Below are 55663 nucleotides of genomic sequence, written 5' to 3'. Positions count from 1 at the left end.
GTTGTCACCCAGGACATGGTCTACCCCAGGGTGCATCCGGCCCCGATGGAAACCTGCGGCGCCGTCGCCGATTTCGACCGGGTCGATGGCAAACTCACGCTCTGGTCGACGAGCCAGGCGCCGCACGCCCACCGCACCCTGTACGCGATCGTGGCCGGCATCCCGGAACACAAGATCCGCGTCATCTCACCGGACATCGGTGGCGGATTCGGAAACAAGGTGCCGATCTACCCCGGATATGTGTGTGCGATCGTCGGATCCATCGTCACCGGAAAGCCCGTCAAATGGATGGAGGACCGCACCGAGAACCTGACCAGCACCGGTTTCGCCCGCGACTACATCATGCGCGCGGAGATCGCCGCCACCAACGACGGCCGGATCCTCGCCATCCGCACCAATGTGCTCGCCGACCACGGCGCGTTCAACGGCGTTGCGGCACCAGTGAAGTACCCGGCCGGTTTCTTCGGCGTCTTCACCGGCAGCTACCAGCTCGAGGCCGCCTACTGTTCGATGACCGCGGTCTACACCAACAAGGCTCCCGGCGGGGTGGCCTACGCGTGCTCGTTCCGGATCACCGAGGCCGTCTATCTCGTCGAACGGCTGGTGAACTGCCTCGCCTACGAACTGAAGATGGATCAGATCGCATTGCGGCGCAAGAACTTCATCCGCCCCGACCAGTTCCCGTACACCACCAAGACCGGGTGGGTGTACGACTCCGGCAACTACGACGAGGCGATGCGCGAGGCGATGCGGATCGCCGACTACGACGCGCTGCTGGCCGAACAAGCCGAAAAGCGTGCGCGCGGTGAGCTGATGGGGATCGGCGTGGCCTTCTTCACCGAAGCGGTCGGTGCCGGACCGCGCAAGGACATGGACATCCTGGGCCTCGGCATGGCCGACGGCTGCGATGTGCGGGTCCACCCGACCGGGAAGGCCGTCGTCCGGTTGTCGGTGCAGTCGCAGGGCCAGGGTCACGAGACCACCTATGCGCAGATCGTCGCCGAGGAACTCGGCATTCCGCCCGACGACATCGATGTGGTCCACGGCGACACCGACAACACCCCGTTCGGTCTCGGTACCTACGGCAGCCGCTCCACACCGGTGTCAGGGGCGGCCGCCGCGGTCGCGGCCCGCCGGATCCGGGACAAGGCGAAACTCATCGCGTCGGGGATGCTCGAGGTCTCCGTCGCAGATCTGGAGTGGGAGAAGGGGTCTTATCACGTCAAGGGTGACCCAGGGAAGTCGGTGACCATCTCGGAGATCGCGATGAAGGCGCACGGTGCGGGTGATCTGCCGCCCGGTGTGGAAGGCGGGTTGGATGCGTCGGTGGTGTACAACCCCGCGAACCTCACCTATCCGTTCGGCGCCTACATCTGCGTCGTCGACATCGATCCACAGACCGCGGTGGTGAAGGTGCGACGATTCGTCGCCGTCGACGACTGCGGAACCCGCATCAACCCTATGATCATCGAGGGCCAGGTGCACGGCGGCCTCACCGATGGCGTGGGTATGGCGCTGATGGAGATCATCGAGTTCGACGAGTCCGGCAACTGTCTGTCCGGGTCGTTCATGGACTACTTGATCCCCACCGCGCTCGAGGTCCCGCACTGGGAGACCGGGTCGACCGTCACGCCGTCGCCGCATCATCCGATCGGCGCCAAGGGTGTCGGCGAGTCCGCCACGGTGGGTTCGCCGCCGGCGGTGGTCAATGCCGTGGTGAATGCGTTGGAACCCTACGGTATTCGGCACGCCGACATGCCGCTGACACCATCGCGGATCTGGGAGGCGATGCAGGGTCGGCCACGGCCGCCGATCTGATCGCAGCCGGATCACGAGGAAAGGACAGGAGCAGCCCATGTCGCCGGACGGTCGGAGGTCACTCACCGAACTCGCCGCCGAACTCGGCCGCGCCCGCGTCGCCTATGCGTGGGCGACGGTGGTGCGTGCGCAAAAGCCCACGTCGGCACATGCCGGCGATCAGGCGTTGGTGACCGCCGACGGCCTGATGCACGGCTTCGTCGGCGGACAATGCGCCGCCGAATCGGTGCGGCGCGCCGGCCTCGACGCGATCGACGACGGCAAGGATCTGCTGCTGCGCATCCTGCCGGATGGCGAGGACACGTTCCCGGAGACCCCGGGTGCGCGGGTGGTGGTGAATCCGTGCCTGTCCGGAGGCGCCCTGGAGGTGTTCATCGAACCGGTGTGCTGTGCGCCGATCATCCAGGTCGTGGGGGACACACCCATCGCGCAGGCCGTCATCGACCAGGCCCGGCTCCTGGGATTCGAAGTGACACAGGAGGACTCGGTACGTCTCGCCGATTCGGATGTCGGGGCGGACCCACCGGTCGTGACGATCGTGTCGATGCACGGCGGTGACGAGGCCGCGGTGATCCGCGCGGCGATCGACCGAGACGTGCCGTTCGTCGGCCTCGTGGCGAGTCGCCGGCGTGGGGCCGCGGTGCTCGATGCGATGGAACTATCTGCGCTGCAACGGGACCGGGTCCACACCCCGGCCGGTCTCGACATCGGTGCCGTCACCCCCGCCGAGATCGCGCTGTCGATCCTCGCGCAGGTGGTGGCCGCCATTCGACGCGACGGCATGCGGGCACCGCGTTCTGCCGCAACCGATCTCGATGGCGATCACGAAAATGCCAGCGCCGCAGCCTCGCCCGCCGAAACACGCGAGGTCGACCCGATCTGCGGCATGACGGTGGTCGTCACCGACAGCACGCCACGTCACGACGACGATTCTGGTTCACACTGGTTCTGCTGCGCGGGATGTCGAGACGCCTTCATCGCCCGCACGAGCGGTGGTCTGCAGGCGGCCCGATGACCGCTCCGGTGTGCGCGGTCGTACTCGCGGCCGGCAGGTCCCGTCGCCTCGGCCGGCCCAAACAGCTTCTGCCGTACAGGGGCACCACGTTGCTGGGGGCCACCCTCGACAACGTCCGCCGGATGGGATTCGACCAGATCATCGTCACCCTCGGCGCCGCGGCCGACGACATTACCGCCCGAGTGGATCTGCACGGCCTCACCGTTGTCGTCAACGACGAGCACGCATCCGGCTGTGCGTCGTCGATCGGTGCGGCAATCGCACAACTCGACCCACGCGCCGCCGGAGCGGTGCTGCTGCTCGGCGACCAGCCCGGTATCCGGGAAGCGGCGGCCCGATCCCTGGCGGCAGCCGCTTCCGGAGCGCCGCTCGGCGCATGCCGCTACCGCGACGGCCTCGGTCATCCATTCTGGTTGGGACGCAGCATCTTTCCTCAGCTCCAAACACTCCACGGCGACAAGGCCGTCTGGAAGCTGATCGACGCGTCAGGACCCGACCTGGTCACGGTCGACGTCGACGACGCTGTTCCCCTCGACGTCGACACCGACGACGACTACCGGGCGCTGCTTGCCCAGGACGACGACATACCCGCGACGGGCCGGGCACGATGACCGCGCCGAATCCGCTGTTTGCCTCGCCACGCGACGTCGCCGAACGGCTCGACGCCGTCGACTACCTGGCCGACGACGGCCTGGCCACCGCGCTCTTCCTCGCGACGTCACTCGAGATGCCCCTGCTGCTGGAAGGCGAACCGGGCGTGGGCAAGACGTCGGCGGCCCTCTCGCTGGCCGCCGCGTTGGACACCGACCTGATCCGCCTCCAGTGCTATGAAGGGCTGGCCGCGCACGACGCCCTCTACGAATGGAACTATCAGCGTCAACTGCTGGCGATTCGACTGTCCGAGGCGCGCGCCGAGTCGATCTCCGACGCCGACCTGTACGCACCGGAATACCTGTCCGAGCGGCCGCTGCTGGCGGCGATCCGATACCACGGTGCCCGGCCTCCCGTCCTGCTCATCGACGAGATCGACCGTGCCGACGACGAATTCGAGGCCTTGCTGTTCGAGTTCCTCGGCGAGGGTGCGGTGTCGATCCCGGAACTCGGCACCATCCGGGCTCAGCGCCGCCCGGTGGTCGTCCTCACCTCCAACCGCAGCCGCGAACTCCACGACGCGCTGCGGCGGCGATGTCTGTACCACTGGATCGCCTATCCGGGCGCCGAGCAGGTCGCGGCGGTGTTGCGCCGCACCGTGCCGGGCGCGCCGGAGAGTCTCATCGCCGATGCCGCGGTGTTCGTCGGCCGGGTCCGCGAACTCGACCTCGACAAGCCGCCGGGCATGGCCGAGGCCATCGACTGGGTGTCGGCCCTGATCACGCTCGGGGTCGCCGAGTTGATGCCGGACACACTGCGCCCGACGCTGGGTACCCTCGTCAAGACACCCGACGACCACGACGCCCTGGTCGACGCGCTGGATCGGGGAGCGGTGCTGTGACCGGACAGCGGTGCGACCGCCGATGACCGCCGGACCGATCCTCGCCGGCGTCGATCGGGCGGCCTTCGCCGCAGGTTTCACCGATCGGCTGCGCTCCGCGGGCGTCCCGGTCGGTCAAGCCGACGCCGCCGTCTTCGGCCGAGCGCTCGGCACGCTGCCCCGCACTGCGCTGGCCGATCGCCGGGAACTCTATTGGTTAGCGCGGATCACGTTGGTGCGCAGGCGCTCTGATCTGGCGGTGTTCGACGCCGTGTTCGGTGCGGTGTTCGACCACGCGGTGTTCTCGCTCGACCCGGTTGCCTTGCGACGCACTTCGTCGGCGGGCCCACTCGCCGACCAGGAGTTGGCCGTGCCCGCACCCCATGCCGACGACACGGCCGATGCCGACGGCCTGCCCTGGGCGACGCTGCCGCGGATGTCGGTGGACGAGGATTCCGGTGACGACACCGACGCTGCGCCGGTGTGGATACCGAGACCGAGCGCGATCGAGTCGGTCGCGCGGATTCCCTTCGACCAGTTGGACTCCCGCGAGTTACAGCGCGTCGAGGACTGGCTCGACGAGGCGATCGAGGTGTGGCCGCGGCGTCGCAGCCGACGCGAGCGGGTGGTCTCCGGCGGTCGGTGGATCGACTTGCGCCACACCTTGGTTCGTGCCCGCCACACCGGATGGGAGATCGCCGACGTCGCCTACCGCGGCCCGATGTGGCGGCAGCGCCGCATCGTGATGATCTGCGATGTCTCGCAATCCATGCAGGCCTACACGAGCGTCTACCTGCACGTCATGCGTGCGCTGTCGCGGCGTGGCCGCGGCGAGACGTTCGCCTTCGCCACCCGGCTCACGCGGATGACGCCCATCCTGGCCCGCAAGTCCATCGACGATGCGGTCGAGGCGGCCGGCGAGAAAGTGGTGGATCGGTTCGGCGGCACCAGGATAGCGGCAAGCCTGGACGAGTTGCTGCGGTCGCGACATGCGTCGGCGCTGCGGGGATCGATCTGCGTGATCGCTTCCGACGGTTGGGATTCCGATGATCCGTCGGAGATGGACCGGGTGATGGCGAAGATCGCGCGACGCGCATTCACCGTGATCTGGCTCAATCCGCGGGCCGGGGTTCCCGGCTATCTGCCGCTTGTGGGCGGGATGGCCGCCGCGCTCCCGTACTGCGATCGGCTACTCCCCGCCGCGACCGTCGACGACCTGTCGGGCATGATCACGGCCATCACCCAGGCCCGCCGCCGATGACGCACCCGCGGCGTCAATTCCACAGCGTCACATAGACCGCCGGACGGAAGTTCTTGACGGGCACACCTGTGCCCCGCAGCATCGCCTGGATCGCTTTCGGTGTCCCGACAAATCGCATGAGTTCACCAGCCGTGCGAGTGGGTTCATGCGCGAGAGTCATTGCGCACCAGATATTCCGGCTCTGCACGTGCGCGCCCGACACCCGGGCGAGGCGTCCACTCTGCAATTCCGCGCGCACCGCGAACGTGGGGGCCAGAGTCAATGCGGAGCCGCGTTGGGTCTCCTCCCAGGCGGCGGCATCGCTCTGGAAGATCCGTTGTCGGTCGTCGGGCACGCCGAGTCGCCTGACCATCGCGGGGATGGCATCGTGGACGACGGCTGCCGACGGTCCGAGATTCCATGTCGCGCAGGCGAGTTCCTCCGGGCTGGCCCGTCGTTGTGTGAACGGATGAGTGGGTGCGGCCAGCGCCTCCACGTCATAGGTGAGGAAGTCCTTGATCGTCAGAGTGCGGCCGCTATCGGTCACCTCAGCGTCGAGCGGTGCCGGCCCGATCGCGACGTCCACCGCGCGGGACGTGAGGAGCGAGGCGAACCGGTCCGGTGACTGCACGCTCAGCTCGACCTCGAGATCGTTCGCGCGCTTGGTGAACAGGTCGATCAGCCCGCTCGCCGCGTGCTCGGCGAACAGGCTCGACGACGCGAGCCGGATCGTGCGTCGTCCTTCGGCGGCGGCCCCGACCTCGCTGATGGTCTGATCTTGGAGGCCCAAGATCTCCACGGCGCGCGCCGCGAGCCGCAGTCCGCCCGGCGTGAAGGCGAGCCCCGATCGTGTCCGGCCGAACAGTTGGTCGCCGAGACTCTTGCGGAGTGCCGCCACATGCATCGACACCGCCTGTTCGGTGAGTTCGAGTTCGGCAGCGGCCTGCTTGACCGAACCCGTCCGCACGATCGCGACGAACGCGCGGAGCTGGGCAGGGGTCATGACCTCATGCTAGGTGTGCTGTTCACGAGTTGGTCGGGGTTGCCGGGCTGTGGGGTCATCGATGTGGACGCCGCAGAGGGTTCCTCGCCGCACTGGAACCGACCGACCGCGCACGAGGCCCCGCCGCGAAGGTGCATTCTGGTCCTGCTTGCCCCTTGCCTCTGACCAGCGCATCCGATAGACTATCGAACATCAGTTCGAATAGATCGAGAGGGGGCTCGATGACCGGCGACACCACCACCGGCGGCAACGTCGCGGAGATCGTCGGGCTCTACCGCGAACTCGACGACCTGCTCGATCGGATCGCCGCCGTCGACTCCACCCCGGCCTCCTCCGACGAGATCGTGGCAGTCGCCGACACCCATGAACGCTCCGCGCGGCGGATGAGCTTCTACGGGTTGCAGCGGCTGCTGGAGTGTTCGGACCGCAACATCGTCGCCGAGGAAGGCTACCGCTCCCTCAGTGATTTCATGGTGGACCGGTTGCGGATCACCGACCCCGGCCGACGTCGCAAGCAGATGGCGGCCCTGCTGTCGTTGCACGCACTGTCGGGGGAGTTGCTCGATCCGCAGTGCCCGACCCTGGCGGAGGCGTACGCCGAGGGTGCGATCGGTGTCGATCACGCGGTCACGGTGATCACCACCCTCGACAAGCTGCCCACGACGCTCGACGCCGAGCAACGAGCCGCGGCGGAAAAGTTGATGGCCGACTACGCGCGGGTGCACACCCCGAAAGAGTTGACCACCCTCGGCGCGCGGCTGCTGGCCCATCTCGATCCCGATGGCGCCCTGAACGACGAGAAGGATCGGGCGCGGCGACGCAGCCTGCACCTGTCCAAGCAGGACGCCCAACTCATGAGTGCCCTCGAAGGTCAGTTGGATCCGGTCACCCGCGCCCTGTTGGACGTGGTGCTCGACGCGTGGGCGGCGCCCGGCATGAACCACCCCGACGACGATGCATCACCCACGGGAAGCAAGGACGATGCCGATCCCGAGGCCCTGAAGCAGGCAGCCGAGCGGGACCTCCGCACGCCGGGGCAACGCAACCACGACGCGCTGCACGCGCTGTTGCAGGCGGTCGCCGACGGTGGGCTACTCGGCAAGAGTCACCGCGGGCTGCCGCCACACCTGATCATCACCATCAGCGAAACCGAACTGCGCGAGCGCGCCGGGGTGGCGACCACCGCCGGTGGGGCTCTCCTGCCGATCGCGGATGTGATCGAACTGGCCGCCGAGGCGCAGGAGCATCTGGCGGTGTTTGCCGACCACACCGCCCAACCGTTGTATCTGGGGCGGGCCAACCGGTTCGCCAGCCAGGCCCAGCGGATGATGCTGCTGGCCCGTGACGGCGCCACCTGCACCTGCCCGGGTTGTAGTCAGCCGTTCACCCGCACCGAAGCGCATCACGCCGAACAAGACTGGGTCGACGGCGGGCTCACCGACATCCAGGATCTGGCTGCCGCGTGCCCGACCCACAATCGGATGGTCGGCGACAAGCCGGGCCAGTGGTCGACCCACATCGTCACCGACGGACCTGATGCCGGCCGCCCGGCCTGGACGCGTAACGGCCGCCGTGGGAAGGGTCGACCGCGGGTGCAAGTGGATCGCACCCGGGAGGTGGCCGAGGCCTTCGCCCGCCACCGCCGCCACCCAGACCGGCGCAGGTCACCCCAGAATCGTTCCGGCACAAGCGAACCCAAAACCCCGACCGGACCGCCCGGCCACCCCGAGGAACGCCGACGAGTCGGCCGGCTGATCGCCGCCGGGTGGTCCGTGAACGTCGTCGAGTTGGGGTGACCCTTCGAGACGCTCGCTCGGCCAGCGCCTCGCGGGCTCCTCAGGGAGCGGAAGGAGACGCTCGCGGGTCCTGCGTAAGCGAGCTTGCGAGCGCACCGAAGGGCGTTCCTCGCGGGCTCCTCAGGGAGCGGGAGGAGACGCTCGCGGGTCCTGCGTAAGCGAGCTTGCGAGCGCACCGAAGGGCGTTCCTCGCTCGCTCCTCAGGGATCGGTTTCGCCGTCTGCGATCACCGTCGAGCGTAGGGTTGTCGCCACACCCAACTAGGGAGGCATCATGGCGAACCTGGTCGTGCACTTCGAGATTCACGCAACCGAGCCGCAGAAACTGATCGACTTCTACTCCGGGCTGTTGGGCTGGTCGTTTCAGCAGTTCGGCGACATGCCCTACTGGGCGATCATGACCGGCGACGGCGCGATGTCGCAAGGCGCTGCGGGACATGGGATCAACGGCGGACTGACCCAGCGCCGGGGTCCGCGCCCCGAGGTCGGCGCGCCGGTCAGCGGCTGCAACATCGTCGTCGCGGTCGACGACGTGGACGCCACCTTCGCGCGCGGACTCGACCTCGGCGGCACCGAGGCCCTCGCACCCGACGACATGCCCGGGGTGGGCCGTCTCGCCTATCTGGTGGACCCCGACGGGAACGTCTTCGGGTTCCTGTCGCCGATACTGTCCGACGGCACCCGGGCGATGGGCTGACCCCGCGCCGCCCGCCTCACACCACCGTCAACTCGACGATCGCGAGCGGGCGGGTCGTCTTCTTCTGGTACTGGGCGTAGCGCCCCTTGTTGACCTTGTCCACGATCGTGAACCGGCGTGCATAGTCGGCATCCTCGGGGTACGTCGGGCGGGCGGTGGCATGCATCGTGCGCCGGCCGACCTGGATCTCGACGTCGGGGTCGGCCTTCACATTCGCCAGCCAGCCGGGCGGCCTCGGTGAGCCACCGTTCGAGGCGACGACCAGATACCGTTCGCCGTCGCGCCCGTAGGTCAGCGCGCTGCATCGCGGTTGCCCGGTCCGGCGGCCGGTCGTGCGGAGCAACAGCGTCGGATTGCCGAACAGCAGACGATGGCCGACGAGACCGCCGGAATTCTCGTAGATCCACTGGTGCAACTGCAGGGCGCGGACGAACAGCGAGGTCATGGGCATCTTTCGTGTCGAGGAGTGGGGCTGGGCGGTCTGGTCTGTTTCCGTGCCGCCTCCCGCTGCTCCCGAGGAGCGATGAGTTTCGCGATGGCCTCACGTCTGTACCCGCAGAACCCGATCAACGGTACCCAAGGAGAGCATCATGACCGCGACCTACACCTTCGACGTCTTCTCCAGCCTCGACGGATTCGGCAGCGTCAGCGGCGGAGACTGGGGCGGTTACTGGGGTAAGCAAGGACCCGAACTTCTGGAGCACCGTCTCGCCCTGTTCACCCCGGAACAGCGGATGATCCTCGGGCCCAACACCTATCGGCTGTTCGTCGAGCTGTTCACCTCGGGAGCCGACGAGTCGGTGTTCGACCCGTGGGTCACGCGGATGCGCAACCTGCCCGCGACGGTGGTGTCGACCACCCTCGACGGCCCCCTCGACTGGCCGGACGCCACCGTCGTGAGCGGTGACGCCGTCGACGTCGTCGCGCGGCTCAAAGAGGAATCGGACGTGCCGTTGCGCTCGCATGGCAGCCTCGCGATGAACCGGGCGCTGATGGCCGCCGGCCTCGTCGACCGTGTCCAGGTGACGCTGTTCCCGGTGATCACCGGCCAGACCGGCGACAGCCCGATCTTCCGGGGTGCCGCCGACTTCGACCTCGAGCTGCTCGAGAGCCGGACGCTCGACGGCAACATCCAGGAGCTCACCTACCGGCCCACGCTGCACGTCTGAGTTCTGCACCATCTCGCCTCGAGACGAGCGGCCCGCCAACTGAGTGTCGAAAGACTCTCCCGCGTGTGACGCCAGTGGCCAATACTGGACATTGTGAGCAACGATGCCCTCCGGATGACCCAAACGGACATGTTCTCCTGGCGCATGGAGCAGAACCCGATTCTCCGCTCGACGGTGGTGGTGGTCATGCTGCTCGATGTCTCACCGGACTGGGATCGCTTCGTCGCGACTGCCGAGCGCGGGGCCCGGGTCCTGCCGGCGATGCGCCGGAAGCTGGTGCCCGATGTCGGTCTCGCGCCGCCACGATGGGTCGACGACCCGGACTTCGACCTGAGCTGGCATGTCCGCCGACTCGACGCCCCGTATCCCAAGAACCTTCAAGGCGTGCTCGAAGTCGCCCGCACCAAGGCCATGTCCGCATTCGATCCGGCGCGACCGATGTGGGAGTACACGCTCCTCGACGGTCTCGAGGAGGACGGAGCGGCCGCCGTGGTGATGAAGTTCCACCACTCGATGACCGACGGGGTGGGCGCGATCCGCATCGCTGCGGAGATCATGGATTTCGAACGGTCGGGGACCGCGCGGGAACCAGTACCTGACACCGGAGTGGTCGCCGGCGCTCCGTCGGTGCTCGACACCGCCGGCTGGTACGCATCGTCGGCCACCTCGCTGGTGCGTGAGTCTGTGTCGGTCGCGGTGCGGCTCGGTGCTCGGCTGGTCATCCGCCCGATCCAGGCGGTGCGTGGTGTCGTGAAGACGGTCGTCTCGGTCGCTCGCATCGTCGAACCCGTGATGACGACGCAGTCGCCGGTCATGACCGACCGCAGCACGCGGCGCCACCTGGCGACGCTGGACGTTCCGGTCGACAAATTGACGGCCGCGTCGCATATCGGCGGCGGAACCCTCAACGACGCGTTCCTCGCCGGAATCGTGCTGGGCATGCGTGAGTACCACCGCCGCCACGACGCGCAGGCCGATCGGTTGCGGATCACCATGCCGATGAACCTCCGGCCCGACGATGACGAGGGAGTCGGCGGTAACCAGATCACGTTGGTGCGCTTCGTGATTCCCTGTGACATCGCCGACCCGAAGGAACTGATCGCCCGAATCCACGAGATCGTCGTGAACTGGCGCCTCGAGCCTGCGGTGCCGCTGGCCCAACCGATCGCCGGGGCGCTCAACGTGCTGCCCTCCGCGGCGGTCGGCGCGATGCTCGAGCATGTCGACTTCCTGGCCTCGGATGTGCCGGGATCTCCCGTCCCGCTGTATATGGCCGGAGCGAAGATCACCAAGCAGTACGCCTTCGGCCCGACCATCGGGGCCGCGTTCAACGTCACGTTGCTGTCCTATATCGGCGACTGCTGCCTGGGCATCGACGTCGACGACGCCGCCGTACCGGATCTCGATGTCCTGGTCGAGAGCCTCGGCGTCGGATTCGCCGAAGTGTGCGATCTGGCGACGATCTAGCGAAGCCAGGGCCGGGACGAGGCCGCGTCACCCTCGTCGGTCAACCCTGCGATCGCGAACACCAGATCGACGGCCGCATCGACCAATCGCTCCGGGTCCACGCGGAGGCGCCCGTCGGAGTAGTCGAGGTAGAGCGCGACCAGGGCACCCGACAACGCAGTCGCCGAGATCGCCAGCGACGCGTCGTCGTCGGCGACGGAGTCACGTCCCAGCACCGGGGTCAGTGTCCGGACGAACGCCGGAATGCGGGCCGCGCTGTGCTCGCGAAGAACCTCGTTGGCCAGAGGTTCCCGAAGGAGGATGCGGGCGCGCCGCGGATCGTCGTCGAAGAAGTCACGGAAGGCCTCGAAGATCGCCCGAACCGATTTCCGCAGAGTGTCTTTGGTGCCGACGGAGGTGATCCGCTCGATCATCTGTGCCTCGACGCGGTCGTACACCGCCGTCAGGAGTTCGTCGGTGGATGCGAAGCTCTCGTAGAAGTACCGCGGGCTGAGATTGGCGGCGCGCACCACCGCGCGCATCGTCACCGCGGACGCTCCGGAGTCGCCGAGCAGTGCCTCGGCGACGGCCAGGATCTCTTCACGCCGCTCCGACGAGCGGACATCAAGCGGCTGTCCGCGCCACAGCTTCGGAGAACTCACCCTGCCATCTTGACACCGCCTCTGCGCGACGCAGGCCGGCACGGGAGATATTGACATCAACCGATTCAACATGAATCATGCGATACAACTTCGGATGCAAGCGGCGGATCGGCGGGGAAGGCGAAGCATGTACAGCGAGGAAGCGTTTCAGGAGGCCTTGTCGCAACCGAGGCTGTCGCGGCCGGTGCCCGAGTTCCTGGACTCCAATCGAGCGGTGCCGATTCGGGCCATCCCCGAGGCGGAACTGCAGGCCACCACCCTGGAGTGGTTCGAGATGTTCGACAAGAAACTCGACTACCTCAGTCGGGTGCACGACCGGGATCTGACGTGGTTGATGACGTGGGCCAAGAAGTACTGGTGGAGTTTCCTCGTCCGCGACATGAGCATCAACGACGAGCTGTACGCCGCCGACGTCCGCTACACCGACGTCACCACCTTCGGCCGCACGATCGTCGGCATCGACGACTTCGTCACCTACAACTTCGCGTTCTTCGACGCCATCCCGGACTGGCGCTACGATCCGCTGCCCGACCAGGTGTACGTCGACGTCACCCCGGAAGGGCTGGTACGCATCGTCATCCGTTACATGGGTAGCGGCCACTGGAGTGGGCCCTTGCGCCTGTATCCGTACGACGACACGGCCCCAACGATCTACGGCAACGGCCGGTTCATCCAGGCTCCGGCCGTCGATCGCTACCACTTCAACGCCGACCGCCTGATGGCCGAGGGGGAGACCCTCTATGACTTCCTCGACGCGGTGCAACGCGCCGGCGTCCTGCCGCGCGACGACAGTTGGCAATTCCGCACCTTGATGGGCGCCTCGAAGATCCCCGCGATCACCCGGCGGATCCGGCAGCGACTCGGTCGCGGCTGACGGGCGCCGCACGGTTCAGACGCTCGCCAGGGTGTCGTCGAGCCAGTCGAACATGCGCTGATCGGTCAGTGCCCGCGCCATCGGCTGGCAGTGCCAGCTCGCGCCCTCCGCGGCGGTGAAATCGACGACGGTGGTGTCGCCGCCGGACATCGCGGCCAAACGCGCGGACTGCCCCGGCCAGAACTGTTCGTGTTCCGGTGCGGTGATCAGCATCGGGGTCCGGATCGATGCCGCGACCTCGGGCGTGAGTGTGTACTGCGCAACGGTTTTCATCGTCGCCGAGAAGGAGTCCTGGCCGTAGGGACGGGCGCGCCAATCCCACAGGCGCTTGGTGGCCTTGCTGGTCTTCATGCCGATCGACATCATCTGATCGAACTCGTGGTCCTTGCCCTCCGCCAGCACCTTTCTCAGCGATTGCGGTAGACCGGCCAGCCACGACTGCTCGACGTCCACCACACCGGGGTCGGCAATCGCTGCCGCGTAACGATTTTCGAAGGCGATGGACCGGGACACCCAGTAACCGGCCTGGCTGATGCCATAGACCGCGAGACGGTCGGTGTCGACTCCGGCCAATCCGACGACGACGTCGGTCACCGGTGTGAGCACGGCTTCCCAATCCGGTCGGAACAGCATGCCGTGTTCGAACAGCATGGACTGCTGTCCCGGGCCGTCGAACATCACCACGCGGTATCCGCGCTGCAAAGCGCCGTGGGCGCCGGACGACCACTGACCCGAGACCGCCCCGTCGCTGCCGTTGACCATCACCAGTGTGGGCCGTGCGGCGTCGCCGGCGTCGGTGGGTGAGAGATACCAGCCGGGCAGGGTGGTCCCCGCGTAAGGGATCGAAAGGCGTTGGGCGACAAACGGACCGTTGTCGATGAACATCTCCTACGCGGCCCGATGCGCGGCGAACACCGGCAACCGCTCGGCATCGTCGGCGATGCCGTCGAGGGCGTCGAAGGCCTCGGACAGGTAGGTGGCGGCACGCAGGTAGGTGAAGGCGGCACTGACGCGATGTCCGCGCTCGGCGATACGGTCGGCGTCGGTGGCCAGTCGGGTGCCCAGAGCGTGCCACGCCTCGTACCAGTCCCGGTCGTGTCCGTCGCCGACCCCGTCGATCGTGGCGAGTACCTCTCCGGCGTCGGCGGCACCGGAGGTGCAGTAGCCGAGCAGCAGTCGTACGGCGTAGTCACGGCCGTCGTCGGAGTAGAAGCCGTTGCGGAAGGCGGTGTGGGGAGCGTGGGGGAGGTGCATCGGGTGTCCTTGTCGGGTCGATTGTGCTGATGTCATCGACTCTGCTCTTGCCGGCTGTGGACAACATCTGTCGGATGACGGAGATTTCGCTGCCACTCACGCAGGCGACCGCAGGAGGTCCGAGAAAGTGACCTCGACCCCCTTGACACCGCAGTCGGCTACGGGATCACCGAGGGCGACCTCGGAGGTGGCGAGCTGTTGTCGCAAAAAAGTCGTCCCACTGCGGTTTTCGCGGCCAACGACAACATTGCGGTAGGGCTCTACGCGGCTGCGCACCGACATGGGCTGACGATTGGCGACGATCTCGCTGTCGTGGGCTACAACGACACGCCGCTCGCGGCACACCTGCCCGTACCTTTGACATCGATGCGCACCCCCTTCGATCTGATCGCATCGACCGCCTCGAATTGATGCAGGCCGAGCAACCGGTGCGGGACCCGATCCGCAAGGCGCTGCCCACCTTGATGCCGCGGCAGTCGTCGGGGCGACACCGCAGGTGACGGAGCTGGGATCGATCCCGGACTGCGCCCCATCACCCCAGACCGCCCACCCCGACCTCGTTGCCGTCCGGATCGCGGAACACGGCCTTGTGCACGCCATTGGCGTAGGCCTGATGTGATTCTGGCTCGACGCCCCGGCCGGCCGCCGACGTGAGGAATCCGTTCAGGTCCTCGACGAAGAGCGTGACCCGCCCGTGCCCGGCGTCCTCGGGCGCGACCACGACATAGACATGACCGTGCTCGATCACCGTCCAGATCCGCTCGATGTCGTTCGGGTGATACGACTCCACGTCACCGAGAAGCCGGTCGAACCAGTCGACGGCGCGTGGCAGGTCGCTGACCGGGATGCCGGCGAAGAGATCCATGGTCGGTGTCAGGCGTCATCGGACGGCCCGGGATTGGTTCCGCCGTCGGTGATGTCGAAGGTCTTCCACTCGTCGTTCTCCCACACCTGCATGGCCATGCCGAGTTCGTCGTCGGGCGCCTGCTCGGTCTTGAACCAGTTGTAGGCGGTAGGCGAGTCGTCAAACTCCTTCTCGGCCCGGATATCTCCGTGCGCGTCGATGACTCGATAGTTCGCCATGGGGTGCTCCTTGGACAGATGGACGTTCGCCGCCAACGCTACGAGGGGCTGCGCGATGCACAGCGTGATCGTCGCGGGATGTTGCCGGATAGTCGTCGGGGTCACGTGCAGGTAACGGTCATCGGGCGCGGATCACGCTCCGCCTGCCGTCACCGCGGCGGCCGCCGGGTCCAATCGATGGGGTAGTCGACTACTCACGACATCCGCCCTCGGTCACGGGATTCTGAGAGTCGTGGCGCCGCGGCGTGCGTCGGCACACAGACGAGGAGCCAACCAATGATTGTCAAATATCAAGTCGTCCGCGGCGATACGCTCTCCGGCATTGCTCAGCGCTTGTACGGTGACGGCCGGCTGTTCGGGGTCATCAGCGCGTTCAACCGCATCCCCGATCCCGACAAGATCTCCGTCGGGCAGATTCTGGAGATTCCAGGCGTCACATTCAGATATCGGGTGGCCAATGGCGACACCAAACAGTCCATCGCGAATCGCTTCTACGGAGACGCGACGCTCAGTGAGGTCTTCGAGATCCCGAACGGAGCTGCCCAGCGCAACCTTGTCGTCGGTGAATGGCTGGTGATCCCCGACCTCAACGACCCCGACCATCACACGGTGGTGCACGGCGAGACATGGAAGGTGCTCGCCGAGCGATGGTATGGCGACCCGCTCCTCTGGACCATGGTGGCCGTCGCGAATCGGCGCTTTGACGAGCCGATGCCGGGCCAAGTGGTGATCCAGCCCGGGTTGAACCGCCGGCACACCGTGGTCGCCGGGGACACCCTGTGGGCGCTTGTCGAGCACAACTACGGCGACGGCGGTGACGAACGAACGCGCACCCTGGTCGCGATGGTGGCCGCTGCCAACGCGATTGCCGATCCGAACCTCATCCAGGTCGGCGCGCGCATCTGGTTCCCGTCGCTCGATGGGTAGCCGTGATCGTCGGGGGTCATGTCACCTGGTCCGTGGTCGGCTGGGTACGTCACCGGGGCGAACTCCGCATGCAACCCGCCGAATCAAAGAGTGAGTACGTTGGTTGAGAGCGACGACCGAGCCACTGCGCGGGTGACCCGACGTCAGTCACCCGCGCTGGACGACCTCATCCGGCGCAACGACGATGCCGCTGTCGCGTACATCAACGGCGAGGTCGACCGTTACCTGGAATTGGTCAGGCACACGGACGATTTCACGTTGCTGGGGCCGTTCGGCGGGGAACCGGGTCCCGACTCCGATCACTCCGACGAGGCGAAGCGCGCGACGGCGGAGTTCTTCCAGGGCGGTGACGCCACCCTGGAAGTCTTCGCGACTTACGCGTGCGAGGACCTCGCGGTGCTGGTCGGCATCGAACGTCAGCACGGCACGGTTGGCGGACGCGAGCAGGACTGGTCGCTGCGCATCACACTCGTCTACCGCCACGACGGCACCGACTGGCGTCTGGTCCACCGGCACGCCGATCCGCTGGTGCACCCGATCGACTTCGACGGCCTCGCCCGGCTGGCGCGTGGGGCAGGCCCGCCGGCCGGGTAGTGCGCACCGGCGGTGGACAATGAACAGGTGATCGACCCCGACGAGATGCCCCAGCCGCCGAGCCATCGATGGTGATCGGACGACCCCGCACTTCCCAGGCGATGACGATCTGGCTCGTCGGGCTCGCGGTCTACTTCGTCGCGGTCCTGCACCGGTCGTCGCTCGCGGTCGCCGGTTTGCTGGCCGCGGAGCGTTTCGACATCAGTGCCTCGCAGCTGTCGACCTTCGTCGTGCTGCAGCTGCTGATCTATGCGCTGATGCAGGTGCCGGTCGGCCTCCTGGTCGACCGATTCGGGCCGCGGCGCGTGCTGCTGACGGGCACCCTGATCCTCACGTGCGCTCAGCTGAGCTTCGCGTTCGCCGACAACTACGGGTGGGCGCTGTCGTCGCGATTCTTCGTCGGGGTCGGCGACGCGATGACGTTCGTGTGCGTGCTGCGCCTGGTCACCTCGTGGTTCCCGGTCCGCCGCATCCCGCTGATGACACAGTTGACCGGTGTGCTGGGCCAGCTCGGCGCGGTCGCCGCAGCGGTGCCGATGACCTGGGCGTTGTCGACGCTGGGCTGGACCCGCGCCTATCTCGTCACCGCCGCGATGGGTGCGGTGCTGCTCGTCGTCGCGTTGGTGGTGGTGCGCGACTCGGTCGACGCGCGGTCGACGTCGGGCCCCGCACTGGGGTTGGCCGGAATCCGCGCGAGCGTGTGGGCGTCGTGGGAACATCCGGGCACCCGACTCGGGTTCTGGATGCATTTCTCCACCCAGTTCAGTGCGACGGTACTCGGGCTGCTGTGGGGCTACCCGTTCTTCGTGCAGCGGGAGAGCATGAGTTCGGAGTCGGCCGGCGTGCTGCTGACGATCATGGTGCTCTCGATCATGGCCTTCGGCCCGGCATTCGCGTGGCTGATCACCCGGTGGCCGTGGCACCGTTCGACGCTCGTGCTGCTGGTGATCGCCTCGATCGCCACCATGTGGGCGGTGGTGCTGTCCTGGCCCGGCGATGCACCGTACTGGCTGCTCGTCGCCCTCGTCGTCGTGTGCGGGATGGGCGGTCCGGCGTCGATGGTCGGGTTCGACGTCGGACGGACATCCAACCCGCTGTTCCGGGTGGGTACCGCCACCGGAATCATCAACCAGGGCGGCTTCTTCGCCAGCCTGATCACGGTGGCCATGATCGGTATCATCCTCGACTGGCGCACACCGGACGGCGTCGCGGGCTACACCCGTGAGGCATTCACCTGGGCGATGTCGTCGCAGTTCCTCCTCTGGGGCATCGGCGCGCTGCAGATCTGGCGCTACCGGCGCAAGGGTCGCAATCGCCTGCTCCACGACGACCCGATGCTGTGGTCGCAGCAGTCGGGGCGGCCGTTGCCCGAGACATAACGCCGCACGCAACCGACCCCAAGCTCGCTTACAGCGAGTCTTAAGGATCCGTGTGGACCATGGTGACCAACCCACCAAGTCCTGAGGTCGTGACCGACTGGACGGTCACCCGAGGAGTCCACGAATGGCGCCGAACGCGAACCTCGTCAGAGTCCGCTGGATGACGGCGGCCGCGTGCGCCGCCGGCGTCGTCGCCACCGCCGGCATCGCCGGCGGGCTGGCCGCCGTCACGCACGCCGATGCGCCCGCCTCCTCGAGCACGCCGAGCACCACGCCCACCTCGGGTGAGACCCCGGATTCCGGGAGCACGAGCAGCGGTTCGGACGGCGGATCGTCGTCGGGCAACTCCGACACCACCTCGCCGGGCTGGTCGGACACCGCACCCTTCCAGGGCGGCGGCGGCAGCCCCCACGCCAACACCGGGGCATCCTGATGACCGCCCTCATCGATCGCGACTGCCCCCACGCCAACACCGGGGCATCCTGATGACCGCCCTCGTCGAGCGCGACTGCACCTACGCCGTCGACTTCGCGGCCATCGGCACCCACATCCGGTTGGTCACCACCGACTCCGTCGCCCTGCCCTCCGCCCGGACCATGCTCGCCGCACTGCTCGACGACCTCGACCGCGCCGCGTCGCGGTTCCGGGCCGACGCCGAGATCAGCCGGATCAACGCGGCGAGCACCGCCGCGCACGGCCTCAGGGATGACGAGATCATCGTCCGGGTGTCGGGCCTGCTGGCCGCCTGCCTGCGAGCCGCCCTCCGGACCGAGGCGTTGACCGAAGGACTCGTGACTCCCGCGGTCGGACAGGCACTCTGCGACGCCGGCTACGACGACGATCTCGCCCGCGTGCGCAGTCGCGCGCCGCGACGCCGTTCGGCGCCACCGGAACCGGCACCAATCGACCCAGCGCGGCTCGACGGTCAGACTCTGACCCTGCGTGCCGGCACCCGGCTCGACCTCGGCGCCAGCGCAAAGGCATACGCCGCCGACGAGTTCGCGCGTCTGATCGCCGCGGAGGTCGGCGGTGGCGTACTCGTCGACCTGGGCGGCGACCTCGCCACCGCTGGCCGACCACCTCGGCACGGGTGGCGGATCGGGGTCGCCGACGCAGACGGCCGCACCCGGCACACGGTGACCGCGTCGCACAACCAGGCCTTCGCCACCTCGTCGACCCAGGCCCGTACCTGGACTCACGATGGCCGCGCACACCATCACATCATCGACCCCCGGACCGGTCTTCCCGCCGACACCCGGTGGGCGCAGATCACCTGCGCCGGTCCGACCGCCCTGCAGGCCAACGCCGCCGCGACCGCGGCCGTCATCCTGGGTGACGACGCGATCGACTGGCTGACCGCGCGCCACATCCCGGCGTTGTTGATCACGACCGCGGGGAAACGACACCGAGTCGGCGGCTGGCCGCTCGACGACGACACGATGAACACGGCAGGGAGTCGGCGATGAGTGGTATCTGGTTGTGGTTCCTGTCGCGTGGGGCCGGCGTCGCCACCCTCGTCTTGTTCACCTCGGTCGTCGTGCTGGGTGCCGCGACGGCGAGTCCGCGCCGGACGCAGGCGTCGTCCGCGCTGGTGATCACCGCCCTGCACCGGACGCTGGCGCTCGGCGCCGTGGTGTTCCTCGGGTTGCATGTGGTCACGGCGATCGTCGACACCTACGTCGACATCGGGTGGATCGCCGCGATCGTCCCCTTCACCTCCGGATATCAACCGGTCGGCGTCGCATTCGGCACGCTGGCGCTCGACGTGGTCGCGGCGATCGTCATCACGTCGCTCCTGCGTCACCGGGTACCGGAGCATCGGTGGCGCACGATCCATTGGGCCGGATACGCATTCGCGGCGCTGGCGGTGATCCACGGTTTCCTGATGGCGACCGACGACCAGCCCGTCCTGCTCGGCATCACCCTCGCCTGCGGGGTGACCATGCTTGCGGCGCTCGCATGGCGCCTCGTCCATGCCTCGCCGGACCGCCGTCGCCGACGGGTGGCGCTATCCCAGGAGTGGATGTGACAACTCTCGCAGATCTGATCGCCGACGCCGGGCTCACCGGGCGCGGTGGTGGGGAATTCCCGACCGCGGTGAAGATCGCAGCGGCGCAACGCAACAATGCCGAGCTGATCGTCAACGCGTGCGACGGCGAACACGGTGCGGCCAAAGACGGATGGGTGATCGCCCGGCATCTCGACGAGGTGGTCACCGCTGCCCGGCGGATCGTCGGCGATCGCTTCCGGATTGCCGCGCACCGGGATTCAGCAACACTGCAGACGCTCCAGCAGGCCGGCATGCCGTCCCTGAGCGTGCCGCACCGCTACGTCTCCAGCGAAGAATCGGCACTGGCCAACCTGGCCAACGGCGGACTGGCGCGGCCGCTGTCACGAACGTCGCCCCTCGTCTCCGGAGTACTCGCACCCGACGGCCGGGCGATTCCGCCGACGCTTGTCCTCAACGCCGAAACGCTGTGGCGCATAGAGCAGATCGTGCAGCGAGGACCACGATGGTTCCGCTCGACGGGCACCGCGGACGAACCCGGGCCGCGGCTGGCGACGATCAGCGGGGTCGTGGCACGCCCCGGTGTCTACGAGACGTATGCGGGAACCTCCGTCGGCGGTCTGATCGATCTGGCCGGTGGACTCGTCGCCCGTTCAGAAGTGCTGTGGCTCAACGGTATCGGTGGCGGTTTCCTGCCGCTGTCCGGCGCGGCCGGGGTGGCGTGGTCACGCGCGGGATTAGGGGAGCACGGCCTGCGTATCGGGCCGGCGATCGTGCACGTCGTCGACGCGCGGGTCGATCCGTGGCCGTTCATCACCCAGGTCGTCGAGTATGCCGCGGCGGAATCGGCAGGGCAGTGCGGGCCTTGCATGTTCGGGCTTCCCGCGGTGGCCGACGACCTGGCGATGGTTGCCTCCGGTGAAGCGTCGCACGAGGATTGGCGCCGGTTCCGGCGTCGCCTCGCGCTGCTACCCGGCCGCGGAAGCTGTCGTCACCCCGATGGCGTCGCCAACTTCCTCGCCTCGGCTCTACGGATGTACGGCCATCGGCTACCCGCCCTGCGTGACCACCGACCGGGAGTTCGCCATGTCGCTTCGTGACCGGATCGCCGGTGTCGCCCCCGCCGGCGAACAGACCCGTCTGGGGGTCGACCGCATCGCCTGCACGGGCCATGGGGTGTGCGCCCAACTCCTCGGCCCCGCAGTGACTCTCGACGAATGGGGCTATCCGATCATCGCGGACGTGCCGATCGACTCCGGCGAGGGTGGGCAGGCGATCAGATTGTGCCCGGCCCGAGCGCTGCGCTGGCGGTGACCGACACCACGGCATGCAGCACACCTGCGGACGGGCCTCGAGTGCGTAGTGCACTCGAGACCCATCCACAGACGTGCCCCATGCCAACGGTCAATCCACTGTCATCCCGCCGGGGGAGAGATCGTGGAGCCGACCGGGTCAGCTTCCAACCGCTACCGGGGCCTCCACGGTGACCGGGCTCTTCGCGGGTGCCGGACGAAACGCCCGCCGAATCGCCTCGGCAACAATGAGAACGAGGAGATTGGGTGCCAGCGAGACCAGCCCGGAGTCCCAACTGCCGATCGGCACCTCCGCAAACGTCAGCACGATGACGCTGGTGATGCCGGCGATGGCGCCGAGCAGGACCGGCACCGCGCCCACCCGTACCCGCGACGCGAGTGCGATGACGATGGCCGGGATGAGCTGCGCGAGTCCGCCATAGGTGATCAGCAGCAGTTCGGTGATGTTGGACTTCTTGAGCCCGAACGACAGTGCGGCGATCGTCGCGAGCACCACGACACCGTGATTGACGCGCAACGCGATCCGCGGGTTCTTGATCGTGATCAGGTTGCGGGTGACGAGCGTGGAGATACCCATCGCGATACCTGCCGACGGAACCATGGCGGCCGATGCGCCGGCGACCGCGACCAGACCCACCAACCAGTCCGGCAGCGTATGCGTGGTGATGCCGAGCAGGGCGCCGTTCGACGGGGTCGACGGGCTGATCACCAGGACCGCGGCGAACCCGATGAAGATCGGGAGGAACAACGCCAGCTGATAGAGCGCGAGCCACTTGTAGTTCGACCGCAACACTTCGGCGCTGCGTGCAGCGAGCACCGGCGGCCACAGATGCGGGAAGGTGTTGAATCCCGCGGCCAAGGTCGTCACGATGACGGCCGTCACGAAGAAGGTGGTGTCGAAGCCCGTCGCATGCAGGGTGAGCATGGTCGGATCATGTTGTGCCACAGTCTGGAAGACCGCAGGAATGCCGCCGAGCGAGATCATCACACCGCCCGCCACCACCAGCAGCGCCACCACCATCAGGATGTCCTTCAAGTAGGCCACGCGAGCGATACCACGAATGCCGGAACGGGTCACGAAGAGCGCGACGAGGATGCTGGCGATGACCATGGACAGCCCCCGGGCCGCCTCGGAACCGGAGGCGAGCTGGACGATCAGCCCGAGTCCGGTGATCTGCAACTGCAGGTAAGGGATGAGGCTCAAGGCGCCCACCACCGCGACGACCCGGCCGAGAGCACGCGACCGGAAGCGGTCGGCGAGGAAATCTGCCTGCGTCACATAGCCTTTGCCTATCGAGAGCGTACGGATCCGGGGCGCGACGAAATACAGGAGTACGGCCGACAGCGATAGGTATGCCACGGCGAAGGTGGCGCTGGCCCCGCCGGCGAATGCGATGCCCGCCAGACCGAGGAAGCTGAAGGTCGTGAGGGATTCTCCGGCCTGGAGGAACCACGATGTCCAGCGAGGGATGTCGCGTTCGGCAACTGCCCAGGACTCGACGTCACGGGCGCGGGTGCGCCCGGACATGCCGATCGCCGCGATGAGGGCGATTCCGACGATGGTGATACCCAGGATCATCGGGTCGCCTCCCGGTTGGCTGCGGACAGGGCGGCTTCCAATTCCATTTCGGCGGCGTCGGTTTCGAGACCGCCGTCACGGCGATAGCTGAACTCGACGAGGTTCATGGCGACGACCGTGAGGAGCACACAGCCGAACGTCCAGACCAGCACCGATGGCACGCCGAACCAGAGGGAGTCGGTGTTGACGAACGGCAGGAATGGGGTGATGAGGAAGGCGGCGCCCGGGATCGCCGCGATGGCGATTCGCCGGGGACTGGCGAGTTGTGTTCTCATGGGATATCTTTCGGGTTCGAAAGTGCGGAGGGATGGACAGATCCGATCCGCCGGGTGCGATGTGTTTGCGTGTGCTCCGACGTCAGCGTCGGTCGATTCGCGATCAGGTCAATGGGTGATCGACGGTGCGATACCCGCCGCGGGTGCGAGCGCTTCGAGTGCACGCCCGATCGACAACAGCCTCCTCTCGGTGTGCGCGGGGGTCAGTAGTTGCAGGCCGACGGGGAGTCCGTCGTCGGTGAAGCCGACCGGGATGGCGAGCGCCGGGATACCCAGCGGCGTCAGAAGATAGCTGGCTCGCATCCAGTCGAGGTAGGACTCCTGCGGCACACCGTTGACCTCGGTCGGGTAGGTCAGCGAAGCATCGAACGGCGTCACCTGACTGGTCGGGGCGACCAGTACGTCGTAGCTCTCGAAGAATGAAGCGGCGATTCGGTGCAGGGTGGTCAGATCGCGGAACGCCGCGGTGACGTCGCTTGCCGAGAGTTCCTGCCCGCAGCGGATGTTCCACGCGAGGTCGGGCTTGAATGCCTCGGGATGAGCGGCGAGCAGATCGGACAGGTCGAGGGCGAACTCCGCGGCACGCAGATCCCGGAAGACCTGTTCGGCGAATGTGAGATCCGGGCAGGCGAGGTCGACGTCGGCGCCGTGGCCACTCAGCGAGCCGACGAACGGCTCGAGCACCTTGAGGACCTCGGGCTCCACCGGGATTCGGTTGTCGAGTGTCGGCGCCCAGGCCACGCGGAGGCCCGCGAGTGACGCGACCGCCTGATCGGAGGACGGTGCCGGGCGGCCGGTGCTGAGCGGATCGGCCGGGTGGCCGCCGGCCATCGCCGACAGCAGCAGGGCGACGTCGTCGACGGTGCGCCCCATCGGTCCCAGCACCCCGAGCGGCGAGAATCCGAGGTTGCCGGTCGGATTCGGGACGACGCCCGGTGTGGGCCGCAACCCGACGATGTTGCAGAACGACGCCGGGTTTCGTAGCGAGCCGCCCATGTCGGAGCCGTCGGCGAGCGGGGTCATCCGTGCCGCCAGCGCCGCGGCGGCACCTCCGGAGCTGCCGCCGGCCGAGCGCGTCAGGTCATAGGGGTTGTAGGTGGTGCCGAAGACCGAGTTGAACGTGTGGGAACCGGCGGCCATCTCGGGCACGTTGGTCTTGCCGAGCCGGATGGCGCCGGCGGCACCGATACGACGCACGCACTCGTGATCGGTGTCCGGCACGTGCTCGGCGAACAGTGTCGATCCCGAGGTGGTGCGCATCCCGGCGGTCGCGTGCGTGTCCTTGATCGTCACCGGCAGTCCGTGCAGCGGTCCGGGCGTCACACCGGCGGCGAGGGCGCGGTCCGCGGCATCCGCCGCGGCGCGTGCACCGTCCGGATCGACGGTCACCAGCGCGTTGATCGCGGGATTGACTTCGTCGATGCGGTCGAGATGCGCATCGACGATCTCGCGAGAGGACAGGGTCCGCCGGCGGACCGCGTCCCGCATCTCGCAGGCGCTCAGCTGCACGATATCCGCGACCATGTGACGCTCCTTTGGTTGTTTGATTCAATAACTCACCAATACATGGCGGTATGAGTCACAAGTATGTGGCATCACACACACTGTGTGTCAAGAGATAGCGCAAAATTGGTGGACAACGTAATGGGTCCGTCACGTGGCCGAAACACCCGAGACCGTGGTCAGTGGGTGGTGATACCGCTGCGTTTGTAGGACGCGAGTACCAGTTCGGAGCGCACCGACAGCACCCGCGATGCCCATTCGTTCTCGATCAACAGCTGCTGCAATTCGCCGAACGAACGCAGCGTCACGTCGACGATGAGTGATGCGCCACCCATCACCAGTGCGGCGTAACGAACGGCGGGGAGGGCCTCCAGGGCCTGACCGACTTCGACGAGCACCGCGGGATTCGCCTGGATCCACAGCATCGCCTCGACCGGGAGGCCCAGGCGCGCCGGTTCGATCACCACTCTGGTGTGGACGAGACCCGCGCTGAACAGGCTGTCTACCCGCCGCCGTGCCGTGGTCTCCGGGATTCCGGCGTCGTCGGCGATGACGTTCAACGGGGTGCGTCCGTCGCGCCCGAGGGCTCGGATGATGGCGGCGTCGGGGTCGCCGAACACCCGCGCCGCGCCGAGTGCCTCGGGTGGGTGATGCGGATCGAGTGCCTCGACCTCCGCATCGGTGAGCACCGGCGGCCGCCATCCCGCGACCGTCTGGAAGTAGCGCAAGACGGGTTCGACGTGCACGGAGCGGACGCCGTCGTGTGCCATGGCGAGCTGCTGAGAGAAGTCCGCCAGGTTCGCCACATCCATGTTGATTTCCGCGACGATCGTCGGGGTTCCGCCGAGCCGGTAGACGAAGACGCTGTGTGAGTCCGCTGCGAGGGCATGTGCGACCGCGTCGATGTGCCGCGGTTCGGCGTCGACATAGACGACATGTGTCGAACTGATCGAGATCAGGGTGGCGACCCGTACGGCACCACTGGAGATCAGTGCGTTGCCGCGGCGGGTCACCGTCGAAAAGGACTCACCCAGTGCTTCCGCGATACGTCGCCACGACGCGCGACCATTGACCTGAAGCGCTCCGACGATGCGACGATCCAGATCGTCGAGACGGTCGTCGGCGGGCATGTGCGTACTGTAACCGCCGGGTGTAGCCGAGGCTGTGACGGCCGGTCAGCTCTCGCAGGCCACACCGTCGTTGTCGCGGTCGAGCCGGGAGGAATATCCGGGCTGTCCGCGGTAGAGCGGGGCAGCGCCGGCGGCACGGGCGGCCGAGCAGTTCTTGTAGTACGCGCCGCTGTCGGGCGTGGTGGGTGGCGGCGCGACGTAGTGCTGCGTCGTCGGTGTATCCGGTGCCGGTGGGGGCACAGCGGCGGCTTCGGTGGTGGTGGGTGTGGTGGTCGTCGCGGCGGCGATCGTGCCGCCACATGAGGTCAGGACGCGCTGCATGGCCGACTTCTCGGCGGCGGTCACCCACAGCCGATAGGCGGCCTTTACGTCGATCTGCCGGGAGACGTAGGTGCAGCGGTACGACTTGTTCGGCGGCAACCATGTCGCGGCGTCGCCCGCCCCCTTCTGCGCATTGGTCGGGCCGTCGGTGGGCTGCAGGTTGCGAGGGTCGTTGGCCAGATCGCGGCGCTCGTCGGCGCTGAGTTGTTGCGCGCCCTTCTGCCAGGCGTCGAGCAGTGCCACGACGTGGTCGATCTGGACGGCGTTCGAAGTGCTCTCGCCCCGCGTGAACGCAATGGTGCGACCGGTGTACGGATCGTGCAACGTCCCCGACAGCACGACGCAGCCATGGGTGCCCGGTTTGATGACCACGTCGCTCAGTGATTTCAGGAGGTCGTTGCGGGTGTCGCATCCGTTGTGGCCGCCTTGGACGGTGACGTCGTCGGACCACGCCTGCCCGAACCGGGCCCGGTCGTAACCGGTCTTCGGTGCACGCCCTTTGACCGCCAGCGTGTCGAGCTTGGTGAGCGCTGCGGTTGCGGCGACGTCGAGCGGTGTCGAGGCGGCTGCCGGGACGGAGGTGGTGGTCGTCGGGGACTCGGTCGCGGAGGAGCCGGTCATCGAGGAGGACGGGCCGCTCGACGCCGTCGTGGTCGCCGCGGCGGGCGATGGCGTCTCCGCATCATCGGGAGCGGCCACCGTGGCGATCACGACGAGCGCGGCGACGGCGGCCGCGATCCCACCACCGATCTTCCACGCGCTCGTACCGTTGCGTCGCTTCGGATTCGGTGAGGATTCGGGTGTGTTCGAAGCGTGGTAGTGCTCGGTCCACTCGCTGCCGTCCCACCATCGCAGCCGATCGGAACCCGATGGGTCGGGGTGCCATCCCGGTGGGGTTGGCGGCGCACTCTTCGTCATTTCTCCGGCGTCGTTCGATGGGATTCGGTCGCAATGGTAATCGCAGTGCGGCGGGCGTCGCTCGTGCGGGCGTTCACCGGGGACGCTCGAGAACCGCTCGGCCGGCTTCCTGGAGCGGTCGACATCGATGTCGTCTTTGTCGCATTGCGATCATCTGTTCACCTCCCGTGCACCCCGGATGCGCCGAGCGTTTCGGCCACGCTCCGCTGGCCTCTTTACGTTGAGCGCGAAAACATTCAGGCCAGCCGGACCGGCACTCCGAGGGGAACACACAACACATGAAGCTCAACAGGTTGCTGGCGATCGCCGTCATGGTGATCGCATCCATGGGGCTCGCGGTGGGAACCGCGAACGCGGCCCCGCTGACTGCGGCGCAGACGGCCACCCACTGGAAGGTGGCTCGTCACGGCGCCTCGGTCGTGGTGTCCACCGACACCGGCACGTTCACCAAGGCAAATGGGCAGCTGTTGCTCCGTGATGCCAAAGGTGTTGTGGTGGCGGGTGTACCGCTGACCGTCGCCGTCGACGACTTCACCCACCCGGTCAACGCCGTCGCGTCAGGCAGGACCGCGAGCCTGAGCCTGGACACCAATCCGTTGCTGGCCCGGTTCCAGCCGGTGGCCCACAAGGCCGACCTCTCCGCAGCGGTCGCCGGGGTCAAGGACAACATCACCCTGTCCGCGGCGATCGGCGGATTCGTCGGGGCCGCAGCCGGTTTGGTCACCGGCTGCCTGCTGGGTGCGGTTGCCGCCGGTGTGGTGTCGGCCCCCGCAGTGCTGCTGTTCGGCGCCGGACCGCTCGCCGGTTGCGTGGGCGGCGCCCTGCTGCTGGGATCGGGTGCATCGCTGGCCGGGACCGCGATCGCCGGGCTGGGTGCGGTTGCCGCCAACATCGGTCCGTTCGTTCAGCTGCTGAACGCACCCCCGAAGAAGAGCAAGTAGTACCGCGCGCCCTGCGGCGCGCGCTCCCTCTCACACGGTCGGCCCGTCTTCGGACGGGCCGACCGGCTTTGTCGAGCCACTCACTCCGGGCGCAACCGCAGCGTCGTCTCGGCGGCGACGTCCGAAACCATCCGCTCGACGGTGCCGGCGCCGTACCGCTGGTATTTCGCGCGGTAGGCGGCGTCGACGGCCGAGCGCACCGCGTCGTCGGCATCACCCAGATCTGCGATGCTCACATCGGTCTCGTTGTCGCCAAACCGGATTCGGGCACGGCGGGTGCTCACCGCATTCCCATACCACCCCGTGTCACGGCGATGCCAGGTACGCACGTAGACCTCGCCTCCGATGCACACCACCCAGATCGACGCGTAGCGCAGCAAGGCTCCGCTCGGCCGCCGGGCGGCGATCTCGAGTTCGTCGGCGGCGTCGAGCTCGAGCAGCGCGGCACTCGTCCATGAGGCGCTCATTTCGTCATGCTAACTCTCTCGTCACGACCACCGTCCCGAAATCGGGGCGGCAGCTGGCCGGTCTGAGATGATGGAGGCGATGAGCACCGCACTTCCTCCCGTACCCACCGACGTCCGCCTCGTCGTCACCGACATGGACGGCACCCTCCTCGACGGGGACAAACGCATCCCCGAGTCGCTGTGGCCGCTGCTCGACGAACTCGGTCGACGCGGCATCGTGTTCAGCCCCGCGAGCGGGCGACAGGCCGCGACGCTGTTGCATCAGCTCGGACACGCGGTCCCCGGGCTGCTGGTGATCGCGGAGAACGGGTCGGTGGTCGCGCGCGACGGCGAGAAGCTGCACGTCGCTCCGCTCGACGCGGATGTCGTTGCGACGGTGGTGAAGCGCGCTCGCGAGCTGGTGGCCGCCGGTTCGGCCGACCTCGGTGTCGTGCTGTGCGGGCCGGACGGATCGTTCGTCGAGAGATCCGACGAACCCTTCCTGGAACAGGTCCGGCCGTACTACTTCGCGAACGAGATCGTCGACGACCTCGGCTCGGTCGGCGCCGAACTCGTCAAGGTCGCCATCTACGACTTCGGCGGGATCGAAGCGGTCACGGCACCGGCGATCGTCGCCGTCGAAGGGCACAAGGAAGTCGTCGTGTCCGGACACCACTGGCTCGACGTGATGGCCCCGGGCGTCGACAAATCGGTGGCCGTGCGTGCGGTCCAGGAGCGCCTCGGCATCACCCCGGCCGAGACCATGGTCTTCGGCGACTATCTCAACGATCTCGCGATGCTCGGCACCGCGGACTGGTCGTACGCGATGGCCAACGCACACCCCGAAATCCTCGCGGCGGCGCGGTACGTCGCGCCGTCCAATGAGGAGAACGGGGTGGTGCGGACGCTGCGGGCGGCGCTCGGCCTGCCCGACATCGACTGACGCGGGCACCTACTCCGCGGCGGCGTCGCGGTGTACGCACACACCGTCGACATAGGTTGCCAGCACGGTGGTGTCGGCGATCTCGTCGGCCGGGTGATCAAACGGATCACGATCGAGCACAACGAGATCCGCCAACATCCCGGCCCTGATCGACCCGGTCTCGTCGAGATGGTTCACCGCGGCCGACCCGGCCGTGTAGGCGGCCAGCGCCGTGGTCAGGTCCAACCGCTGTTCCGGTAGGAACACCGGACCGTCGGCCTGTCCCGGTGCGCGCCGGTTGACGGCCACGTGGATTCCGTCGAGCGGGTCAGCGCTGCTGACCGGCCAATCGCTGCCGGCCGCCAGCGTGGCACCCGACCGCAGCAGGTCGCCGAACGGATACTGCTGCCGAGCGCGCTCGTCACCGAGGGCCGGAATGGTCAGCTCGTCCATCTGCGGTTCGTGCGCCGCCCACAACGGTTGCATGTTGGCCGTCGCGCACAGTGCCCGGAAGCGGGGGATGTCGGCCGGGTCGACGATCTGGATGTGCGCGAGATGAGGGCGGGTGTCCCGGAAACCGTTGACGCTGCGTGCCATTTCGACGGCGTCGAGGGCATCCCGCACGGCGCGGTCGCCGAGCGCGTGGAAGTGGGTCTGGAATCCCACGGCATCGAGCTCGGTGACGTACTTGGCCAGCTCGCTCGGATCGATGAATGTCGTTCCGCGGTGCGCACCCTGACAGCCACACGGCGTCAGGTAGGGCTCGAGCATGGCGGCCGTCTGGGATTCGGCGATGCCGTCAACCATCAGTTTGACGGTGTCCGCGCAGAACCGCCCGATCCGGAGTTCCGCACGCCGCGCGATCATTTCGTCGATCTGTTCGGCGCCTCGCGTGCGGTCCCACCATTGCGAGGCCCGCACGCGGGCGGTGAGCCTCCCGTCGGCTGCCACGGTGGCGTACGCGCGGGAACTGTCGGGAACCGTGGCGCCGGGACCGATCATCGCGTCCTGCCAGGCGGTGACGCCGAGTGAGTGGAGATGCCTCTGCGCCAGCAACAACGCGTCGATCATCTCGTCGGTGTCGGGCTCCGGGAGCAGATCCGCGACCAGATCCATCGCCGCCTCCTGCAGCATGCCGGTCGGGTCGCCGTTCGCGTCGCGTTCGATGCGCCCGCCGTCGGGGTCCGGGGTATGCCGGTCGATCCCGGCGAGTTCCAGGGCACGTGAATTGACCCACGCGCCATGATGATCCCGATTCGGCAGGAACATCGGCCGATCGGCGACGATCCGGTCGGCCATCGCTGCGGTCGGCATCCCGCCGGGAAACGCCTCGAGCGACCATCCCGCGCCGGTGATCCATTCGACATCCGGATGCGTTGCGGCATAGGAGGCGATGGTCTCGAAGGTGGATGCGGCATCGCGTGCATCGGTCAGGTTGCATTGGGCCAGTTCCAGTCCCGCGGCCACCGGATGCGCGTGGGCATCCTGAAATCCCGGGATCAGTAGTCGGCCACGGAGATCGACCGTCTCGGTGTTCGGCCCGATCAGGTCGGTCACATCGGCTCCGACGGCGATGATGCGCCCGCCTCGGACGGCTACCCCGGTGGTTCGGCTGCGGGCGGCATCCATGGTCAGCACCGGCCCGTTGTGGAAGACGAGATCGGCAGAGGTGTTGGTGGTGTTCAAGGTCGGTTCTCCAAATCGGTTCGTGGTCAGGCTATCTCGGCGGTCGTGACGACGACCCTCGACGCGTCACCCGGCACCGTGAGATCGGTCGCGTCGGCATCGGTGCCTCGCCCGGACACGAAGTACGGCGACTTGCGCCACCACTTGGCGACCGCGGCCATGACCAGACCGGAGCCGACCATCATGATCGGAATCGAGATCAGGAACCACCCGTTGTTCGGCACGAGTTCGTAATGGTCGGCCGACGTGACCCAGGTCCAGGCCAGATATCCGCTGAGAGCAAACAGGACTGCGCTGCTGAGAAGCGGAATGATCACCGCCCCGACGGCCTTCTTGGGATGGGTGCGCAGCGTGCCGCGGAATCGCACGGCGGCGGCCAGCCCGGTGAGGCCGTACCAGAGTGCGACGACGAAGCCGACCGAGTTGACACCGGCGAGGATGAGGTCGCTCAGCTTGGGGATGATCACCGCGATCACGGCGAGGGTCGCGGCGACGGCGGCGAAGAACACGGTGGCGAGGGCCGGCGTGCCGAACTTCGGATGGAGCTTGGTCCAGGCCGGTCCGAGCGTGCGGTCGCGGCCCATGGCGAACAGGAAGCGGGCGCTCGGGATCAGCGTGGCCTGGATCGACGCCACCACCGAGAGGGTCAGGGCGATCACCGGGAGCGCGGCGAGCGGCTCGGCGGCGAGCATCTTGCCGAACGAGGCGAGCCCGGCGGTGCCCGATGTGGTGAGTTCGTCGTGGGGGATCACCCGCTGGAACGCGACGGCGGCGAGGACGAACAGTCCCAGCGCGAGGATCACGGTGAGCAGGCCGGCACGCGATGCGTCCTTGGGATCGCGGACCTCTTCGTTGACGCTGAATGCCGCCTCGAATCCCCAATAGCAGAACACCGCGACGACGAGGCCCTGCGCCAGCACGGTGAACGAGGGCATCGCGAACGGATTGAACCACTCCCAGGAGAACGGCTGGCTGCCGACGACGACACCGTAGACGCAGAATCCGACCAGCACGGTGTATTCGAAGGCGAGCAGATACTTCTGCAGCCGGGCGGCGACGTCGATGCCACGGATCGCGGTGATGGTCAGCGGCACCAGCAGAAGCAGTCCGAGGATGGTCGTCTGCAACGTCGAGTTCGAATCCAGCGTGACCCCGAAGATCGACGAGACGTGGGCCAGACCGAGGAGCTGGATGATGGCCGAGCCCGCGATGGCGGTGGTGTAGGTCAGGAAGATCAGCACGCTGACCATCTGGAACCAGCCCGAGAGGAACCCGAGCCACGGGCTCAGCGTCTGCCCGACCCAGACGTAACTGTTACCGCAATTGCTCTCGACCTTGTTGAGCGTCGCGTACCCGATGGCGATGCCGATGATCGGCAGAAACGCCAGGACGAGCAGCACCGGCATCTGAATGCCGACGATCGTGGCGATCGCACCCAGTCCGACGCCGACGGTGGTGGTGATGGCCGTGCTGGAGGCGGCGATGGCCAGACCGTCCATGGTGCCGAGTCGCCGGGTGAGGGATGGCTGTGTGGTCCGGCCGTCGCCGGGGTCGAATGTCGTCATGATGGGGGACTTCTCCTGGATCAGACCGCCACCGATGTATCCCGGTGCGGTGAGGATTCTGTTGAGCGGCGATGCCGCATGACCGCGCGTCTGTGACAGAAAACACCCTTCGTCATCCTTACGTCGAGGGTGTTGACATAAGCTGGGTGGAGGGGAGTGCACGACGATGGGAGGCGTTCATGCCCGGACGCTCGCCGAACAGCGGCCGACGGCGAAAGCCCACCAAGACCGGGGTTCTGCTCACCCACGACCTGATCGTGGAGACCGCGATCCGGCAGCTCCGCCTCCACGGCAACGAGGGCCTCTCCGCCCGTCGACTGGGTCTGGCACTGGGCGCCGATCCGAGCGCCCTCTACCGGTATTTCGCGAACATCGACGATCTTAAGCTCGCCATCGCCGACGCCCTCATCGAGCGCACCATGGGCGGTTGGATCCTCACCGGCGACTGGAAGGCGGATCTGCGTACCTTCGGACTGCAGGTGCACGCCGCCTATGTCGCCGATCCTCAGGTGGCGGTGCTGGCCGCGAGCCGTGTGACCGGCCGGCCCCATGAAACCGCCGCCGTCGAGAGCATCATCGGCGTGCTGCGGTCCGCGGGATTCCCCGACGGTGTGGCGACCAAGGTCTATCGGGCGATGATCGACCAGATGCTGGCGTTCGCCGCCCTCGACGGCGCCGAACAGGCGTTGCCCGCCGAGACCCGCGAAGCCGATCACGCCAAGTGGGCGTCGGTGTACGCCAAGCTCCCGGAGTCGGAGTATCCCAACATCTCCGCGGTGTCGGGACAGCTGGTGGCGATGGGGGAGCGCAGCGCCTATCCGCTGGCGCTCGAATTGATGCTGGATGGCGCCGAGATGTTGCTGAAGCGCGTGCGCGCGGCGACCCGATGATCGGCGTGCGTCACGCAGTCATGCCGATGCCGGTCGCGCCCCGATCGCCGCCAGCTCGCCGAGCCGTCGCAGATCGTCGGTGAGCGCGTCCTGCCGGTCCCGGTGTCCCTTGACGAGGACCCAATAGATGCGATCGAACCCGGGGGCCACGTGCACGACGTCGTAGCTCTGCACGATGCGTGTGCCGCGCGTCGTCGGTTCCAGATCGATCCGCCACACGGTGCTGTCAATGATCCCCAAGAGCCCCAACGTCTTCCAGGACAGCGTTCGCGGCGCGTCGACGACGGTGAACTCGCAGGTGCGCATCCAGCGGAGGACGCCGGAGCGGTTGGTGCCCCGAAACCGCACGCCCCGTGCCGCGGCGTGGGCCGTGCCCGTCCACCGTGCTCCGCGGCATTCGTGGCTCCACTCGCCGATCCTGGTGACGTCGGTGATGATGTGCCACACGGCTTCTGCCGGCGCATCGACGATGACCTCGGTGCGACCCCGTCTCGCCAGCCTGCCGATCATGCGGCACTGCCCGTGCTCAGGCTGATCGACGGGACCGTCGCGGCCGGACCGTCGCCCCACAGCAGATCGCACCTTCGGCGGTAACGCCGCGCGAATGCATGGAGCAGGATGAAGCGGGGGATCGGTGGCACGACATGCAGGATGACCTCGCGATCATTCGGCGACACGCCATCGATCACCCAGTGGCCCTCGAACCCGAGCTCGGTGAAACCCTTTGGTCTGACGAAGTATTCGTCCTCGATGTCGCGATACTCGGCCGCGGTGATGGTCGCGGCGACGATCGGCATCATCTCGCGTTCCTCGCGTTCGAGGTGCGGCAGGAGGGCCTCTTGTGCGGTCGCCAATGCGGTCAGGAGTCGAGCGCGTGCCTCGTCATCCGCCCGGTAGGCCCGGGCGGCGTCACTCAATTCCTCCAGGGTCACCGCGATCCGTTGGTGGTCGCTCTCCATCTGGTCGAGAAGTGTTCCGGCGGAGGGGTTTCGCGACCGGATGGCCGGCCAGAGCCCATTGTCTTCACCGGTGTGGTGAGCGTGCAGAAAAGCGACCAGCCAAGCGGTATGGTCGGCGACCGCTTCACGTCGCCGTCGGTCGGGATGAGGCGGGGTCTCCAGAACGAGTCGAAGCCGCCGCAGATCGCGGCGCAGTGCGCTGTGAATGATCCCCATACTCCGGGTGTCGGCGTTCTCGTGCGGATCGACGGCCATGGCCCTCTCCTATCATTCCAGGGACAGCAGCTTGAGAATCGTTTCGGTGAGCCATTTTTCGTAGCGATCCGGGGTCCACCCGGCGTGCGTGGTGAGCAGGTTGTACATCTCCATGGTGATCACCGCCCACAGGCCATCGCCTTCGTCGGCGGTCAGTTCGCGGCCGGCGATGGCCGCGCCGCCGATGTAGACCTCGTTCCGCTGGGCGCGTCGGGCGGTGTCGAGTCGCGAAGCGAGATCCGGGTCTGCCGCGGCACCTTCGGTGAAGGCTCGCTGCAGACCGCTGGTGCGTCGATTCACGGCGGTGATGAGGGCGGCGCCGGCCGCCGCACGATCGCGCGGGCTGCCGTTGGACAGCGCCGCGAACTCGGGTCGGTCGATCAGCGGAATCGGCTCGTCGTCGCCGACGATCTCGACGTCGAGTACCTGATTGAGCAACTGCGGCTTGGACTTGAACGCCGCATAGAGCGTGTCGAAGGCGACGCCGGCCTCCGACGCGATGTCCCGCATCCCGACCGACCATCCCCGCTCGGCGAACAGGCGCGCGGCCGCGTCGAGGATGCGCTGACGGGTCTCCTCGGCCCGACGCCGGCGCAGCGCCGAGTTGTACGGCCGCGGCTTCGATGTGCGGTCGGTCTGCTCGTCACGCGTGGTCACCGTTCCAGTGTGGAACGGGATCGCTTTCAATACAAGTCCGTTCTGTCCAATTATGGCAACGATCTGGTAGAGACCGGCCTGCTGGGGCTGATGTGGCTGGTGGGATTGGAGTTAACTGGGTGCATGGAAAGACGCCAATTCCTGACGGCCCTCGCCGCGGGTACCGCTGTCGCCCTGACCGGGGGCGTCGTCGGACGTACGACACCAACGGCGGCCGGTTCGACACTCTCGTCCGACCTGCCGCTACCGAAGCTGCCGCTGCCCGATCTGCCGTGGCCGCCGAATGTGGTCAACCCGCCGAGGCCCCCTGAGCTCGGCCCGCTCGTGCCGCACAGGTATCCGATTCCCACCACGCCGATCACCGCGTTGCCCGGCACGGGGCGCTACCTCGCGCTGACCATCGATGACGGCGACAATTCCGACGTGGTCGGCGCCTACGTCAAGTTCGCGCAGGACACCGGCGCGCGGTTCACGTTCTTCGTCACCGGCGTCTACCAGAGCTGGCGCGATCACCGAAAAGCGTTGCTGCCGCTGGTGGAATCCGGGCAGATCCAACTCGGGAACCACACCTGGACGCATCCGGCGCTCACCCGATTGTCGTCGACCGACATCGCCGGTCAGCTCAACCGCAACCGGACATTCCTGAAGAACACCTTCGGCGTCGACGGCACGCCGTTCTATCGGCCCCCGTACGGCTACCGCAACGCCGCCGTCGACCGGGTGGCCGCCGATCTCGGCTACACCGCGTCCACGCTTTGGTACGGTACGCTCGGTGACGAGCGCGTGGTCTCCGAGAAGTACGTGATGCAGTGCGCACGAACCTATTTCCGTGCACAGGCGGTCGTCATCGGCCACGCGAACCACCCGGCCGTCACCCACGTGTATCCGCAGCTGGCCGAGCTCATCAAGGAGCGCAACCTGACCATGGTCACGCTGAACGACTACTTCCGGACGTAGCACCGGCCTGAGGGTGCGCGGCACGTCATCCGCTCCTCGAATCCGAATCCGCTCCTTCGATCGAGGGAGCGGATTCACAATCAAGGAGCGAATCCCTGCCGGAGGATGTCCCGTGGCGCTCAGGGGAGTTCGTCGAGTGGGACCTTGTGTCCCAGCACATTCTCGGCGGCCCGATGCCCCGACATCAGCGCGGCGGTCACCGTCGCCGGGTCATCGGTCCACGTCGCCTCGCCGGCCAGGTGCAGGACGCCGCCGACCGGGGTTGCGAGCATGTCGTGGTCGGCGGTGGTCGACCCCACGGTCATGAAGGCGTACGACCCGCATGTCAAAGGGTCATCCTGCCAATGGGTTACGTCGACACGGGTGGGTGCGGGGACCGCGCTGCCGTAGATCTCCCGCAGGCCGTCGAGCACCGATTCGGTGATCCGGTCATCGGTCCAGTCGCGGATGGCCTGAGCGCACGGCCCGGCTGCGAAGGTGAGCAGGGTCGGCTCGTCGTGCAGGGCGGTGAGGTCGTACCACGAATGCCACCATCGACCGGCCGGACCCTGGCGGCGGATGGCATAGACGTCGTCGTCCCAGAACCTGGTGGCGAACCGGAGGAAGACCTTCTCGAAGGCATTCATCTCCAGACGGTCCAGTGCTCCCGAGATCGGTTCCGGCAGTGGCGGATCGATGCTGAACACCTCCGACTTGAGCACACCCACGGGCACGGTCACGATCGCGTGATCCGCGGCGAAGGACTCGACGTCGGTCTCGGCCGACACGCCGCCGGTGTCCCAACGAATGTGAGTCACGGTGTGGCCCAGCCAGATATCGAGTCCGTCGGCCAGGTGGGTGGCCAGCCGGTCGTATCCGTCGGGGAACACCACCTCGTCGCCCACGGTCTCGTCGTCGTCGAGGCCGTGCGCATCGAGATCGTCGATCCAGACCCCGTACTGTTCCTCGGTGCGATGCCGCAAGAACTCCCGTACCCGCTCGGCCCGCTCGGAACCCCAATCCAGTTGTGCCAGAGTCTGTTCGACGGCGATCCCGTAGCTGGTGCCGGGTGGGGAGGCGGCGACGGTGCGGGCGAGAGCCTCGTCGACCGTGTGGAGATCGGCGGCGAAGGTCGCCACCGCCGCGGGAGCCAACCGCTCACCGTCGGGTCCGTAATAGGCGATCGGGCGGCCGGCGGGTTGGTAACTGCCGACCGTGAACTCGATGTCACGCATGCCGAACGCCCGCGTCACCTCGTGCAGCGGCGCACTGTCGATTCCGTGGATCCACGACGCCCCGAGATCGGTGATCCGGCCGCCGCTGCAGTCGGTGTGCACGCGGCCGCCGACCCGATCCCGCGCCTCGAGCACGAGCACTCGCTGACCGTTGCGCGCCAACAGTCGGGCCGCGGTGAGTCCGGCGATCCCCGCGCCGACGACGACGGTGTCGACGCGGCCCGCAGGACCGTCGGCCGTCGGGGCGCTCATGAAGCGCGAGTCTACCGACGGCCGGTGCGGACGGACATCCATTCCGGGGAACGACTGACAGCCGTCGCGGGTCCGCTCACGATGGACACCGACAGAGTGTGTCGAGTCGAGCGCATTTGAGGAGCGGGGCCATGGAGCGCTACCCGATCATCTACATCCGCGGCTACGCCGGATCCACCGACGGCATCGACCGTCAGGTCGACGACCCCTTCTACGGATTCAACCTGGGGTCGACGCACATCCGCGTCGACGGTGACGGCGACCCCCGCTATTACCAGTTCGAGGGGCCGATGCTCCGGCTGCTGATCGACCACGACTACAAACTTCTCGTCCACGGAGATCAGAGCGCCTATCTGCACAACGCGGAAGACGGTGACGTCGATCAGCACTCGATCTGGGTGTATCGGTTCTACGATCAGGCCGCGACCACCTTCACTGCGCCGCCCCACCAGAACATCGTCGAGAAGGTCTTCTCGTTCGCCCACCGCAAGGTCACCGCCGACGGCTTCGACATCGAGGAAGCCGCGCTGGGACTCTACGACCTCATCCAACTCGTGCAGCGCCGGACGAACGCCGACAAGGTCATCCTGGTCGCGCATTCGATGGGCGGCCTGGTGGCCCGGTGCATGATGCAGAAGGTGTGCGCCGAGGACGAATCGGACGCCCGTGTCGACGCCGGCCACCCCCGCCGGCGGGTTCCGGCCCGCGATCTGGTGGCCAAGTTCTTCACCTACGGAACACCCCACGGCGGCATCGTGTTCAACGCCGGGCTGTTCAACTGGGTGGAAGAGACCATCGGGCCGGCCGGATCGGACATTTTCGCGCCGCAGAAGATGTACGGGTATCTCACGCCCGGAAAGACTTTCGGGGACGAACCGGAGTCTCCGTTCGACCCCCAGGACCTCGACGGCGCACTCGACACCGACAACGTCTTCTGCCTCATCGGAACGGACCCGAAAGACTACGGGCCGTCGAAGGTTGTCGTGGGAGCCAAGAGCGACGGTCTGGTGCGGATCGAGAACGCCTATGTCCGCCAGGCACACCGGGCCTTCGTCTACCGTTCGCATTCCGGCCGCTACGGCGAGGTGAACTCCGAGGAGGGCTATCAGAACCTGCGGCGGTTCCTGTTCGGCCGATGGGGCGTGAAGATCGGGCTCGACGGACTACCTGCCCGCATGGACGTTTCCGACGGCGGCGGCAAGGACTCGTGGCAGGCCGACATGAGGCTCGCCATCCGCGGCCTGCCGGTGGTGCTCAGTGAGCAGCGGGCCGACCAGTACTGCCCCATCCAGTTGAACGACGAACTGATCCGGCTCCACGACAGTCCGGATCACCCGATTCCGTTGGTGAGCACCTTCCTGCTCGATCCCACCTCCGACCCCGCTCGAGCCGATCGCACCAAATGGCCGGACGCGGGTCGGGCCCGGTACAGTCTGACCCTGCGCGTGAGCAAGGTGGTCGAGCGCGAACACAACTTCGACTTCGCCAATCACCTTGAGCAACTGTTCGATTGGGCCGATTCGCTGATCGTCGACGTCGGCCCGAACGCGGATGCGACCGGGATCATGGCCTTCGCGGCATGGAACTCGATGGTCGGGGGACCGGTGGACCAGTTCGATCCGATCACCGAAGGCCTCGCCAACCCGGCGGCACGCGCCACGCCGATTCAGGCGCGCCGGCTCGACCTGGGCAGCTGGTCGTTTGCCGTGCCGCTTCCCGAGGTGGCACAGAAGCTGCCGATCTTCGGCGGTGCCGCCCATCTCACGATCGAGGTGACCGACCGGCACCAGCCGTGACCGCTCGATCTCTGCCACCTGGCTCGTACACCGGCCAATGTCGGCAAGCACGCGGACATGCGGCCCCGAGATCGGCAGAATGACCGGTATGGACAACGGAACGCCGCGCCGCATGCCCGAGGCCGCAGGGCGTGTCCGCGTCGAGCACACCGCGGAACCCGGGATGGTCTTCCCGACACCCGTCGTGCTCCCCGCTGACTCCCGGCAAGGTCGATGATGCTGCAGCACACACCATCATCTGTCGACACGACACCCGGCCGGAGTGCGCCGCTGGGCGCCACGGTCCGTGACGGCGGGGTGAACTTCTGCGTGTTCTCCCGGGACGCGACCCGAATCGACCTGCTCCTGTTCGACGACGAGCAGGCCGCCACGCCCTCGCGGACGATCATGCTGAACCCACATCGGCACCGGACCTACCACTATTGGCATGTCTTCGTCGCCGGTCTGATGCCGGGCCAGGTGTACGCCTACCGGGCTCACGGGCCGGTGATCCCCGAACGCGGCGTGTGGTTCGACCGCGACAAGGTCCTTCTCGACCCGTACGGGAAGGCGGTCGCGGTACCCGACGCCTTCGACCGGCACGCGGCCACGATACCCGGGGACAACTCGGCGACGGCGATGAAGAGCGTGGTCGCCGACACCGGTGGATACGATTGGGAAGGCGATGAGCCCCTTCGTCATCCGGTGGCCGAGACCGTCATCTACGAAATGCATGTACGGGGATTCACCCGGCATCCCAACTCGAATGTCGAACCGGACAAGCGCGGGACATTCGCGGGTCTGATCGAGAAGATCCCGTACTTGCGGGAACTCGGGATCAACGCCGTCGAGTTGCTGCCGGTGTTCCAGTTCGATCCGCACGGACCACCCGACGGTCTGGTGAACTATTGGGGCTATCAACCTATTTCGTTCTTCGCGCCGCACCACGAGTACGCGTCGTCGACCCACGCGTTGGGCGCCGTAGACGAGTTCCGCGACATGGTCAGGGCACTGCACCGCGCCGGAATAGAGGTCATCCTCGACGTCGTCTACAACCACACCAGCGAGGGCTCGCCGGACGGCCCGACCTACTGCTATCGCGGACTGGGCAACGCCTCCTACTATCTTCTCGAGCCCGGGAGTCCGCGCTACCTCGACTACTCCGGATGTGGCAACAGCCTCAACGCGAACTCCTCCATCGTGCGACGGATGATCGTGGACAGCCTGCGGTACTGGGTGTCCGAGATGCATGTCGACGGCTTCCGGTTCGACCTGGCGTCGATCCTGTCGAGGGATGAAGACGGTCGTCCGCTGTCGAATCCGCCCGTGCTGTGGGACATCGAGAGCGACCCGATGCTGGCCGGCACCAAGTTGATCGCCGAGGCATGGGATGCCGCCGGTCTTTATCAGGTGGGCTCCTTCATCGGCGATGCGTGGCTCGAGTGGAACGGCCGCTTCCGCGACGACGTCCGTCGTTTCGTCAAGGGGGACGACGGCACCGTCCAAGGTCTGGCCACCCGACTGCTCGGCAGCCCCGACATCTACGGAAGCGAGCATCGCGAGGCCGAGCAGAGCGTGAACTTCGTGACCACGCACGACGGATTCACGCTCAACGATCTCGTCTCCTACGACGAGAAACACAACGACGCCAACGGCGAGGGCAACCGTGACGGGTCGAACGACAACCACAGTTGGAACTGCGGGGTCGAGGGGCCCACCGACGATCCGGCCGTCGAAGAGCTACGGACACGGCAGATCAAGAACTTTCTGACCCTCACCCTGATGGCGGCCGGCCTCCCGATGCTGGTGATGGGCGACGAGGTTCGCCGTACCCAGGGCGGCAACAACAATGCATACTGCCAGGACAACGAGGTCAGTTGGTTCGACTGGGATCTCGTCGAGCGAAACGCCGATATCCGCCGATTCGCAACGCATCTCATCAAGTTCCATACCCGGCCCGTCGCCGAGGGTGCGCCACTCACCCTGTACGAGCTGTTGGAGCGCGCCGAGATCGCCTGGCACGGCACCGAACTCGACTGCCCGGACTGGTCGGACGAGTCCCACGCACTGGCCGTGTCCCTTCACCCGCTCCGGGGCACGATCCGCCTGCACGCGATGATCAACGCCTATTGGGCGCCGTTGACCTTCGACATCCCGCAGGGTACCGGTGGCATGACGATAGCGTGGCGCCGCTGGATCGACACCTCCCTCGCGTCACCGGATGACATCGCACACTGGTCGGAGATGTCGCGCGTAACGGGGGACACCTATACGCTGCAACCGCGGTCCACCGTCATCCTGATGCACCGGGTGCTGACCGCAACCTGAGGTGCCGCACCCGGCTCGCCGTCTATCCGCCGATGTCGACCGGGCGTCGTTTCGCGTCGACTGGGCGCCGTTTCACGTCGAGTGGGCAGCGTTTCACGTTGAGTGGGTAACGTGCGATCCGTCGGTGCGACAGATGAACCCAGCCGACTCAGGAGAAGAAGAGCTTCGACCCTTGCGCCTCCTGATGGACACGCGGCGCTCCCGACGCCGTGGCATCCGCGCCGAACCGCGCCTGCAATCCCGTGCGGACGCTCACGAGGTCGAAATATCCGCTCTGCGAGAAGTTCGGGGGGTCGGCGTCGACGGGATCGAACCGGAACTCGTCGGCATGCTCGGTGTTGTCGCCACCCCCTGCGTAGAGCATCTTGTGTCCCGCACCGGAGTTCAGGTTCTTGCTGGCATGCAGAATGCGTCCGGACGCCTTGTTGACGACGGAATGCTCGGCGCCGAGTGCGGGGAAGTTCCACAGATCCGAGTCCTCCTCGGTCGTGGGGCGCGGCCGGTGGGTGACCTCGAAGTTCGTCGGGACCGGCGCAGCGGGCGGAATCGCTTGCGAGGACTCGTGCATGCAGTCGTTGGTGGCGTCGTCGCGGATGTACAGGCCGTCGGTGGCGCCGAGTCCGGCGAGCAGGTATCCGGCAGACATGGCCAGCCGCAACTGTTTCCGCACGATGCCCACCTCGACGGGCAGATTCGGCACACCCAGTCCGGTCAGCGTCGTCCGCATCGCCTCGAGCATCGGGATCAGGACCTTGTCCTGGCTGTCGCGGCCGAAAACCGTGCTCCGGTAGGTACGTATCTGTTCGAGGACCTGGGCGCGCCGTGTGGGATCGTTGCGGACGAGCTCCGCCAGCAGCCCTTCGGTGTCGAGGACGAAGTGGCGGTCCGGCTTCAGGATCTGATCGAGACCCCAGGGGATCATCGTGAATCGCACGTTGCCGACGCCCGGCGTCGCAACGGCGTCGACGTCGTTGTAGACGTAGGTGTTGTTGGTGTTGCGGCTGTAGCCGTCCCAGTGCTTGAGGAAGAACTCCATGGCGTAGAGCCGGATGAACTCGTCGAGGTCGAACACGTCGGCGGCGCCGGACACGCCATGGGCCTTGATGCGGTCGATGGCCAGCCGGAGGTCGGCCTTGTCCTCGAACTCCGAGAGCGACTCCACACCGATGAAATCGATTCTGCTGCTGACGAAGTCGTCGGTGTGCTCGATCTCGTACAGATTGCCCTTCCGGTGCGTGAAGTTGCGTTCGATGTACCGCGGCATGATGGGCTCGGCGTTGACGAACACCCCCGGGCTGTTGACGCCGGGTCGGTCCTGGCCGATCGGGGTGCCGTTGACGAGAACCCGGGCGAAATTGCATCGCGAGTACGGAAGCCCGGCGAGCTCGAACAGTTTGTAGCCCAGCGGTTGTCGCACGTAGGACGAGTCCTGGACCGAGTTGTTCAGCGTCAGATAGCGCGTTCCGATCAGCGCCTCGGCGGCCGACCGGGTGGTCTTGTCGTTCTTGCCGAAATCGACGTGCAGGCAGGGTTTGTCGCTGTTGATCGACCCGCAGAACGACTTCTTCTTGATGCCGACGTTGGTGAACGTGGTCCGGGGTGGGAATTTCGTCCCCGAGATCTCGACCTTCGACGCGGTGCGCCAGGTGTATCGCGCGCCGTCCTTGAAGTCGAAATTGCACCTCCCGCCCTTCGGCTGCTCGTTGCGCACCGCATCCCAGTCGCCCGGTGCCATGGTGATCTTCACCGTGACGACATTGTCGAGTGCGTACAACGAGTCCATCGCCTGTTGTTGCTGCGCCGTCATCGTTACTCCCGGGGTGGTGGCCGTCCGATGACATGAATCGTCTCGCAAATGCCGACCCGTGGCACGCGTAGTCGCCTACTCGAGTCCGGTGAGATCGGTGAACACGGATCCGCTCCCCCGATCCGGGTACGCTCCCTCGATCGAAGGAGCGGATTCACAAGGCAGGAGCGGAGACCCCGGGCCGCGTCACCTGGCGGGCAACGTCGTCACGGTGTCGGTGCGCAGCAGCAGATCGTAGTACCGGCCACCCGGGTAGTAGGCGACGGTGGGCCGCCGGGTGATGAGGTCGGTCACCCAGTGCGGCGCCAGTGTGCGGATCACCCGGCCATTGCGTGGACGGGGTACCGCGAGTTCCGACGCGATGCCGAGGGCATCGGTGTCGGCACCCTCGACATCGATGTGGATGCCGGTGGTCAGTCGTGCGCCGAGAAACCGTTGCTGTGTCGTCTGTTCGAGCCAGCGCACTCCCAGACCGCCGACGTTGGAGATGGAGGGTTGCGACGCGATCACCCGGATCGGTAGCCGGGCCCGGCCGAGGTTGACTGCTGCCGCGTGAAAGTTGTTGCCGACGAACGAGTTGACCGGGTCGAACAGCATGAGACCGGCCAGTCTGCGGTAGCCGGCGGGGTCGGTCATCTGCAGTTGATCGGCTGCGGTGAGAACGAACTCCCCGCCGGCCGAATGGCCCGAGAACACCATCTCGCGTGGCATCGAGACGTCGGTCCGTCCCGCCGTCCGGCTGGCACGAAGCAGACTGCGCGACAGTGCGCCATCGTCATCGGTGCCGCGCGCGAACGCCGTGGCCATCGTCGCGGCGAAGGCGGCGTTGTCGGCGAGGTTGTAGGCGACGGCGCAGCCGGCGGGGTTGAGTGAATCCAGACTGGTGGCGGCGACGAGCAGCCCCTGCCCCGCATAGGCGGTGGCGACGCCGTCGAGATTCTTCGCCGACCGCGTGAAGCCGTGTTGCAGCCACACCAGGCCTGTCGGGGTGCCCGCCGGAAAGTGCCAGCGCACGGCGACGTCGATCGGCCGACTCCGACAGGCGGTGGTGATGTGGTCGTCGACCGCCGACACGTGGGGCGTGGTCGGCGGCACCGCATGCGCCGGACCGATTCCGGTCAACGTCATCAAACCTGCGATCAGAGCTGCAGCGGTCGCCGGCACACCTCTCGTGATGACCGTCCCGACCATTCCCCGACCCCCGTTGTGACGACGCAGTGCGTTATCGGAGCAGGCTACTGGCTCTCGGCGGCCGGCGGCAGGTCGTTGGGGGACGGCACTTGCCGGTGGTGCACTCCTGAGGTATCAAGATGTAGAACACGTTCTAATTCTGACTGTCTGCGTCGAGGAGACACCCCATGCGCACTGCGCTCTGCGACGAACTCGGCATCGAGTTCCCCATCTTCGCGTTCACCCACTGCCGCGACGTGGTGGTCGCGGTCGGCAAGGCCGGTGGCTTCGGTGTGCTCGGAGCCGTCGGCTTCACGCCCGAACAACTCGAGATCGAGCTCGCCTGGATCGACGAGCACATCGGCGACCGGCCGTACGGCGTCGACATCGTCATCCCCAACAAATACGAGGGCATGGATTCCGACATGTCCGCCGAGGACCTCACCAAGCTGCTGCAGTCGATGGTGCCCGAGCAGACGCTCGAATTCGGCCGCAAACTCCTGCGCGATCACGGCGTCCCCCTCAACGACGGCGACGACAACTCGCTGCAACTGCTGGGCTGGACCGAGGCGACGGCCACTCCGCAGGTCGAGATCGCTCTGCAGCATCCCAAGGTGAGCCTGATCGCGAACGCACTCGGCACACCGCCGATCGACATGATCGAGACGATCCATGCGGCCGGACGCAAGGTCGCCGCGCTCTGCGGCTCACCGAAGCAGGCGCGCAAGCACGCCGACGCCGGCGTCGACATCATCATCGCGCAGGGCGGCGAGGGCGGCGGCCACTGCGGCGAGGTCGGGTCCATCGTGCTGTGGCCGCAGGTGGTCAAGGAGGTCGCGCCGATCCCGGTGCTCGCGGCCGGTGGTATCGGCAGCGGACAACAGATCGCGGCGGCTCTGGCGCTGGGTGCGCAGGGCGCCTGGACCGGGTCGCAGTGGTTGATGGTCGAGGAGGCCGAGAACACTCCGCGTCAGCAGTCCGCCTACATCAACGCGAGCAGCCGGGACACCGTCCGTAGCCGGTCGTTCACCGGCAAGCCGTGCCGCATGCTGCGCAACGACTGGACCGAGGCCTGGGAAGACCCGAACAATCCCGACCCACTCGGAATGCCGTTGCAGTACATGGTCTCTGGCATGGCGGTCGCCGCGACCCACAAGTATCCCGACGAGAGCGTCGACGTCGCGTTCAACCCCGTCGGCCAGGTCGTCGGACAGTTCCAGAAGGTGGAGAAGACCGCCGCGGTGATGCAACGGTGGGTGCAGGAGTACATCGACGCCACCAGCCACCTCGAGAGCCTGGCGCAGGCGACGGTGTCGTCGTAATCGGGGAGCCGATTCGGCCCGTGGGGCGGTGAGAGGTGGCCCGAACTGTCGGGTTGTGGCCCCGCAGGTGCTGTCGGGATCGGTGGTGATGCGCCTACGGTGGTGACGTGACCCAGGTCACGTCACCGTCGACGGCAAGGAGTAATGATGCCACTGGAACCCGTATCGATGGCTTTGCTCGAGATGCTCGCCGAAGGGCGTCAGCCGCCGATCAGTGAGCAGACCCCGGCGGTGGCCCGCATGACCGGGCCCATCTTCTCGGGCATGAGTGGACGCGGTCCCGACGTCGCCGCGGTGCACAACCACAAACTCGAGGCTGCCGACGGCAGCCAGTTCCGGGTGCGGGTGCTCGTCCCCGAGGGCGAGCCGGAGGCGGTCATCGTCTACTTCCACGGTGGTGGATGGGTGCTGGCCGACATCGACCTGCAGTACGACCACGTTGGACGCGACCTCGCCAACCGCACCCACTCCACCGTCGTTCTCGTCAACTATCGCAAGGCGCCGGAGTATCGGTTCCCGGCCGCAATCGACGACAGCTACATCGGCTTGTGCTGGGCCGCCGAACACGCCGCCGACTACGCGAAAGCCGGTGCGCCGCTGATCGTCGCGGGCGACAGTGCCGGTGGCAACATCGCCGCGGTCATGACGCAATGGGCGCGCGACCGCAAGGGCCCGCACATCGACTACCAGGTCCTGATCTACCCGGTGACCGATTGCGACTTCGACACCGCGTCCTACGTGGCGCCCGAGAATCAACTACTCCTCAACCGCGACACCATGATCTGGTTCTGGGATCACTATCTGCCGGATGCCGACGCGCGTGCACACCCGGACGCGTCACCGCTGCGGGCACCCGATTTGTCCGGGCTGCCACCTGCTTTCGTGTTCGTCTGCGAATTCGATCCGTTGCACGACGAAGGCGTCGCATACGCCCAGGCGCTCGAAAAGGCGGGGGTACCGGTGACTGTCGCACTCGCCGAAGGCCAAATGCACGTCTGGTTCCAGATGGCCAAGATCCTGCCCGGGTACGAGACCGGGATGGCACTCGTGGCCGACAACGTCACCGCTTTCATCGACGACCACGCTCGCAGCCACACGGGAAAGGCGGTCAGCGATGCCTGACCATGACGCACTCATCATCGGCGCCGGATTCTCCGGCCTGTATCAGCTCTACAAACTGCGGGAACTCGGCTTCGACGCACACGTCGTCGAAGCCGGAGCAGATGTCGGCGGAACGTGGTACTGGAACCGGTATCCCGGCGCGCGCTGCGACATCGAATCGATCTACTACTCCTACTCATTCGATCCCGAGCTCGAACAGACCTGGGATTGGACCGAACGCTACTCCGCCCAGCCCGAGATCTTGTCGTACGCCAAACATGTTGCCGACAAACATGATCTGCGCAAGGACATCACCTTCAACACCCGCATCACCACGCTGGAGTTCGACGACGCCGACGATACCTGGACGGCCACCACCGATTCCGGCGACACCATCACCGCCCGCTACGTGATCGCGGCGACCGGATGTCTGTCCAAGCCTGTGGATCCGACCTTCCCCGGGATCGACGACTTCGCCGGCGATATCTACCGGACCTGGGAATGGCCCGAGGGCGGCGTGGATCTGACCGGCAAAAGGGTAGGCGTGGTCGGTACGGGTTCCTCTGCGGTGCAGACGATCACCACGATTGCACCCGACGTTGCCGAGTTGACGGTCTTCCAACGGACTCCCACCTATGCCGTGCCCGCTCAGAACCGGCCGATCGCCGAGGAATTGGCCAAAGCCAGAACGCACTACGACGAGATCCGTGAGGAGAGTCGGATGGCAAGGGGTGGCTGGCCGTGTGGCGTCGACCTCCCCCCGTTCTTCGAGGACCTCGACGGCGAGGCGGTCGCATCGGAACTCGATCGATGGTATGAGAACGGAGGGCTGTGTTATCAGTTGTCCTTCCGGGATCTGCTCCAGCTTCCCGAGGCGAATGACGCTGCTGCCGAGTATGTTCGGAACCGTATCAAGACGATCGTGGCCGACCCGGATACCGCCGAACTGCTGACACCGCGTTCATATCCCATTGCCGCCAAACGGATGTGCGTGGACACCGGCTACTACGAGGTCTACAACCAGCCCAACGTGTCGCTGATCGACATCAAGGCGAACCCGATCGAGAAGTTCACCGAGCGGGGCATCGTCGCCGGTGGCACCGAATACGAGTTCGACGTCATCATCCTGGCCACCGGCTTCGACGCGATGACCGGTGCGCTGAACTCGATCGATATCCGCCACGGCGATCAGACGTTGCGCGACAAGTGGTCTGACGGTCCCCGCACCTATCTGGGTCTCATGTCGGCGGGCTTCCCCAACCTCTTCACGGTGACGGGGCCGCAGAGTCCGTCGGTACTCTCGAACATGATGACCTCCATTGAGTACCACGTCGAATGGATCACCGACGCGCTGCAGTATCTTCGCGATCACGGCCTGCACCGCATCGAACCCGAGCTGGCGGCGGAGGACAATTGGGTCAACACCAACAACGATCTCGCCGACATGACCCTGTTGGGCGAAGCGCCGTCGTGGTACATGGGCGTCAACGTCCCCGGAAAGCCCCGCGTCGCACTGCCATTCGTGGGCGGAGTCGATGTGTACAAGCAGATCGGCGACGGCATCGCGGTGTCCAACTATCACGGTTTCGAGTTGGTGTAGAGGCGCCACCTCCCTCGACCAGCGGGGGTGTCGCGCCTCTCGTTCGTCGATCGCTGAGGTTCTTCGTTGATCGAGTAAGGCCCCGAGCTTGCGAGGCGCCGCATCGAGATCGGTTGTCCGTCAACGGGAGGTGGCCTCGATGCGCGCCCTCGCTGCGCTCGGTCGCTTACTCGACCAGCGGGGGCTGGCTGTCGCGTCTTTGTCCTGGGAGGGGCGTGGAGTCTTGCTCGACCGGCGGGGGGTGGCTGTCGCGTTTTGTCCTGGGAGGGGCGTGGAGCCTTACTCGACCAGCGGGGGGTGGCTGTCGCGTTGTTGTCCGGGACGGGGGCGTGGAGCCTGTGCTCGACCTGCGGGGGTGTCGCGTGAGGTTCTTCGTTGATCGAGTAAGGCTCCGAGCGAAGCGAGGCGCCGCATCGAGATCGGCCGTCAGCCCGATGCCACGCCCCACCGTCGCATTGCCCGGGCGAAGCTCGACCAGTCGCGGTAGCCGAGCCGCTCGGCAACGCGGGTGCGCGGGATCGACGGATCGCGCAGCAGGTCGTGCGCCAGGCCTCGTCGCACGTCGTCGTGAATCGCGCGGTAGGACGTCCCTTCCCGGGTGAGACCGCGGCGCAGCGTTCGCGGCGAGTAGTGCAGATCCGCCGCGCATTCGTCGAGCGTGCGGTCGAGCGAGTCCTGCGCCAGCAGATACGACCGGACCTGTCCGGCGACGCCATGGGAGTGAAGTCGTTCCTCGCGCAGCCGTTCGCAGTGTTCGGTGATCATCGACATGGTGTGCGGGTTGGCCATCGGTAGCCGCAGATCAAGGTATCCGCGTTCGAAGATCAGTTCACTGCGGTCGCATCCGAACCGCACGGGCACGCCGAAGACGTCCTCGTACACCTCGTGCGCGTCGTCGGAGCTCAGCTCATGTGCGAAATGGACTTCGAGCAAAGGGGCGACGTCCTGCCCGGCGAACAACTCGCGCTGCATCTGCATGCTCGCGCTGAGGTCGCGCTCGACCACGAATGTGGCGATGTCGTCGGGCACTCCCTCGGTGCGCACCCACAGCGACCAACGGTCGTCGGGCATCAACTCGCCGCTGAAGGTCGCGAACGCGAACGTCAACGGCGAATACCGCAGGCCGGCCACCACCATCTCGCAAACCACCGAACAGGACTGCAGCAGATACCCGTAGTAGCCGTAGGAGGTCAGGTGATACTCGCGGCCGATCTCCGCGCCCAGACCCGGTCTGCTGCCCATCGTGGCGAGCAGATTGCGGATGACCGCGATCTCCTGTTGCGCCTCGACCAGCATGTCGGTGGAGGTCAGGTCGTCGGGCCCGAGCCCGGTGCCGTCGAGCAGCGTGGCGGATGGGCAACCATGTGTGGCCGTCCACTCGCACATGATGGCGATGCCGGCGGTGGTTCGCGGGTGATCCCACGGGTCGGTCATGTGCGCGAAGACCGCGGGCGCGGAATCCTCGCCGAACATCTCCCCGTCGATGTCAGCGATCAGCGACACAGCCATTCCTCTCCGTCGAGCGAACCCTGGTGTGAGCAGTATCACTGCTGACAGCGGGTCAGGGCAACGATCGGGAGGGGATCAGGTGGTGATCCAGGCTCCGGAAATACACGGCGAGACCGAAGGCCGACACCGCACCAGATGCGCCCGATACCAGCCAGAACGATGGCTGGCGAAGCCGGTGCCGTTGCGTGAACAGCAGGCCGCCGGCCACGGCCGCATTCATCCCCGCCCACACCGCATTGAGCTTGGGTGGTGAGTCCGCGCGGCCCGGCGGGTCGGTGAACGGCGTGGGAAATGGCTGTCCCGCAATGGCATGCGCCAGATGCGGGACCACGTTGGCGGCGACGGCCCCGAGCGACGCCACGATCGCATGGTTATTCAGTGACATGGCAGGCTCCTATGGGTTCTGGCGATGACACCAAGCCTCGTGCATCGCCGCCCGCTCGTACAGTGGTGATCGAAGCCGACGACGAAAGAGCACATTCAGATGGAGTCTCCGATCACCCCCGCCGCCGACGCCGCTGTCGCCGACATCGCCGACCGTCACGGAATATCACGCGACGCCGTGTTGGCGATGCTGCTCGCGCTGAGAGCCGGCGGCGGCCAGATGGCACAGTTCAACATTCCCGAACTCGGCGGCTCGGGCCAGTGGATGCGCGGCGGGATGATCATGGTCGGCAACATGTTCGACAATGCGCTCAAGGCGCGCGTCGATGCCCTCTGTAACGAGCTGTCGCAACTCCTGGACACGACGACGGTGTTTCGCGCCGCGACCGCCCAGAGCCAGGTGGGTTTCGGTGTGGCCGCCAACAACTGGTGGCCGGAGGGGCTCGGTGTGCCCAGTTCGACCGGCGCGCAGAACGGAGTGCGCTATGCGATCTTCCCGGCCACCCACCGCCTCGTCATCGAGTATGGCGGTGCCGCACGGGTTTACGACACCGGAGAACACGCGATCGGCGGTGTCCAGCAACAGCAGGGCGGTCCCGTCGGGACGGTCGGCTTCACCAGCCAACTCGGCACCTTCAGCCTGACGACGCTGCGCGAACTCAACGACGAAGCAGTGGCCGACACCCCCGCGGCGGCTCCAGAGCCGGACCATCGAGCCCGGCATCGTGCGCCCTCGGATGCGAGCACCGAGCATCCGTCGCCCACGTCGTCGCCCGCGGTCCAACCCACTGCCGCGCCCGCCCCGTCGTCGCCTGCTGCTGCCGCGCCGCCTGCTGCTGCCGCGCGGCCAGCTGCTACGCCGCCCACGGCCGCGCCTGCCGCGTCGTCGCCCGCCGCTACCGCGCCACAAGCCGCTGCGCCCGCGCCGTCGGGAACGGCCGAGGGGGCCGAGGCGATCGTTGCGGCGATCGAGTCGCTCGCAGGGTTGCATCAGCGCGGCATCCTCACCGACGAGGAGTTCACGACGAAGAAGGCTGAACTGTTGAGTCGGCTCTGAACGCCGGAGGTCGCGACCCCTCCGACAGACGCCATCCGAACCTCGTCCGGCACCGAAGACCAGATGTGCGCGGACAGCCCGTCCGGCAATACGCTGGGCCGGAGAACGGAGGTGGCTGATGACCGATGACCTCGTGGTGCTGGTCGACGCCCACCGGCGACCGAGTGGAACGGCACCCCGCGAGAGTGTGCACGGCACCGACACCCCCCTGCACCTGGCATTTTCCTGCCATCTGATCGATTCGGTGGGACGCATCCTCATGACCCGGCGGGCGTTGTCCAAGACGACGTGGCCGGGGGTGTGGACCAACTCCTACTGTGGGCATCCGCGACCGGATGAGGACGTCGTCGACGCGGTCCGGCGCTATGCGCCCCGTGAGTTGGGGCTCGAGGCGGACGAGGTGACCTGTGTGCTGCCCGACTTCAGCTATCGGGCAGTCGACGCAGGTGGGGTCGTCGAGAACGAGATCTGTCCGGTTTACCGTGCCCGCCCGATCGGCCGGCCGATACCCAACCCCGACGAGGTGATGGACTACGCGTGGGCGCCGATCGACGACGTCTGGGACGCGGCCGTGCGGACTCCGTGGGCGTTCAGTCCGTGGTTCGTCGACCAGGTGCACGCGCTCGGCCCGCGACCGTACGCCGACATCGAGTGGGCGTCATGACCGCGATCATCCGCACCACCGCCGACCGACACGGCGCCGACGACGACCGGTCGCGACCGTACCGCCACTATGACGTGGTCGCCGAGCAGAGCGCCGCGCTGCTCATCCGTTCCTACTCGTCGTCGTTCGGCCTCGCCTCGCGGCTGCTGGCCAAACCGGTCCGACGCGACGTGCAGAACATCTACGCACTCGTGCGGCTCGCCGACGAGATCGTCGACGCACCCCGGCCCGAACAGTCCACCGATCAACGTCGCGTCGCGCTCGGAGCGCTCGAAACTGAGGTCGGCGACGCCCTGCACAGCGGCTCGAGCACCAACCTCGTCGTGCACGCCTTCGCCCGCACCGCCCGACGCACCGGCATCGACCCCACGCTGGTGACCCCGTTCTTCGCCTCCATGCGCGCCGACCTCGACTGTGCCGTGCACGACGACGCGAGCCTCGCCGACTACATCTACGGCTCGGCCGAGGTGGTCGGCCTCATGTGCGTGCACGCGTTTCTCGCCGACGAGCCACACCACAAGGCGCGCTACGACCAACTCGCGCCCGGCGCCCGACGACTAGGCGCCGCCTTTCAGAAGGTGAACTTCCTGCGCGACCTCGGAGAGGACAGCGGACAACTCGGTCGCCGATACCTCGTCGGACTGGATCCGGACCACCCCACCGCAGAGGCGTGGCGGCGCTGGGTCGACGACATCGACGCGGACCTGGCCGCCGCCCGCGCCGCCATCCCGTTGCTGCCCAGCGGAACCCGGGTTGCCGTGTGCGCCGCTCACGATCTGTTCGCGGAACTCTCTCGTCGGCTGCGTGTCACCGATCCGGACACCGCCTGCCGCACCAGGGTTCGGGTGCCAGGGCCACAGAAGGCCCGGATCGCCGCAGCGGCCGCGGTGCGTCGGGGCATCCCGCGCACGCCTGGATCGATGACGTGAAGGACGAGGCTCGTCGCGTCGTCGTGATCGGCGGCGGCGTCGCCGGTCTGGCCACCGCTGCTCTGCTCGCTGCCGACGGCCACCAGGTCGACCTCGTCGAGAAGAACTCGGACCTCGGCGGCCGGGCCGGATCGTGGGAGAGCAACGGATTCCGCTTCGACACCGGGCCCTCGTGGTGGCTGATGCCCGAAGTGTTTGACCACTTCTTCGGACTCCTCGGCACGTCGACCGCGGCACACGTCGACCTCGTCGACCTCGATCCCGGCTACCGGGTGTTCTTCGAGAATGTCTCCGACGCCGTGGATATCGTCGGTGATGCACAACGTAATCAGGAGACCTTCGAGGCGCTGCAGCAGGGTGCGGGTGCGGCCCTGTCGGATTATCTGGCATCCGCACGGCGCGCATATGAGCTTGCCGTACAACGCTTCCTGTACACCAACTTCGACTCGGTCCATGCGTTCGCGGCGCCCGCGGTCCTCGCACATGCCCGCGAACTCGTCACCCTGCTCGGGCGGACGTTGGAGCACCACATCGCCGAACGCTTCACCGACCGCCGCTTGCGCCAGATCCTGGGGTACCCGGCGGTGTTCCTCGGATCGTCGCCCGATCGCACGCCGGCAATGTATCACCTGATGAGCTGGCTCGACCTTGCCGACGGAGTCCGTTATCCGGCAGGAGGTTTCACGACATTGGTCGACGCCCTGGTCGACGTCGCGGCCGAGCGTGGGGTCCGGATGCACACCGGATGCACTGCGACCGAGATCCTGACCGCGCCGCGAAAACGCCTGGCGCCGTGGGCTCGTCGGGCATCGGTGACCGGCGTGCGAATCCACGATTCCGAGGGTGAGCGGGTCATTGCGGCCGACGTCGTCGTCGGGGCCGCCGACCTCCATCACGTGGAAACCCGGCTGCTGCCTGACGAGTTGCGGACCTTCCCGCAGAAGTATTGGGACGCCGCGACATCCGGACCAGGTGCCGTCCTCGCCTATCTGGGTGTGGAGGGCGGTCTTCCCGAACTCGCGCACCACTCCTTGTTCTTCACCGAAGACTGGGCGACCAACTTCGACGCCATCTTCGAGAGTCCGACGCACATCCCCGATCCCGCATCGCTGTATGTGTGCCGGCCGTCGGCGACCGACCCGACCGTCGCGCCCGCCGGTCACGAAAACCTCTTCCTGCTCATCCCGGTGCCGGCTGATCCGGCGTTGGGTGCCGGAGGCGTTGACGGGCAGGGAGATACGACGATCGAGCAGACCGCGGACCGGGCGATCGAGCTGGTGGCCAAATGGGCTGACATCCCCGATCTCGCCGACCGGATCACGGTGCGCCGCACCGTCGGGCCGGCCGACTTCGTCGAGAGTGTCAACTCCTGGTCGGGCGGGGCCCTGGGTCCGGCGCACACCCTGCGACAAAGCGCCTTCTTCCGCGCGTCCAATCGGTCACGCAAAGTCGACGGGCTGTACTACGCGGGCCACGCCACCACGCCCGGTATCGGACTGCCGATGTGTCTGATCAGCGCCGAGCTCGTCCGAAAGCGTTTGCGCGGAGACAAGTCTGTCGGTCCGTCGGCTTCCCGCTGATCTGGCAACAGCTCCGAGCTTGCGAGTCGTGCCCCGCCGCTGGTTGAAACCACCCAGTCGGTGATGGGTGTGGTCTCGATGCGGCGCCTCGCTGCGCTCGGAGCCTGATCCGAAGAGTCGCCATACCCCGCTGATCGAGTAAGGCCCCGAGCTTGCGAGGGTCCGCATCGAGATCTCGTTCACCGTTGATCTCGATGCGCTCGCTCGCAAGCTCGCGGG

53 protein-coding genes and 2 pseudogenes (1 of these 55 cut by a window edge) are annotated in these 55663 nt (G+C 66.9%); 32 read left to right on the top strand and 23 right to left on the bottom strand.

Going from position 1 to position 55663, the window contains the following annotated elements; all coding sequences use genetic code 11:
• The 5 genes in view from ACWDTI_RS23735 to ACWDTI_RS23715 are tightly spaced (at most 37 nt apart) and all read left to right on the top strand, a layout consistent with a single transcriptional unit that may run on beyond the window.
• Positions 1 to 1818: the 3' portion of an aerobic carbon-monoxide dehydrogenase large subunit gene (locus ACWDTI_RS23735; protein ID WP_449740590.1), read on the top strand. Its footprint begins 582 nt before the window's first position; 1818 of the gene's 2400 nt are visible here — the last part of the coding sequence; its start codon lies beyond the left edge, outside the window; the stop codon is at positions 1816 to 1818.
• Positions 1819 to 1855: 37 nt separating this feature from the next.
• On the top strand, positions 1856 to 2833 hold the full coding sequence (locus tag ACWDTI_RS23730; RefSeq protein ID WP_449740589.1) for an XdhC family protein: 978 nt from the start codon (positions 1856 to 1858) through the stop codon (positions 2831 to 2833).
• The gene (locus tag ACWDTI_RS23725; RefSeq protein WP_449740588.1) at positions 2830 to 3444 is read left to right on the top strand and encodes a nucleotidyltransferase family protein; all 615 of its coding nucleotides are present in this window, start codon (positions 2830 to 2832) and stop codon (positions 3442 to 3444) included. The genes ACWDTI_RS23730 and ACWDTI_RS23725 overlap by 4 nt, the downstream gene beginning before the upstream one ends.
• The gene (locus ACWDTI_RS23720) at positions 3441 to 4325 is read left to right on the top strand and encodes an AAA family ATPase (RefSeq protein ID WP_449740587.1); all 885 of its coding nucleotides are present in this window, start codon (positions 3441 to 3443) and stop codon (positions 4323 to 4325) included. Before ACWDTI_RS23725 ends, ACWDTI_RS23720 begins: the two co-directional genes overlap by 4 nt.
• 22 nt (positions 4326 to 4347) lie before the next feature.
• Positions 4348 to 5565: a vWA domain-containing protein gene (locus ACWDTI_RS23715; RefSeq protein ID WP_449740586.1), complete on the top strand. Its 1218-nt coding sequence runs from the start codon at positions 4348 to 4350 to the stop codon at positions 5563 to 5565.
• 13 nt (positions 5566 to 5578) lie between these two features.
• On the opposite strand, the gene ACWDTI_RS23710 is transcribed toward ACWDTI_RS23715, so the two are convergent.
• Positions 5579 to 6547 carry a LysR family transcriptional regulator gene (locus ACWDTI_RS23710; protein WP_449740585.1) on the bottom strand — a complete coding sequence of 323 codons (969 nt, stop codon included), beginning with the start codon at positions 6545 to 6547 and terminating at the stop codon, positions 5579 to 5581.
• A gap of 221 nt (positions 6548 to 6768) precedes the next feature.
• On the opposite strand from ACWDTI_RS23710, the gene ACWDTI_RS23705 reads away from it, so the two are divergent.
• Positions 6769 to 8343: a DUF222 domain-containing protein gene (locus ACWDTI_RS23705; RefSeq protein ID WP_449740584.1), complete on the top strand. Its 1575-nt coding sequence runs from the start codon at positions 6769 to 6771 to the stop codon at positions 8341 to 8343.
• A gap of 273 nt (positions 8344 to 8616) precedes the next feature.
• On the top strand, positions 8617 to 9039 hold the full coding sequence (locus ACWDTI_RS23700; RefSeq protein ID WP_449740583.1) for a VOC family protein: 423 nt from the start codon (positions 8617 to 8619) through the stop codon (positions 9037 to 9039).
• A 16-nt stretch (positions 9040 to 9055) separates the two neighbouring features.
• Here ACWDTI_RS23700 and ACWDTI_RS23695 read toward each other — a convergent pair whose 3' ends face one another.
• A complete protein-coding gene (locus ACWDTI_RS23695; RefSeq protein ID WP_449740582.1) occupies positions 9056 to 9484 on the bottom strand; it encodes a nitroreductase family deazaflavin-dependent oxidoreductase in 429 nt (142 codons plus the stop codon).
• Positions 9485 to 9629: 145 nt separating this feature from the next.
• On the opposite strand from ACWDTI_RS23695, the gene ACWDTI_RS23690 reads away from it, so the two are divergent.
• Both ACWDTI_RS23690 and ACWDTI_RS23685 read left to right on the top strand, forming a co-directional pair.
• On the top strand, positions 9630 to 10208 hold the full coding sequence (locus ACWDTI_RS23690; RefSeq protein ID WP_449740581.1) for a dihydrofolate reductase family protein: 579 nt from the start codon (positions 9630 to 9632) through the stop codon (positions 10206 to 10208).
• Positions 10209 to 10322: 114 nt separating this feature from the next.
• On the top strand, positions 10323 to 11675 hold the full coding sequence (locus ACWDTI_RS23685; RefSeq protein ID WP_449740580.1) for a wax ester/triacylglycerol synthase domain-containing protein: 1353 nt from the start codon (positions 10323 to 10325) through the stop codon (positions 11673 to 11675).
• On the opposite strand, the gene ACWDTI_RS23680 is transcribed toward ACWDTI_RS23685, so the two are convergent.
• On the bottom strand, positions 11672 to 12316 hold the full coding sequence (locus ACWDTI_RS23680; protein WP_449740579.1) for a TetR/AcrR family transcriptional regulator: 645 nt from the start codon (positions 12314 to 12316) through the stop codon (positions 11672 to 11674). The two genes, ACWDTI_RS23685 and ACWDTI_RS23680, sit on opposite strands and share 4 nt — an antisense overlap.
• 127 nt (positions 12317 to 12443) lie before the next feature.
• On the opposite strand from ACWDTI_RS23680, the gene ACWDTI_RS23675 reads away from it, so the two are divergent.
• Positions 12444 to 13190 (top strand): nuclear transport factor 2 family protein, encoded by a 747-nt coding sequence (locus ACWDTI_RS23675; RefSeq protein WP_449740578.1) that lies wholly within the window; start codon positions 12444 to 12446, stop codon positions 13188 to 13190.
• A gap of 15 nt (positions 13191 to 13205) precedes the next feature.
• Here the strand turns inward: ACWDTI_RS23675 and ACWDTI_RS23670 are convergent.
• Positions 13206 to 14444, bottom strand: a pseudogene (locus tag ACWDTI_RS23670) (alpha/beta hydrolase family protein).
• Between the two features lie 156 nt (positions 14445 to 14600).
• Here ACWDTI_RS23670 and ACWDTI_RS23665 point away from each other — a divergent pair.
• Positions 14601 to 14944 (top strand): annotated as a pseudogene (locus tag ACWDTI_RS23665) (substrate-binding domain-containing protein); the annotation flags it as partial.
• Positions 14945 to 14976: 32 nt separating this feature from the next.
• Here ACWDTI_RS23665 and ACWDTI_RS23660 read toward each other — a convergent pair.
• Positions 14977 to 15309 (bottom strand): VOC family protein, encoded by a 333-nt coding sequence (locus tag ACWDTI_RS23660; RefSeq protein WP_449740577.1) that lies wholly within the window; start codon positions 15307 to 15309, stop codon positions 14977 to 14979.
• Between the two features lie 8 nt (positions 15310 to 15317).
• On the bottom strand, positions 15318 to 15527 hold the full coding sequence (locus ACWDTI_RS23655; protein WP_449740576.1) for a hypothetical protein: 210 nt from the start codon (positions 15525 to 15527) through the stop codon (positions 15318 to 15320).
• 276 nt (positions 15528 to 15803) lie between these two features.
• Here ACWDTI_RS23655 and ACWDTI_RS23650 point away from each other — a divergent pair, with 276 nt between their 5' ends.
• The 3 genes from ACWDTI_RS23650 to ACWDTI_RS23640 all read left to right on the top strand — a co-directional run bounded on the left by ACWDTI_RS23650 (position 15804) and on the right by ACWDTI_RS23640 (position 18427).
• The gene (locus tag ACWDTI_RS23650) at positions 15804 to 16454 is read left to right on the top strand and encodes a LysM peptidoglycan-binding domain-containing protein (protein ID WP_449740575.1); all 651 of its coding nucleotides are present in this window, start codon (positions 15804 to 15806) and stop codon (positions 16452 to 16454) included.
• 90 nt (positions 16455 to 16544) lie between these two features.
• A complete protein-coding gene (locus ACWDTI_RS23645; protein WP_449740574.1) occupies positions 16545 to 17048 on the top strand; it encodes a nuclear transport factor 2 family protein in 504 nt (167 codons plus the stop codon).
• A 68-nt stretch (positions 17049 to 17116) separates the two neighbouring features.
• Positions 17117 to 18427 (top strand): MFS transporter, encoded by a 1311-nt coding sequence (locus ACWDTI_RS23640; protein ID WP_449740573.1) that lies wholly within the window; start codon positions 17117 to 17119, stop codon positions 18425 to 18427.
• Between the two features lie 105 nt (positions 18428 to 18532).
• On the opposite strand, the gene ACWDTI_RS23635 is transcribed toward ACWDTI_RS23640, so the two are convergent.
• Positions 18533 to 18892, bottom strand: a complete 360-nt coding sequence (locus ACWDTI_RS23635; RefSeq protein ID WP_449740572.1) for a hypothetical protein — start codon at positions 18890 to 18892, stop codon at positions 18533 to 18535.
• A 20-nt stretch (positions 18893 to 18912) separates the two neighbouring features.
• On the opposite strand from ACWDTI_RS23635, the gene ACWDTI_RS23630 reads away from it, so the two are divergent.
• The 4 genes from ACWDTI_RS23630 to ACWDTI_RS23615 are packed head-to-tail and all read left to right on the top strand — an operon-like array spanning position 18913 to position 21749.
• Positions 18913 to 19893 carry an FAD:protein FMN transferase gene (locus ACWDTI_RS23630; RefSeq protein WP_449740571.1) on the top strand — a complete coding sequence of 327 codons (981 nt, stop codon included), beginning with the start codon at positions 18913 to 18915 and terminating at the stop codon, positions 19891 to 19893.
• A complete protein-coding gene (locus tag ACWDTI_RS23625; protein WP_449740570.1) occupies positions 19890 to 20456 on the top strand; it encodes a ferric reductase-like transmembrane domain-containing protein in 567 nt (188 codons plus the stop codon). Before ACWDTI_RS23630 ends, ACWDTI_RS23625 begins: the two co-directional genes overlap by 4 nt.
• Positions 20453 to 21535, top strand: a complete 1083-nt coding sequence (locus ACWDTI_RS23620; RefSeq protein WP_449740569.1) for an NADH-ubiquinone oxidoreductase-F iron-sulfur binding region domain-containing protein — start codon at positions 20453 to 20455, stop codon at positions 21533 to 21535. The genes ACWDTI_RS23625 and ACWDTI_RS23620 overlap by 4 nt, the downstream gene beginning before the upstream one ends.
• Complete coding sequence (locus ACWDTI_RS23615; protein WP_449740568.1) at positions 21522 to 21749, top strand: ferredoxin; 228 nt, start codon at positions 21522 to 21524, stop codon at positions 21747 to 21749. Before ACWDTI_RS23620 ends, ACWDTI_RS23615 begins: the two co-directional genes overlap by 14 nt.
• A gap of 138 nt (positions 21750 to 21887) precedes the next feature.
• Here the strand turns inward: ACWDTI_RS23615 and ACWDTI_RS23610 are convergent, their stop codons facing one another.
• The 5 genes from ACWDTI_RS23610 to ACWDTI_RS23590 form a co-directional block, all read right to left on the bottom strand.
• A complete protein-coding gene (locus ACWDTI_RS23610; RefSeq protein WP_449740567.1) occupies positions 21888 to 23327 on the bottom strand; it encodes a sodium:solute symporter family protein in 1440 nt (479 codons plus the stop codon).
• A complete protein-coding gene (locus ACWDTI_RS23605; RefSeq protein WP_449740566.1) occupies positions 23324 to 23602 on the bottom strand; it encodes a hypothetical protein in 279 nt (92 codons plus the stop codon). Before ACWDTI_RS23605 ends, ACWDTI_RS23610 begins: the two co-directional genes overlap by 4 nt.
• A 108-nt stretch (positions 23603 to 23710) precedes the next feature.
• Positions 23711 to 25126, bottom strand: coding sequence for an amidase (locus tag ACWDTI_RS23600; protein ID WP_449740565.1), 1416 nt, complete (start codon positions 25124 to 25126; stop codon positions 23711 to 23713).
• A 158-nt stretch (positions 25127 to 25284) separates the two neighbouring features.
• Positions 25285 to 26235: an Lrp/AsnC family transcriptional regulator gene (locus tag ACWDTI_RS23595; RefSeq protein ID WP_449740564.1), complete on the bottom strand. Its 951-nt coding sequence runs from the start codon at positions 26233 to 26235 to the stop codon at positions 25285 to 25287.
• A 45-nt stretch (positions 26236 to 26280) separates the two neighbouring features.
• Positions 26281 to 27474 carry a GmrSD restriction endonuclease domain-containing protein gene (locus tag ACWDTI_RS23590; RefSeq protein WP_449740563.1) on the bottom strand — a complete coding sequence of 398 codons (1194 nt, stop codon included), beginning with the start codon at positions 27472 to 27474 and terminating at the stop codon, positions 26281 to 26283.
• 278 nt (positions 27475 to 27752) lie between these two features.
• Here ACWDTI_RS23590 and ACWDTI_RS23585 point away from each other — a divergent pair, with 278 nt between their 5' ends.
• Entirely contained in the window at positions 27753 to 28415 is a 663-nt protein-coding gene (locus ACWDTI_RS23585; protein ID WP_449740562.1) for a hypothetical protein, read from the top strand.
• An 80-nt stretch (positions 28416 to 28495) separates the two neighbouring features.
• On the opposite strand, the gene ACWDTI_RS23580 is transcribed toward ACWDTI_RS23585, so the two are convergent.
• On the bottom strand, positions 28496 to 28882 hold the full coding sequence (locus tag ACWDTI_RS23580) for a DUF2255 family protein (RefSeq protein ID WP_449740561.1): 387 nt from the start codon (positions 28880 to 28882) through the stop codon (positions 28496 to 28498).
• A 79-nt stretch (positions 28883 to 28961) separates the two neighbouring features.
• Here ACWDTI_RS23580 and ACWDTI_RS23575 point away from each other — a divergent pair, with 79 nt between their 5' ends.
• The gene (locus ACWDTI_RS23575; protein WP_449740560.1) at positions 28962 to 29804 is read left to right on the top strand and encodes a Cof-type HAD-IIB family hydrolase; all 843 of its coding nucleotides are present in this window, start codon (positions 28962 to 28964) and stop codon (positions 29802 to 29804) included.
• A gap of 9 nt (positions 29805 to 29813) precedes the next feature.
• Here ACWDTI_RS23575 and ACWDTI_RS23570 read toward each other — a convergent pair whose 3' ends face one another.
• Both ACWDTI_RS23570 and ACWDTI_RS23565 read right to left on the bottom strand, forming a co-directional pair.
• Entirely contained in the window at positions 29814 to 31412 is a 1599-nt protein-coding gene (locus ACWDTI_RS23570) for an amidohydrolase (RefSeq protein ID WP_449740624.1), read from the bottom strand.
• Positions 31413 to 31495: 83 nt separating this feature from the next.
• Complete coding sequence (locus ACWDTI_RS23565; protein WP_449740559.1) at positions 31496 to 33034, bottom strand: APC family permease; 1539 nt, start codon at positions 33032 to 33034, stop codon at positions 31496 to 31498.
• A 179-nt stretch (positions 33035 to 33213) separates the two neighbouring features.
• Between ACWDTI_RS23565 and ACWDTI_RS23560 the strand changes: the two genes are divergently transcribed.
• Entirely contained in the window at positions 33214 to 33924 is a 711-nt protein-coding gene (locus ACWDTI_RS23560) for a TetR/AcrR family transcriptional regulator (RefSeq protein ID WP_449740558.1), read from the top strand.
• A gap of 18 nt (positions 33925 to 33942) precedes the next feature.
• On the opposite strand, the gene ACWDTI_RS23555 is transcribed toward ACWDTI_RS23560, so the two are convergent.
• From ACWDTI_RS23555 to ACWDTI_RS23545, 3 genes are read right to left on the bottom strand one after another with little or no spacing between them, the layout of a single operon-like run.
• Entirely contained in the window at positions 33943 to 34434 is a 492-nt protein-coding gene (locus tag ACWDTI_RS23555; protein WP_449740557.1) for an SRPBCC family protein, read from the bottom strand.
• Complete coding sequence (locus tag ACWDTI_RS23550; protein ID WP_449740556.1) at positions 34431 to 35138, bottom strand: hemerythrin domain-containing protein; 708 nt, start codon at positions 35136 to 35138, stop codon at positions 34431 to 34433. Before ACWDTI_RS23550 ends, ACWDTI_RS23555 begins: the two co-directional genes overlap by 4 nt.
• 12 nt (positions 35139 to 35150) lie before the next feature.
• On the bottom strand, positions 35151 to 35795 hold the full coding sequence (locus ACWDTI_RS23545; protein WP_449740555.1) for a TetR/AcrR family transcriptional regulator: 645 nt from the start codon (positions 35793 to 35795) through the stop codon (positions 35151 to 35153).
• Positions 35796 to 35918: 123 nt separating this feature from the next.
• On the opposite strand from ACWDTI_RS23545, the gene ACWDTI_RS23540 reads away from it, so the two are divergent.
• Positions 35919 to 36752, top strand: coding sequence for a polysaccharide deacetylase family protein (locus tag ACWDTI_RS23540; RefSeq protein WP_449740554.1), 834 nt, complete (start codon positions 35919 to 35921; stop codon positions 36750 to 36752).
• A 119-nt stretch (positions 36753 to 36871) separates the two neighbouring features.
• Here the strand turns inward: ACWDTI_RS23540 and ACWDTI_RS23535 are convergent, their stop codons facing one another.
• Positions 36872 to 38218: a flavin monoamine oxidase family protein gene (locus ACWDTI_RS23535; RefSeq protein WP_449740553.1), complete on the bottom strand. Its 1347-nt coding sequence runs from the start codon at positions 38216 to 38218 to the stop codon at positions 36872 to 36874.
• A gap of 131 nt (positions 38219 to 38349) precedes the next feature.
• Between ACWDTI_RS23535 and ACWDTI_RS23530 the strand changes: the two genes are divergently transcribed.
• From ACWDTI_RS23530 to glgX, 3 genes are all read left to right on the top strand, one after another.
• On the top strand, positions 38350 to 40014 hold the full coding sequence (locus tag ACWDTI_RS23530) for an esterase/lipase family protein (protein ID WP_449740552.1): 1665 nt from the start codon (positions 38350 to 38352) through the stop codon (positions 40012 to 40014).
• Between the two features lie 88 nt (positions 40015 to 40102).
• Positions 40103 to 40231 carry a hypothetical protein gene (locus ACWDTI_RS23525; RefSeq protein ID WP_449740551.1) on the top strand — a complete coding sequence of 43 codons (129 nt, stop codon included), beginning with the start codon at positions 40103 to 40105 and terminating at the stop codon, positions 40229 to 40231.
• Positions 40231 to 42321: a glycogen debranching protein GlgX gene (gene glgX / locus ACWDTI_RS23520; protein ID WP_449740550.1), complete on the top strand. Its 2091-nt coding sequence runs from the start codon at positions 40231 to 40233 to the stop codon at positions 42319 to 42321. The genes ACWDTI_RS23525 and glgX overlap by 1 nt, the downstream gene beginning before the upstream one ends.
• Positions 42322 to 42469: 148 nt before the next feature.
• Here glgX and ACWDTI_RS23515 read toward each other — a convergent pair whose 3' ends face one another.
• Together ACWDTI_RS23515 and ACWDTI_RS23510 are read right to left on the bottom strand one after the other, a co-directional pair.
• Positions 42470 to 44128, bottom strand: coding sequence for a CotH kinase family protein (locus ACWDTI_RS23515; RefSeq protein ID WP_449740549.1), 1659 nt, complete (start codon positions 44126 to 44128; stop codon positions 42470 to 42472).
• Positions 44129 to 44314: 186 nt separating this feature from the next.
• Positions 44315 to 45256 (bottom strand): alpha/beta hydrolase, encoded by a 942-nt coding sequence (locus tag ACWDTI_RS23510; protein ID WP_449740548.1) that lies wholly within the window; start codon positions 45254 to 45256, stop codon positions 44315 to 44317.
• A gap of 230 nt (positions 45257 to 45486) precedes the next feature.
• On the opposite strand from ACWDTI_RS23510, the gene ACWDTI_RS23505 reads away from it, so the two are divergent.
• The 3 genes from ACWDTI_RS23505 to ACWDTI_RS23495 all read left to right on the top strand — a co-directional run bounded on the left by ACWDTI_RS23505 (position 45487) and on the right by ACWDTI_RS23495 (position 49321).
• The gene (locus ACWDTI_RS23505; protein WP_449740547.1) at positions 45487 to 46620 is read left to right on the top strand and encodes a nitronate monooxygenase; all 1134 of its coding nucleotides are present in this window, start codon (positions 45487 to 45489) and stop codon (positions 46618 to 46620) included.
• Between the two features lie 147 nt (positions 46621 to 46767).
• Complete coding sequence (locus tag ACWDTI_RS23500) at positions 46768 to 47742, top strand: alpha/beta hydrolase (protein WP_449740546.1); 975 nt, start codon at positions 46768 to 46770, stop codon at positions 47740 to 47742.
• Positions 47735 to 49321, top strand: coding sequence for a flavin-containing monooxygenase (locus ACWDTI_RS23495; protein WP_449740545.1), 1587 nt, complete (start codon positions 47735 to 47737; stop codon positions 49319 to 49321). Before ACWDTI_RS23500 ends, ACWDTI_RS23495 begins: the two co-directional genes overlap by 8 nt.
• A 426-nt stretch (positions 49322 to 49747) precedes the next feature.
• On the opposite strand, the gene ACWDTI_RS23490 is transcribed toward ACWDTI_RS23495, so the two are convergent.
• Positions 49748 to 50830 carry an AraC family transcriptional regulator gene (locus ACWDTI_RS23490; protein ID WP_449740544.1) on the bottom strand — a complete coding sequence of 361 codons (1083 nt, stop codon included), beginning with the start codon at positions 50828 to 50830 and terminating at the stop codon, positions 49748 to 49750.
• Between the two features lie 52 nt (positions 50831 to 50882).
• Entirely contained in the window at positions 50883 to 51215 is a 333-nt protein-coding gene (locus tag ACWDTI_RS23485; RefSeq protein ID WP_449740543.1) for a hypothetical protein, read from the bottom strand.
• A 99-nt stretch (positions 51216 to 51314) separates the two neighbouring features.
• Here ACWDTI_RS23485 and ACWDTI_RS23480 point away from each other — a divergent pair, with 99 nt between their 5' ends.
• From ACWDTI_RS23480 to crtI, 4 genes are all read left to right on the top strand, one after another.
• The gene (locus ACWDTI_RS23480; protein ID WP_449740542.1) at positions 51315 to 52271 is read left to right on the top strand and encodes an SHOCT domain-containing protein; all 957 of its coding nucleotides are present in this window, start codon (positions 51315 to 51317) and stop codon (positions 52269 to 52271) included.
• 118 nt (positions 52272 to 52389) lie between these two features.
• The gene (gene idi, locus ACWDTI_RS23475) at positions 52390 to 52935 is read left to right on the top strand and encodes an isopentenyl-diphosphate Delta-isomerase (protein ID WP_449740541.1); all 546 of its coding nucleotides are present in this window, start codon (positions 52390 to 52392) and stop codon (positions 52933 to 52935) included.
• Positions 52932 to 53864 carry a phytoene/squalene synthase family protein gene (locus tag ACWDTI_RS23470; protein WP_449740540.1) on the top strand — a complete coding sequence of 311 codons (933 nt, stop codon included), beginning with the start codon at positions 52932 to 52934 and terminating at the stop codon, positions 53862 to 53864. The genes idi and ACWDTI_RS23470 overlap by 4 nt, the downstream gene beginning before the upstream one ends.
• The gene (gene crtI / locus ACWDTI_RS23465) at positions 53861 to 55444 is read left to right on the top strand and encodes a phytoene desaturase family protein (RefSeq protein ID WP_449740539.1); all 1584 of its coding nucleotides are present in this window, start codon (positions 53861 to 53863) and stop codon (positions 55442 to 55444) included. Before ACWDTI_RS23470 ends, crtI begins: the two co-directional genes overlap by 4 nt.
• The last annotated feature ends 219 nt before the right edge of the window (positions 55445 to 55663 follow it).

Source organism: Gordonia sp. NPDC003424, from assembly GCF_053588655.1.
This window is presented reverse-complemented; position numbering and strand designations above follow the sequence as displayed.

What these genes read in the sequence shown, in the direction of transcription:
- ACWDTI_RS23730 (WP_449740589.1), top strand. Translation starts at nt 1,856, where the DNA reads ATGTCGCCGGACGGTCGGAGGTCACTCACCGAACTCGCCGCCGAACTC.
- ACWDTI_RS23725 (WP_449740588.1), top strand. Translation starts at nt 2,830, where the DNA reads ATGACCGCTCCGGTGTGCGCGGTCGTACTCGCGGCCGGCAGGTCCCGT.
- ACWDTI_RS23720 (WP_449740587.1), top strand. Translation starts at nt 3,441, where the DNA reads ATGACCGCGCCGAATCCGCTGTTTGCCTCGCCACGCGACGTCGCCGAA.
- ACWDTI_RS23715 (WP_449740586.1), top strand. Translation starts at nt 4,348, where the DNA reads ATGACCGCCGGACCGATCCTCGCCGGCGTCGATCGGGCGGCCTTCGCC.
- ACWDTI_RS23710 (WP_449740585.1), bottom strand. Translation starts at nt 6,547, where the DNA reads ATGACCCCTGCCCAGCTCCGCGCGTTCGTCGCGATCGTGCGGACGGGT.
- ACWDTI_RS23705 (WP_449740584.1), top strand. Translation starts at nt 6,769, where the DNA reads ATGACCGGCGACACCACCACCGGCGGCAACGTCGCGGAGATCGTCGGG.
- ACWDTI_RS23700 (WP_449740583.1), top strand. Translation starts at nt 8,617, where the DNA reads ATGGCGAACCTGGTCGTGCACTTCGAGATTCACGCAACCGAGCCGCAG.
- ACWDTI_RS23695 (WP_449740582.1), bottom strand. Translation starts at nt 9,484, where the DNA reads ATGACCTCGCTGTTCGTCCGCGCCCTGCAGTTGCACCAGTGGATCTAC.
- ACWDTI_RS23690 (WP_449740581.1), top strand. Translation starts at nt 9,630, where the DNA reads ATGACCGCGACCTACACCTTCGACGTCTTCTCCAGCCTCGACGGATTC.
- ACWDTI_RS23685 (WP_449740580.1), top strand. Translation starts at nt 10,323, where the DNA reads ATGACCCAAACGGACATGTTCTCCTGGCGCATGGAGCAGAACCCGATT.
- ACWDTI_RS23675 (WP_449740578.1), top strand. Translation starts at nt 12,444, where the DNA reads ATGTACAGCGAGGAAGCGTTTCAGGAGGCCTTGTCGCAACCGAGGCTG.
- ACWDTI_RS23660 (WP_449740577.1), bottom strand. Translation starts at nt 15,309, where the DNA reads ATGGATCTCTTCGCCGGCATCCCGGTCAGCGACCTGCCACGCGCCGTC.
- ACWDTI_RS23655 (WP_449740576.1), bottom strand. Translation starts at nt 15,527, where the DNA reads ATGGCGAACTATCGAGTCATCGACGCGCACGGAGATATCCGGGCCGAG.
- ACWDTI_RS23650 (WP_449740575.1), top strand. Translation starts at nt 15,804, where the DNA reads ATGATTGTCAAATATCAAGTCGTCCGCGGCGATACGCTCTCCGGCATT.
- ACWDTI_RS23640 (WP_449740573.1), top strand. Translation starts at nt 17,117, where the DNA reads ATGGTGATCGGACGACCCCGCACTTCCCAGGCGATGACGATCTGGCTC.
- ACWDTI_RS23630 (WP_449740571.1), top strand. Translation starts at nt 18,913, where the DNA reads ATGACCGCCCTCGTCGAGCGCGACTGCACCTACGCCGTCGACTTCGCG.
- ACWDTI_RS23625 (WP_449740570.1), top strand. Translation starts at nt 19,890, where the DNA reads ATGAGTGGTATCTGGTTGTGGTTCCTGTCGCGTGGGGCCGGCGTCGCC.
- ACWDTI_RS23615 (WP_449740568.1), top strand. Translation starts at nt 21,522, where the DNA reads ATGTCGCTTCGTGACCGGATCGCCGGTGTCGCCCCCGCCGGCGAACAG.
- ACWDTI_RS23610 (WP_449740567.1), bottom strand. Translation starts at nt 23,327, where the DNA reads ATGATCCTGGGTATCACCATCGTCGGAATCGCCCTCATCGCGGCGATC.
- ACWDTI_RS23605 (WP_449740566.1), bottom strand. Translation starts at nt 23,602, where the DNA reads ATGAGAACACAACTCGCCAGTCCCCGGCGAATCGCCATCGCGGCGATC.
- ACWDTI_RS23600 (WP_449740565.1), bottom strand. Translation starts at nt 25,126, where the DNA reads ATGGTCGCGGATATCGTGCAGCTGAGCGCCTGCGAGATGCGGGACGCG.
- ACWDTI_RS23595 (WP_449740564.1), bottom strand. Translation starts at nt 26,235, where the DNA reads ATGCCCGCCGACGACCGTCTCGACGATCTGGATCGTCGCATCGTCGGA.
- ACWDTI_RS23590 (WP_449740563.1), bottom strand. Translation starts at nt 27,474, where the DNA reads ATGACGAAGAGTGCGCCGCCAACCCCACCGGGATGGCACCCCGACCCA.
- ACWDTI_RS23585 (WP_449740562.1), top strand. Translation starts at nt 27,753, where the DNA reads ATGAAGCTCAACAGGTTGCTGGCGATCGCCGTCATGGTGATCGCATCC.
- ACWDTI_RS23580 (WP_449740561.1), bottom strand. Translation starts at nt 28,882, where the DNA reads ATGAGCGCCTCATGGACGAGTGCCGCGCTGCTCGAGCTCGACGCCGCC.
- ACWDTI_RS23575 (WP_449740560.1), top strand. Translation starts at nt 28,962, where the DNA reads ATGAGCACCGCACTTCCTCCCGTACCCACCGACGTCCGCCTCGTCGTC.
- ACWDTI_RS23570 (WP_449740624.1), bottom strand. Translation starts at nt 31,412, where the DNA reads ATGGATGCCGCCCGCAGCCGAACCACCGGGGTAGCCGTCCGAGGCGGG.
- ACWDTI_RS23565 (WP_449740559.1), bottom strand. Translation starts at nt 33,034, where the DNA reads ATGACGACATTCGACCCCGGCGACGGCCGGACCACACAGCCATCCCTC.
- ACWDTI_RS23560 (WP_449740558.1), top strand. Translation starts at nt 33,214, where the DNA reads ATGCCCGGACGCTCGCCGAACAGCGGCCGACGGCGAAAGCCCACCAAG.
- ACWDTI_RS23555 (WP_449740557.1), bottom strand. Translation starts at nt 34,434, where the DNA reads ATGATCGGCAGGCTGGCGAGACGGGGTCGCACCGAGGTCATCGTCGAT.
- ACWDTI_RS23550 (WP_449740556.1), bottom strand. Translation starts at nt 35,138, where the DNA reads ATGGCCGTCGATCCGCACGAGAACGCCGACACCCGGAGTATGGGGATC.
- ACWDTI_RS23540 (WP_449740554.1), top strand. Translation starts at nt 35,919, where the DNA reads ATGGAAAGACGCCAATTCCTGACGGCCCTCGCCGCGGGTACCGCTGTC.
- ACWDTI_RS23535 (WP_449740553.1), bottom strand. Translation starts at nt 38,218, where the DNA reads ATGAGCGCCCCGACGGCCGACGGTCCTGCGGGCCGCGTCGACACCGTC.
- ACWDTI_RS23530 (WP_449740552.1), top strand. Translation starts at nt 38,350, where the DNA reads ATGGAGCGCTACCCGATCATCTACATCCGCGGCTACGCCGGATCCACC.
- ACWDTI_RS23525 (WP_449740551.1), top strand. Translation starts at nt 40,103, where the DNA reads ATGGACAACGGAACGCCGCGCCGCATGCCCGAGGCCGCAGGGCGTGTC.
- glgX (WP_449740550.1), top strand. Translation starts at nt 40,231, where the DNA reads ATGCTGCAGCACACACCATCATCTGTCGACACGACACCCGGCCGGAGT.
- ACWDTI_RS23515 (WP_449740549.1), bottom strand. Translation starts at nt 44,128, where the DNA reads ATGACGGCGCAGCAACAACAGGCGATGGACTCGTTGTACGCACTCGAC.
- ACWDTI_RS23510 (WP_449740548.1), bottom strand. Translation starts at nt 45,256, where the DNA reads ATGACGTTGACCGGAATCGGTCCGGCGCATGCGGTGCCGCCGACCACG.
- ACWDTI_RS23505 (WP_449740547.1), top strand. Translation starts at nt 45,487, where the DNA reads ATGCGCACTGCGCTCTGCGACGAACTCGGCATCGAGTTCCCCATCTTC.
- ACWDTI_RS23500 (WP_449740546.1), top strand. Translation starts at nt 46,768, where the DNA reads ATGCCACTGGAACCCGTATCGATGGCTTTGCTCGAGATGCTCGCCGAA.
- ACWDTI_RS23495 (WP_449740545.1), top strand. Translation starts at nt 47,735, where the DNA reads ATGCCTGACCATGACGCACTCATCATCGGCGCCGGATTCTCCGGCCTG.
- ACWDTI_RS23490 (WP_449740544.1), bottom strand. Translation starts at nt 50,830, where the DNA reads ATGGCTGTGTCGCTGATCGCTGACATCGACGGGGAGATGTTCGGCGAG.
- ACWDTI_RS23485 (WP_449740543.1), bottom strand. Translation starts at nt 51,215, where the DNA reads ATGTCACTGAATAACCATGCGATCGTGGCGTCGCTCGGGGCCGTCGCC.
- ACWDTI_RS23480 (WP_449740542.1), top strand. Translation starts at nt 51,315, where the DNA reads ATGGAGTCTCCGATCACCCCCGCCGCCGACGCCGCTGTCGCCGACATC.
- idi (WP_449740541.1), top strand. Translation starts at nt 52,390, where the DNA reads ATGACCGATGACCTCGTGGTGCTGGTCGACGCCCACCGGCGACCGAGT.
- ACWDTI_RS23470 (WP_449740540.1), top strand. Translation starts at nt 52,932, where the DNA reads ATGACCGCGATCATCCGCACCACCGCCGACCGACACGGCGCCGACGAC.